General features: G+C 49.9%; 47 protein-coding genes and 1 tRNA gene (1 of these 48 running past the window's edge). 39 read left to right on the top strand and 9 right to left on the bottom strand.

The genetic code is table 11. The features are described from left to right. The 3 genes from BN3279_RS22605 to BN3279_RS22595 form a co-directional block, all read left to right on the top strand. Positions 1-699, top strand: partial view of a Cof-type HAD-IIB family hydrolase gene (locus tag BN3279_RS22605; protein WP_059054180.1) — the 3' portion only. 117 nt of this gene lie to the left of the window's left edge; only the last 699 of its 816 coding nucleotides appear in the window; the start codon falls outside the window, past its left edge; it ends in the stop codon at positions 697-699. A gap of 328 nt (positions 700-1,027) precedes the next feature. Then, entirely contained in the window at positions 1,028-1,798 is a 771-nt protein-coding gene (locus tag BN3279_RS22600) for a prolipoprotein diacylglyceryl transferase (protein WP_059054178.1), read from the top strand. 63 nt (positions 1,799-1,861) lie between these two features. After that, positions 1,862-4,114 carry an S-layer homology domain-containing protein gene (locus BN3279_RS22595; protein ID WP_059054176.1) on the top strand — a complete coding sequence of 751 codons (2,253 nt, stop codon included), beginning with the start codon at positions 1,862-1,864 and terminating at the stop codon, positions 4,112-4,114. A 183-nt stretch (positions 4,115-4,297) separates the two neighbouring features. On the opposite strand, the gene BN3279_RS24105 is transcribed toward BN3279_RS22595, so the two are convergent. Next, the gene (locus BN3279_RS24105; RefSeq protein ID WP_198343589.1) at positions 4,298-4,393 is read right to left on the bottom strand and encodes a sporulation protein YjcZ; all 96 of its coding nucleotides are present in this window, start codon (positions 4,391-4,393) and stop codon (positions 4,298-4,300) included. 256 nt (positions 4,394-4,649) lie between these two features. Continuing rightward, the gene (locus tag BN3279_RS22590) at positions 4,650-6,200 is read right to left on the bottom strand and encodes an RsmB/NOP family class I SAM-dependent RNA methyltransferase (protein ID WP_059054174.1); all 1,551 of its coding nucleotides are present in this window, start codon (positions 6,198-6,200) and stop codon (positions 4,650-4,652) included. A gap of 180 nt (positions 6,201-6,380) precedes the next feature. Here BN3279_RS22590 and BN3279_RS22585 point away from each other — a divergent pair, with 180 nt between their 5' ends. Genes BN3279_RS22585 through BN3279_RS22575 form a run of 3 tightly spaced genes read left to right on the top strand, consistent with a single transcriptional unit; the run spans position 6,381 to position 11,679 of the window. Further along, positions 6,381-7,502, top strand: a complete 1,122-nt coding sequence (locus tag BN3279_RS22585; protein ID WP_059054173.1) for a glycosyltransferase family 4 protein — start codon at positions 6,381-6,383, stop codon at positions 7,500-7,502. A gap of 17 nt (positions 7,503-7,519) precedes the next feature. Then, positions 7,520-8,848: a metallophosphoesterase family protein gene (locus BN3279_RS22580; protein WP_059054171.1), complete on the top strand. Its 1,329-nt coding sequence runs from the start codon at positions 7,520-7,522 to the stop codon at positions 8,846-8,848. Beyond that, positions 8,845-11,679, top strand: a complete 2,835-nt coding sequence (locus BN3279_RS22575; RefSeq protein ID WP_059054169.1) for an AAA family ATPase — start codon at positions 8,845-8,847, stop codon at positions 11,677-11,679. Before BN3279_RS22580 ends, BN3279_RS22575 begins: the two co-directional genes overlap by 4 nt. A 19-nt stretch (positions 11,680-11,698) precedes the next feature. On the opposite strand, the gene BN3279_RS22570 is transcribed toward BN3279_RS22575, so the two are convergent. Then, positions 11,699-12,739, bottom strand: coding sequence for a YkvI family membrane protein (locus tag BN3279_RS22570; protein ID WP_059054167.1), 1,041 nt, complete (start codon positions 12,737-12,739; stop codon positions 11,699-11,701). Positions 12,740-12,915: 176 nt separating this feature from the next. Here BN3279_RS22570 and BN3279_RS22565 point away from each other — a divergent pair, with 176 nt between their 5' ends. The 3 genes from BN3279_RS22565 (at position 12,916) to BN3279_RS22555 (ending at position 14,247) form a co-directional block, all read left to right on the top strand. After that, the gene (locus BN3279_RS22565) at positions 12,916-13,488 is read left to right on the top strand and encodes a xanthine phosphoribosyltransferase (RefSeq protein ID WP_059054165.1); all 573 of its coding nucleotides are present in this window, start codon (positions 12,916-12,918) and stop codon (positions 13,486-13,488) included. Between the two features lie 102 nt (positions 13,489-13,590). Next, positions 13,591-13,923, top strand: a complete 333-nt coding sequence (locus BN3279_RS22560; RefSeq protein ID WP_059054163.1) for a hypothetical protein — start codon at positions 13,591-13,593, stop codon at positions 13,921-13,923. A gap of 99 nt (positions 13,924-14,022) precedes the next feature. Next, positions 14,023-14,247, top strand: coding sequence for a hypothetical protein (locus BN3279_RS22555; protein WP_059054161.1), 225 nt, complete (start codon positions 14,023-14,025; stop codon positions 14,245-14,247). Positions 14,248-14,309: 62 nt separating this feature from the next. Here the strand turns inward: BN3279_RS22555 and BN3279_RS22550 are convergent, their stop codons facing one another. Both BN3279_RS22550 and BN3279_RS22545 read right to left on the bottom strand, forming a co-directional pair. Further along, positions 14,310-14,708 carry a YhjD family protein gene (locus BN3279_RS22550; protein WP_059054160.1) on the bottom strand — a complete coding sequence of 133 codons (399 nt, stop codon included), beginning with the start codon at positions 14,706-14,708 and terminating at the stop codon, positions 14,310-14,312. A 113-nt stretch (positions 14,709-14,821) separates the two neighbouring features. Further along, the gene (locus BN3279_RS22545) at positions 14,822-15,712 is read right to left on the bottom strand and encodes an AraC family transcriptional regulator (protein ID WP_059054158.1); all 891 of its coding nucleotides are present in this window, start codon (positions 15,710-15,712) and stop codon (positions 14,822-14,824) included. 162 nt (positions 15,713-15,874) lie between these two features. On the opposite strand from BN3279_RS22545, the gene BN3279_RS22540 reads away from it, so the two are divergent. The 11 genes from BN3279_RS22540 (at position 15,875) to BN3279_RS22490 (ending at position 28,985) form a co-directional block, all read left to right on the top strand. Continuing rightward, positions 15,875-17,233, top strand: coding sequence for an ABC transporter substrate-binding protein (locus BN3279_RS22540; protein WP_059054156.1), 1,359 nt, complete (start codon positions 15,875-15,877; stop codon positions 17,231-17,233). A gap of 18 nt (positions 17,234-17,251) precedes the next feature. Next, positions 17,252-18,184: a carbohydrate ABC transporter permease gene (locus BN3279_RS22535; protein WP_059054154.1), complete on the top strand. Its 933-nt coding sequence runs from the start codon at positions 17,252-17,254 to the stop codon at positions 18,182-18,184. A gap of 55 nt (positions 18,185-18,239) precedes the next feature. Beyond that, positions 18,240-19,052: a carbohydrate ABC transporter permease gene (locus BN3279_RS22530; RefSeq protein ID WP_392396890.1), complete on the top strand. Its 813-nt coding sequence runs from the start codon at positions 18,240-18,242 to the stop codon at positions 19,050-19,052. Positions 19,053-19,148: 96 nt separating this feature from the next. Next, positions 19,149-19,232, top strand: a tRNA-Leu gene (locus tag BN3279_RS22525). 179 nt (positions 19,233-19,411) lie between these two features. Continuing rightward, positions 19,412-21,016: a response regulator transcription factor gene (locus tag BN3279_RS22520; protein ID WP_059054151.1), complete on the top strand. Its 1,605-nt coding sequence runs from the start codon at positions 19,412-19,414 to the stop codon at positions 21,014-21,016. Continuing rightward, positions 21,016-22,794, top strand: a complete 1,779-nt coding sequence (locus BN3279_RS22515; RefSeq protein ID WP_059054150.1) for a sensor histidine kinase — start codon at positions 21,016-21,018, stop codon at positions 22,792-22,794. Before BN3279_RS22520 ends, BN3279_RS22515 begins: the two co-directional genes overlap by 1 nt. A 170-nt stretch (positions 22,795-22,964) precedes the next feature. Further along, complete coding sequence (locus tag BN3279_RS22510) at positions 22,965-24,314, top strand: ABC transporter substrate-binding protein (RefSeq protein ID WP_059054667.1); 1,350 nt, start codon at positions 22,965-22,967, stop codon at positions 24,312-24,314. Positions 24,315-24,394: 80 nt separating this feature from the next. Further along, positions 24,395-25,321 (top strand): carbohydrate ABC transporter permease, encoded by a 927-nt coding sequence (locus BN3279_RS22505; protein ID WP_059054148.1) that lies wholly within the window; start codon positions 24,395-24,397, stop codon positions 25,319-25,321. Continuing rightward, complete coding sequence (locus BN3279_RS22500) at positions 25,321-26,157, top strand: carbohydrate ABC transporter permease (RefSeq protein ID WP_187377834.1); 837 nt, start codon at positions 25,321-25,323, stop codon at positions 26,155-26,157. Before BN3279_RS22505 ends, BN3279_RS22500 begins: the two co-directional genes overlap by 1 nt. A 42-nt stretch (positions 26,158-26,199) precedes the next feature. After that, the gene (locus BN3279_RS22495) at positions 26,200-27,354 is read left to right on the top strand and encodes a glycoside hydrolase family 88 protein (RefSeq protein WP_059054146.1); all 1,155 of its coding nucleotides are present in this window, start codon (positions 26,200-26,202) and stop codon (positions 27,352-27,354) included. A gap of 29 nt (positions 27,355-27,383) precedes the next feature. Then, positions 27,384-28,985: a glycoside hydrolase family 43 protein gene (locus tag BN3279_RS22490; RefSeq protein WP_059054144.1), complete on the top strand. Its 1,602-nt coding sequence runs from the start codon at positions 27,384-27,386 to the stop codon at positions 28,983-28,985. Positions 28,986-29,068: 83 nt separating this feature from the next. On the opposite strand, the gene BN3279_RS22485 is transcribed toward BN3279_RS22490, so the two are convergent. Beyond that, positions 29,069-29,626 carry a flavin reductase family protein gene (locus BN3279_RS22485; protein WP_059054143.1) on the bottom strand — a complete coding sequence of 186 codons (558 nt, stop codon included), beginning with the start codon at positions 29,624-29,626 and terminating at the stop codon, positions 29,069-29,071. 229 nt (positions 29,627-29,855) lie between these two features. Here BN3279_RS22485 and BN3279_RS22480 point away from each other — a divergent pair, with 229 nt between their 5' ends. Continuing rightward, complete coding sequence (locus tag BN3279_RS22480) at positions 29,856-30,404, top strand: TetR/AcrR family transcriptional regulator (protein WP_059054141.1); 549 nt, start codon at positions 29,856-29,858, stop codon at positions 30,402-30,404. 59 nt (positions 30,405-30,463) lie between these two features. Further along, a complete protein-coding gene (locus BN3279_RS22475; RefSeq protein ID WP_059054139.1) occupies positions 30,464-31,501 on the top strand; it encodes a leucine-rich repeat domain-containing protein in 1,038 nt (345 codons plus the stop codon). A gap of 58 nt (positions 31,502-31,559) precedes the next feature. Here BN3279_RS22475 and BN3279_RS22470 read toward each other — a convergent pair whose 3' ends face one another. Beyond that, on the bottom strand, positions 31,560-32,585 hold the full coding sequence (locus BN3279_RS22470) for a nitroreductase family protein (protein ID WP_187377833.1): 1,026 nt from the start codon (positions 32,583-32,585) through the stop codon (positions 31,560-31,562). 156 nt (positions 32,586-32,741) lie between these two features. Here BN3279_RS22470 and BN3279_RS22465 point away from each other — a divergent pair, with 156 nt between their 5' ends. From BN3279_RS22465 to BN3279_RS22430, 8 genes are all read left to right on the top strand, one after another. Further along, a complete protein-coding gene (locus BN3279_RS22465; RefSeq protein ID WP_059054135.1) occupies positions 32,742-33,245 on the top strand; it encodes a MarR family transcriptional regulator in 504 nt (167 codons plus the stop codon). A 200-nt stretch (positions 33,246-33,445) separates the two neighbouring features. Beyond that, positions 33,446-35,509 (top strand): family 10 glycosylhydrolase, encoded by a 2,064-nt coding sequence (locus BN3279_RS22460; protein WP_082673174.1) that lies wholly within the window; start codon positions 33,446-33,448, stop codon positions 35,507-35,509. Beyond that, on the top strand, positions 35,466-36,425 hold the full coding sequence (locus BN3279_RS22455; protein ID WP_082673173.1) for an ABC transporter permease: 960 nt from the start codon (positions 35,466-35,468) through the stop codon (positions 36,423-36,425). Before BN3279_RS22460 ends, BN3279_RS22455 begins: the two co-directional genes overlap by 44 nt. A 48-nt stretch (positions 36,426-36,473) precedes the next feature. Next, positions 36,474-37,355, top strand: coding sequence for a carbohydrate ABC transporter permease (locus BN3279_RS22450; protein WP_059054134.1), 882 nt, complete (start codon positions 36,474-36,476; stop codon positions 37,353-37,355). Positions 37,356-37,550: 195 nt separating this feature from the next. Then, positions 37,551-39,089 (top strand): extracellular solute-binding protein, encoded by a 1,539-nt coding sequence (locus BN3279_RS22445; RefSeq protein ID WP_059054132.1) that lies wholly within the window; start codon positions 37,551-37,553, stop codon positions 39,087-39,089. Continuing rightward, the gene (locus tag BN3279_RS22440) at positions 39,089-41,245 is read left to right on the top strand and encodes an alpha-amylase family protein (RefSeq protein ID WP_059054130.1); all 2,157 of its coding nucleotides are present in this window, start codon (positions 39,089-39,091) and stop codon (positions 41,243-41,245) included. The genes BN3279_RS22445 and BN3279_RS22440 overlap by 1 nt, the downstream gene beginning before the upstream one ends. 123 nt (positions 41,246-41,368) lie before the next feature. Further along, positions 41,369-43,702, top strand: coding sequence for a helix-turn-helix domain-containing protein (locus BN3279_RS22435; protein WP_059054128.1), 2,334 nt, complete (start codon positions 41,369-41,371; stop codon positions 43,700-43,702). A 48-nt stretch (positions 43,703-43,750) separates the two neighbouring features. Continuing rightward, positions 43,751-44,635 (top strand): NAD(P)-dependent oxidoreductase, encoded by an 885-nt coding sequence (locus BN3279_RS22430; RefSeq protein WP_082673172.1) that lies wholly within the window; start codon positions 43,751-43,753, stop codon positions 44,633-44,635. A 129-nt stretch (positions 44,636-44,764) separates the two neighbouring features. Here the strand turns inward: BN3279_RS22430 and BN3279_RS22425 are convergent, their stop codons facing one another. Then, complete coding sequence (locus BN3279_RS22425; RefSeq protein WP_059054127.1) at positions 44,765-46,963, bottom strand: GH92 family glycosyl hydrolase; 2,199 nt, start codon at positions 46,961-46,963, stop codon at positions 44,765-44,767. A gap of 17 nt (positions 46,964-46,980) precedes the next feature. Next, positions 46,981-48,078 carry a GntR family transcriptional regulator gene (locus BN3279_RS22420; RefSeq protein WP_059054125.1) on the bottom strand — a complete coding sequence of 366 codons (1,098 nt, stop codon included), beginning with the start codon at positions 48,076-48,078 and terminating at the stop codon, positions 46,981-46,983. 341 nt (positions 48,079-48,419) lie between these two features. On the opposite strand from BN3279_RS22420, the gene BN3279_RS22415 reads away from it, so the two are divergent. The 9 genes from BN3279_RS22415 to BN3279_RS22375 all read left to right on the top strand — a co-directional run bounded on the left by BN3279_RS22415 (position 48,420) and on the right by BN3279_RS22375 (position 57,655). After that, complete coding sequence (locus BN3279_RS22415; RefSeq protein ID WP_059054124.1) at positions 48,420-50,009, top strand: extracellular solute-binding protein; 1,590 nt, start codon at positions 48,420-48,422, stop codon at positions 50,007-50,009. 159 nt (positions 50,010-50,168) lie between these two features. Beyond that, complete coding sequence (locus BN3279_RS22410) at positions 50,169-51,026, top strand: ABC transporter permease (RefSeq protein ID WP_316245769.1); 858 nt, start codon at positions 50,169-50,171, stop codon at positions 51,024-51,026. Positions 51,027-51,038: 12 nt separating this feature from the next. Continuing rightward, entirely contained in the window at positions 51,039-51,929 is an 891-nt protein-coding gene (locus BN3279_RS22405; RefSeq protein WP_059054120.1) for a carbohydrate ABC transporter permease, read from the top strand. Between the two features lie 109 nt (positions 51,930-52,038). Next, a complete protein-coding gene (locus BN3279_RS22400) occupies positions 52,039-52,905 on the top strand; it encodes an AraC family transcriptional regulator (RefSeq protein ID WP_059054118.1) in 867 nt (288 codons plus the stop codon). A gap of 172 nt (positions 52,906-53,077) precedes the next feature. Beyond that, complete coding sequence (locus BN3279_RS22395) at positions 53,078-54,151, top strand: Gfo/Idh/MocA family protein (RefSeq protein ID WP_059054116.1); 1,074 nt, start codon at positions 53,078-53,080, stop codon at positions 54,149-54,151. Between the two features lie 12 nt (positions 54,152-54,163). Then, on the top strand, positions 54,164-54,913 hold the full coding sequence (locus BN3279_RS22390) for a sugar phosphate isomerase/epimerase family protein (RefSeq protein ID WP_059054114.1): 750 nt from the start codon (positions 54,164-54,166) through the stop codon (positions 54,911-54,913). Next, entirely contained in the window at positions 54,910-55,620 is a 711-nt protein-coding gene (locus BN3279_RS22385) for a ThuA domain-containing protein (protein ID WP_059054113.1), read from the top strand. Before BN3279_RS22390 ends, BN3279_RS22385 begins: the two co-directional genes overlap by 4 nt. Positions 55,621-55,635: 15 nt before the next feature. Further along, positions 55,636-56,604, top strand: a complete 969-nt coding sequence (locus tag BN3279_RS22380; protein ID WP_059054110.1) for a sugar phosphate isomerase/epimerase family protein — start codon at positions 55,636-55,638, stop codon at positions 56,602-56,604. Between the two features lie 13 nt (positions 56,605-56,617). Beyond that, positions 56,618-57,655 (top strand): Gfo/Idh/MocA family protein, encoded by a 1,038-nt coding sequence (locus tag BN3279_RS22375; protein WP_059054109.1) that lies wholly within the window; start codon positions 56,618-56,620, stop codon positions 57,653-57,655. Positions 57,656-57,671: the final 16 nt, after the last annotated feature.

Raw genomic sequence — 57,671 nt, 5'->3', positions numbered from 1 at the left:
GTGCTGTGTACCGGGCGTGCTCCGAGAAGCTCAATTCCTTATATGGAGCAATTAGGGCTGGATGGTTATGTCATTACTCATAATGGAGCGGCTACGGTAGATGTGAAGACCCAGGAAATCGTCCATCAATTTGCTATGAATCCATTCGGACTAGAGCCTTATATGGATTATTGCCGCAAGCATAAGGTGCATTTTGACATCAATACGACCTTTGGCATTTTCGTTGAGAATGCGGCAGGGTTAAGTCAGGAGGCGCTGGCTTTGTACCGTCAATTTATGATAGATGCGCCGCAGGAGCTGCCGCTCTGGGAGCAGTTAGAGGACCCGATCGTTAAATTCACGATTGCGGGAAGCATGGATGAACTCGACCATATATATTCGGAGTGGAGCCTGTGGACACAGGAATTTAACATGCTGCGCAGCGGCGATTTCTTCATCGATTTGATGCATAAGGAGGCCTCGAAGGGGGCTGCGCTACAGAAGTTAGCCGAAAAGCGGGGTATTCCTGCGGAGCAAGTGATGGCTATCGGCAATTACTATAATGATTTGACGATGCTAACCTATGCCGGATTAGGAGTCGCTATGGATAACTCTCCGCTGGAAGTGAAGGCGGCGGCGGATGCTGTTACGGCTTCTAACAATGAGGAAGGTGTAAAGCTGGCATTGCAAAGGTATTGCCTTGAAGAGCAGCTTCAGTAAGGAAACGAAGACAAACGAAGACACTAGTAGAGAGAGGATCGGGGGGTTATAGGAGCTCCGGTCCTTCTTGGCATGAGCCTACGAAGCAGGTTGAAAATAACCATTGACATAATTAATCCCTAGTCTTAAGATGGGATTACAATGAATATAGGTTGATCGATAGCTCAGCCTATAGCATCAACTGCACACGGATAAATAAGAATTGATCTACTGGACAGCCAGAGATTCAATGGGCGCTTAACAGCGCTTGTTGAGTCTTTTTTTATTATCCGGAGAAAGTGCCAGTCATGAAGTGAGTAACTACATAATGGAAAGGAAAGGTGACCTAATGAAGAAAACCGCGATACTTCTCATTGCTTCGGCGTTCTTATTCTCAGCAGTAACTTTTGCGGCGGTATCTGCCAATAAATATGTCCGTGAGGGAGAGGCGGCCAAATCGAACTCCCCAGAGCAGAGTGTGGAGTCCAACTTATCGGCTGAACAAGACGGCAAGGCGGTGGAAGAAGTCGAAGACAAGCAACAGACTGAACTGGCTACTTCTACTAAAGAGACAGCAACCAAGCCCGAGCAAGAGGTACAGCAGCAAGCCGGGCAAGGAGAAGCTACCACCGGTTCAGTGGCAACATCCACGGAGGAGAAGACACAGGCAGACCAGCCTGCTTCGACAGTAGAAACAGCTACCCAGTCTACTGCACTGGCCAAAGAGAGCAAGACCGAAACATCCAAGACCAGTCCGGTGGCTACAGCACCAAGCAGCACCAAGACGGTAAGCAATAATTCGGAGAAGGCGGCTGCGGCGCCAGCTACCTCTGCTGCCAAAGCTTCTGAGCCGGCCAAGACGAAGGAGGCTGCAGCCACCACCTCGTCCGTGACCGACAAGCAGGAGGCCAAAGCCCCAGCCCCGGAAGCAACCAAGGAACAGCCAAAGGCATCAGCAAGCCCTAAGGCAACCGAGGCGGCAGGCTCTGCCCCGGCTAGTTCTCCTAAAGCTCCAGCAGCGGTACAGACGGAAACGCCGGCCCCGGCAACAGCACCGGCCGCTCCATCGCCGGCTCCAGCTTCTCCATCGACCTCTTCAGACTCAGATGAAGATTGCTGATCCTGCTTCAATTTAAAGTTAACAAGTAATAGTTAAATTATTGGGAGAGAATGAGGGGAATATATGAACAAATTTACGCAAATTCAGAGAACAACAGCATGGTTATTGGCATTCTTATTGGTGGTTCCACTTGTCTTCTCCGGTGTCGCTGGTGCTGCCTCCGGTAGTCAAGCCAGCGTGGTAACGCCTACGAATGATTTTAATTATTTCGCCCAAGTATATCCTCGTCTGAATGACTCTAATCCGGTCTTCAAAACGGCGACCTATGAGGATATTGCTTATGTATTTGAGAGCGAGGGTAACTTTGCCGTGTTGATTGGAGGAGCCTGGAGCGAGCAGACGCAGGCAACTATTGGCTTGATTAATGAAGTTGCCAAGGAGCAGGGAATCAAGACCATCTATAACTTTGATACCAAGCTGGATGGAGCAAGTCTGGATATTGCTGATACAGGCAATGCCTTCGCATACAAGTATGTAGATCTCGTAAATAAATATTTTAAAAATTTAAGCCTATACGATCAGCGTACTCCAGATAATAGTGTCAGCTATACAAAGGAAGACGGATCTGTGGTTGCCGCAGATAAGATCAATTCCCCGTTCCTGTTTGTTTACAATAAGGATCACAAAGGGGAGGATGGGAAGCCGGCCCCGGTGGTAGCTTACTTGAACGAGCCGAAGGTTTGGGAAGATTTCCTGACTAACGGAGCGGTGGATACCACGAAAACAACGGCATATAAGGAAGCGGTCAGGGAAGTGCTTGGATCAGCTTCCAATTATGTGACCATCAATGAATCTGATTATATTAAGGAGGCATTTAACCGGAATTATGCGGGAGAGAATGCCGGCCAGATTATTTTCGAGGAAACAGATCAGGATTTAATTTACGAGCATGTGACCTATCACCAGTTGCGTCAAATTCTTGAGCATGAAGGCAACTCGGTCATCCTGTGGGGTGGCTCATGGTGCCCGAATACGCAAGCGGTCATCAAATATATCAATGATTACGCTGCGAGCCATGGAAGCCGTAAAGTGTATTTCTTCGATACGAAGCTCGATGGCGGTCTTAAGGTAGCGGAGCCCCATAATAATACAGGTGGCCCGCGAGGAGAGAATCCTCACAACACTGAGGACCTGCAAATTCGTACTACCGATCACCCGTATGCCAAATTGTATGTGGACTTGGTTAACACTTATCTGACGAATATTATTACGCAAAATAATTCCGCAGAGGAACCGCGGACGATTGATTACACCAATAGTGCGGGGAAAGTCATCTCCGGTGACCGACTCCAGGTTCCGTACCTGTTCGTCTACAACAAGGACAATAAGGATGCGGATGGCAATCGTGCACCTATTCTTGGACATATCGAACTGATGTACTCCTGGACGAATATTCAACCAGATTATTCGAAGGAAGGCGAGGAATTCCCTGTAGGGGCAAGATATCAGAACTTCGCCAAGGCGCTGGATGCTTTATATAGCAGATTGGAAGCTACGCCATCAGGCGTGCAGGCTGTGAAGGCCAGTTCCAAGGAGAGTGCGGACGGCCAAATTACCGGAACTTCCGCTGCTCTGGAATACAGGTTGTTAGGTGAAGTGGAGTTTACGAAGGCTACAGGCTCCTCAATTACCGGATTGACGCCGGGAACGTATGAAATTCGTTATGCGGCTAAACCGGGATACCAAGGTCCAACAACCAAGGACGGAGCAACCGCCATCTCTTATGCTCCGGGTCAGGCGATCCAATTAACGATTCGGTCAGGTGAATTTGTGGATGTAGCTACGGATGCCTGGTATTACCCGGCAGTGGAATTCCTTACCTCCCGCAATATTGCGTCAGGAACGGATAATGAACACTTCAGTCCTAATGCCAAGTTGAGCCGGGGACAATTCGTGGTCTTGCTTCTGAAAGCTTATGGTATTGCCCCGGAAGCCGAAGGGGCAGACAACTTCGCTGATGCAGGAGATGCTTATTACAGCGGTTATCTGGCTGCTGCCAAGAAGCTGGGTATTGCCGGAGGAGTGGGGGACAACCGCTTTGCTCCGGAAGCAGATCTGTCGCGTCAGGATTTGCTGGCATTGCTGCATCGTGCCCTGGAGGCTCTGGGTAAGCTTCCAGCCGGTACGGTAGGAACAGCATCAGGTAATCTGGATCAATATAGCGATGCCGATCAAATCGCAGATTATGCCAAACCTGCATTCGAGGCTTTGCTTGCGGGAGGGGTAATTACAGGTAGCGAAGGCAAGCTAAATCCACAGCAATTATCGACTCGTGCGCAGGCTGCACAAATCTTGTACAATTTACTGTCGAGATAACGAAAAAGGGTTGTAGCAGAAAGAGAGACAGGGATAACGATCCCAAGCAAAAACGAAGAGGCCTGCAAAACCACAATACAGTGGGTTTTGCAGGCCTCTTCTTTGCTTTACGAGTTTGCGCCACGCTCAAAAAAATGAGCGGAAGAATCCCGAAGGATTCTATCCGCTCTCGAAGGCATTCCGTTAGACCAGAATGGCGCGGGAAATGATAACGAGCAAGATGAACAGCACCAGAATGGCTCCGGTTGAAGTGAAGCCACCTCCATAGATTTCACCCATTGTTATTCCTCCCTTACATCAGGATAGGGTTCCCGTATTTCACGAGATACCGCATTGTATGCCGCCCGGCCATTCCTGGTCCGGGCTTTTAACGGGTGAGGGAGAAAACGGGCGGGGCTGGTTCGAAAATAAATTAAAACTAACAGGAGAAATTCCAGTTAAAAGTCCGTGTTCAAAAAGTCGGTTTCGTAAATATGAAGCCGGAAGCAGTGAACGGGAACTTTTCCAGTTAGTCTTGTGACAAGCCCAAATTGTCTCATGGCTTGGACCAGCTTGAGGCGCCCGCTAAGCGCAGCCCCTTGGGCAGATGGTTCTTGAGTTGACCGCCGCTGGCTTTGCCCCAGCCAAGCGGGTAGTAGTCATCGCCGCAGGCGATGGTGACCAGGTGCCAGCCGCGCAAGTCCGGCGGCACCTCCAGGGTCTCGCCACGCAGAAAGGCGTCTGCGGCGGGAGAGTCCTCGCTAAGCGTCCATAGACGCGAGGCCGCTTCCTGCGCGCTGAGTGCCATCGCCAGCGCGTGAGCGGGCTGGAACCGGCCCTTGCGAACGTCGCCGAGATGAAGTCCGGCGCGGGGGACCTTCAGGCCGGTGAGTTGCTCTGGCGACAGCGACAGGCTGCGGCTTGTCGGCAGCAGGTAGAGCGCTTCGCCGAACAAGAGCGGGGTGCTGCTGACCGCCTCCTGTTCGGGCTGGAAGGCGGGAAGTTCCTCCGCAGCCCAGGCACGGAAGGCCTCCCAGGCTGCGATGGTGTCCCGGCCCGCAGGCCCGTGCTTACGGCTTTGGCGCGGCCCGCGGCCTTGCTCTCGCCCGTGCTTACGGCCGCCTGCGTTTTTCTCGCGAGCCAAACGTCCTGCCGCTTCCGGTTCTACCGAGCTGCGGGTATTGTCGCTGCGCACGCCTACGCGCAGAGCAGCACGTTCTCCGTGGCTATCCCCGGCTTCCTGGGCGTCAGTGATGCGTTCAAGCAAGGCGACGTAATGACCTTCGCCTTGCTCCAGGTGCGGCCACACGCGCTTCTCCACAATCAGGTGCAGGTATGAGTGCTCCGCGAGCAGCCGGGCGATCGTCTCCTCGTTCTCCCGCCGGTTGAAGGTGCAGGTCGAGTAGGCAAGACGTCCTCCCGGCTTCAGCATAGCTACCGCATCCTGCAAAATATCCCACTGACGAGAAGCGCATAACTCCACTGAATCTGGCGACCACTCGGCAATGGCATCCGGGTCTTTGCGGAACATGCCTTCCCCCGAGCAAGGGGCATCGAGCATAATCCGGTCAAAGGCCAGCGGGAACCGCGCTGATAAGGCAGGTGGCGTTGCCTGGGTAACGATGGCGTTACGAATGCCAAGGCGCTCCACGTTCTCGGCCAGAATTTTGGCCCGTTGCGGGTGGATTTCATTGCTGATCAGCAGGCCTTGCCCTGCCAGCTTGGCCGCAATTTGAGTTGTTTTGCCACCGGGAGCCGCCGCCAGATCAAGCACGGTATCACCCGGCTGAGGGTCCAGTAGCTCAACGGCCGACATGGCGGAGGGCTCCTGAATATAGTACAGCCCGGCGGCATGATAGGGATGCCGTCCCGGTCTTGTCACCTCTTCGTAGTAATACCCGGCAGGGCACCAAGGCACCTCGCGCAAGTCAAACAGTTCTGTAAGCTTGCGCTCTGCTGTGGAGCCGGGGGCTACCTTCAATGTATTAAGCCGTAACCCATAGGTACGGGAATCGTTATAGCTATCCAGAAAAGCCTTCGCAGACGCTGGGCCAAGCATGGCCTGTACAGCCTCCTTGAAGGCCTCCGGGAGTGGTGGATGAATCATGAATGATCAGAGCTCCTTCCAAATAAGACGGCTACAAATTCTACTTCAGCAGTGTACCATATTGTTTTTTATTCTCAAAAGGGGAATGGATGTTCCACCCTGGCTATGGCATAATGGAAAAAGAAGCAAATGTTGCGTGTAACCTGGTTCAATTAGAACGACAAGCAAAGGAGAACCTCTATGAAATTGCTGCAGGCTTTATTTTTCCCGCCGGAACAGCCCGGGGGCGTATCTTCAATGATTCCTCATCTGCAAGACCGGTTTAACCCTCCTCATTGGGAGATGGAATTATTCTCCTTGCCGAAGCGGATTCGCTCGAAGGGAAGCGACCATGTGGAATTTCATACCTTCGATTGGCAGCAATACGGAGAGAGTCCCATCGTTCAGAAGTATGTTCAGACCTACCGTGATTACCTCTGGTGGACGAAGCTCAGAATCAAACAGCCTTATGAACTGATTCATTCTCATCATCCGATTGCGGGACTTGCGATGAAGGAGGTATTCCCGGCAACACCATTGGTCCAAAGCATCCACTCCAGTTATGAAAGGGAGCTGATTCTGAACGGACGGATCAAGGAGAACGGGCCGGAGCACCGTTTCCTGACCTCATTGTATGGGGAACTGGAGCACCGCACAGATCGGTTGTTTACCGTGTCGCAGTCCTTTGCTGAGTATTTATCCCCTTATGTGCAGCATCCTGAGTTGATTGGGGTCATTCCTAACGGGTTTGACGAGAAGCGATTTAAGCCTGTTCCTCATGAAAATGAGGTGGCTCAACTGGTCACGGTCTGTCGTCTGGTGCCAGCCAAGGGGCTGGACACCCTGTTCCATGCTTGCGCTGAGTTGAAGAAGCGTGGCCATAATTATGTGCTGCATATTATCGGGGACGGACCGATCCGTCAGGAATTGGAGCAACTGGCACAGAAGCTGGGGATTTATGATGAAACTATTTTTTATGGTTATACCTTGCATCCGGAGGAATTCATGCCCTTCTTCGATATCTTCGTACTTCCTTCCCGGGCGGAGGCATTTGGGTCCGTATTTGCTGAGGCGGCTCTTTGCAGCCTGGCACTGGTCGGTACAGCCACTGGAGGGATTGCCGAGCAGATTGAGGATGGAATGAACGGGCTGCTGGTGCCACCGGAGGACCCCGTGGCACTTGCTGTGGCCCTGGAGAAGGTCATCGTCGATCCGGACTATCGGTATCAACTGGCTCGCAGTGGTTCGGAGAAGGCAAAATCCCAATATTCACTCAATCGTGTAGTCCATGAACTGAAGACATTATACCTGCAATTCAAATAAGGGAGAGGTCTTTGAGAATGAATAATTTTCGTTTCCTTCATGCGGCCGATCTGCATCTGGACACCCCGTTCTCCGGGATGTCCGGCGTGCCGGATCGGCTGCGCGCCTATTTAAGGGAATCTACCTTTGCGGCATTCAATCACCTTATTGAACTGGCTATCCAGGAAGAAGTTGATTTCGTCGTCATTAGCGGAGATATTTACGATGCGGCGGATTCATCTCTAAGAGCACAACTTCGATTAAGGGAAGGCTGGGATAAGCTCGGGAAGCATGGCATTCCGGTGTATTTCATTCGGGGCAATCACGATCCCTTATCCAGCAGGCGTCTGCGACTTGCTTTGCCCCCGCATGTCAAGGAGTTTGGTGCCGAGGTCGAGAGCGTGACCGCCGTCCGGCGCAGGGACGGCCAGCCTGTGGCGGTGGTGACCGGCATTTCGTACAAGACCGCAGCAGTGAACGATAATCTGTCCTTGCAATATCATCGGGAGCCGGACTCATCGCTGTATCATATTGCCCTTCTGCATGCCAATGTAGATGGTCAGGAAGGGCATGATGCATATGCGCCTTGCTCCCTGGCTGATTTGCGGGCCTCAGGATACGATTATTGGGCACTGGGCCATATTCACAAGCGGCAAATTTTGTGCGAGGCTCCGTGGGTGGTCTATCCTGGAAATATTCAGGGACGCAGTCTGAAGGAGACGGGGCCTAAAGGATGCTATATCGTTGACGTTCAGGAGAATGGCGAGGCGGAGCTGTCCTTTCAAAGACTGGAGCAGGTAGTGTGGCTAGAGGTGGGGCTCCCGATTGATGATCTGGATACAGAAGAAGCGTGGAAAACACGGGTCGAGGAACGGCTAGACGAGCTCAGGGAAGAGGAGCCGGGCAAAATCACGGTGGTCCGCCTGGTATTCACCGGGCGGGGACCGCTGCATACGTTGCTGCAATCGGAAGGTGAGACCACGGAGTTGTTGCAGGAATTGCGCCGACAAGAGAGCTTAAGGTTGACAGAACTGGACCTACATGCAGACTCGTCCTTACTACCTCAGGGAATTGTCTGGCCGGCGAGCTTGCGGGCAGAGACCGGAACTGAGCTGGACCGGGAGCAGTTGCTGTCCGAGGATAGCTTTCTAGGGGAACTGCTCAGGTTGGGGGACAAGGCATCCAGCGATGAGGAATTACTAGGTGATATTGCGGCGCAGGCCTTGGCGACCTTGGAAGGAAACCGCCAGATTCGTCGTCAGCTTAAAGAGCTTTGGACGATGGACAAGGCGGATTTGCTGCGTCGTGCCGAGGAGATGGCTGCCACCTTGCTGGCGGAAGAACCTGAAGGGAGGCTGCCATCATGAAGCTGGAGCGGATGCAGATCAGTGGCTTTGGTCGTCTGAATGGACTGGATATCGAGCTTCCGGACCAGGTGACGGTGCTGTACGGTCCAAATGAAGCGGGAAAAAGCACCTTGCTTGGCTTCGTGCGAGCCATGTTGTTTGGTATTCCATCGCGCGCGCAGACGGCGGAGCGTTATGAGCCGCTGCAGGGCGGTGTCCATGGGGGAGCGCTGACGCTTCAGTCGGAAGACGGGAGCCGCTGGATGATCGAACGTTATGCCCAACCACCAGAAGGCCGGAATTTGCCGGGGACGCGGGGAGACCGCTTGCGAATTACCCGTAGCGGCGAGGACGGGCAGGTCCGTGAGGTCACGCAGGAGCAAATGCAGAGGGAATTGCTAGGCGGTATGTCCAAGGTGATGTTCAGGCAACTGTTCGCGGTGTCGCTGACGGAGTTGCAGGAGGTTGGCGCTTTGCAGTCCGGCGAATTGAGCCGTTATTTGTTCCATGCCGGAATCGGCGGGGGTGCAGGGGTGCTGCGTGGCGAGAAGAAGCTGGTTCAGGAGATGGACAAGCTGTACCGTCCGCGTGGCCGGACGCAGGAGATCGCCCGGTTGCTTCAGGAGCTGGAGCGGCTGGAGCGCGAAGCTGAAGCAGCGAAAGCGCTGCTGCCGCGTTACAATGACGTGCTGGAGGAGTTGGAGGCCCTGGCAAAGCAGCTTGCCGACAGCGAGGTTGAGCGCAAGCGGCTAAGTCTGGAAGCGGCAAGGCTGCACAAGGCGGTGAGCGTCCGGGGCGACTGGCTGCACAGGGAGGCTATTCGGGCAGAGCTCACGGCATTGCCAGAGGTTGCTCGCTTCCCCGGACAAGGGGTGACGCGATGGCAAGCCTTGCAAGCGCAGCGGGAGCACCTGCAATTGGAGCAAAATGAATGGGCGCGGCGGCGGGAGTCACTGCTGGCGGAGCAGGCCCTGTATCTCCCGGATAAGGAGGTGCTGGCGCAGGAGTCCATACTGCGCCAACTGGCCGCTCGCCTGCCGGGGTATGAAGCCGGGCAGGCCGAGCTGGCCAAGCTGGAGGCGGAATCTGCCCAGCTTGGGGCCAGACTCGGTGAATGCCTGCGCAGCATTCACCCGGATTGGCGAACGCGGGATCTGCGCGACTTCGCCGGGACGGTTGGCGAACGGGAAAGCGTTCGCCGCTTTCTCTCCCGGTTCACGTCGTATGACCGGGAGATGGAACTGCTGCGCAGCGAGCGCTACAAGCTGGAGCGGGCGGCGGCGAGCGCGGAGGACGGCGCGGAGGCGGGCTTGGCCAAGCTGTTCGCCCGGCTGATTCGCCATCCGTACACTGCCGCTTCCGGGGCTGCCTCCCGCGCTGACGCGAAGCTGCACGGCCCGGTCAATTGGGACGAGGAGGAGCGGCAGTTGCGTCGTTTGATGGAGGAATGGCTGCTGTGGGAGCAGCGGCATGTGACCCTGGAGAGCGAAGCGGAGTTAACGCTTGGCAGGATGAAGGCCGCTAAGGATGAGTTGCAGGCCATGGAGCGTGAATTGGTCCGGCGAGAGGAAGCCTTTGGCCAGCTTGCCGGGGAATGGGAAGAGTGGCTTGCCGAGCGGCGGGTGTCTGTAAGCTTGTCACCCGAGGCAGCGCTGGAGGTGTTCCGTCTGGCCGAGCACGGCCGGGAGCTTCTGGGCCGTTATGATACTCTAACGGAGAAATGCACCGCACTTAAGGCGCAGATTGAGCAATTTGAACGGGAATGCCGTGCTATAACCTGGCCGGGAGTAATGCAGGATGAGGAAGCGGTTGACCATGATATCAAGGAATCAGGCTATGACGAGCAGCAGCCCAGCCAGCAAGGTAGCGTACCTACACATATATTGCCGCGGCTGCTAGAGCAATTGGAGCGGGAGCTTGAACACAAACGGAATTACGATCAGTTAGGAACCACCTTGCTGTCGGCGCTGGAAGAAGGTCGAAGGTTAGAGGATCGCGTGCAACAGGTGTTGCAGTTGGAGCAAGCACTCTTAACGGAAGCCGGGGTTCGTTCCGGCGAGGAGTTGCTACGTTTGGGCGCGGCTATGGAACGACGCGAGGTGCTGGAACGCGAACTGCGGCAGTCCGAGCTGTTATTGTTCGCCGGGCTGGACGAGCGCAGGTCGGCTGAACTGGAGCAATTGCTGCAAGGAGCGGATGAGACCGAACTGGCGCAGCAATGGGAAGAAGCTGAGCAAGCCTTGAAGCTGGCTGAGCGTAACGGGGAGGAGCTGCAAGAGAAGCGGGGCCGTCTGCTGCAGGAGCAGGAAAGCCTGGAGATGCGGTGCCGTCAGGAGGATTTGCAGCAGCAGCTTGCCGAGCAGCAGGCGCAATTTACGGAGTTGCTGGATCAATATGCAGTCATGGCGGTGTGCCATGAATTAATTGGTCGCACTCGCCGGGTATATGAGGAAGAACGCCAGCCCGCCGTGTTGCAGGCGGCTTCGGAATTTTTTGCCCAGATGACCGGCGGGGTGTATAAGAAAATCTTCATGAAGATAGGTAGCCAGGAACTGATGGCTGAGCATGCCGTACATGGGCCGCTGGACAGTGCCTTGTTAAGCCGGGGAACGGCCGAGCAGTTGTATTTGGCCATGCGGCTGGCTTTATCCGGAGCCGTAGCCGGGCGGAGCAGCTTGCCGCTGTTGCTGGATGACCTGTTCGTTAACTTTGATGCCGTTAGGTTGGAAGGGACGCTGTCAGTGCTGCAGGGTGTGGCGGGACGCCAGCAGATTGTCATGATGACCTGTCATGAGCATGTAGTGAGCCGGGTCCAGGCGATGATGCCTACAGCGCACATCGTCAGATTATAAGGATAATAGGTCATTTTAGTCAGGGCCGCGAGGGCCTCCGATACAGGCCAAGCATCAGCGCCCAGAACAGGCTGAATAGACCGAATACGGGATACAGTACGGTGAGCAGGGAACTGAAGCCGAACTGACTGGTCATATAACAGATGCACAAGATGGTTACGGAGATCAGCATGGGAGGAACTTTGATGCGTTGCTGTAATTGCAGGGTGACGCCGTATACATCGGCAACAAAGGTACTGAATATTTCCATAAAAATCAGCAGCACATAAATAAGCTGAATGGTTGTTCCAAGCTGCTGCGCAATGCTGCCCATAGGAATTTCGTATTGGACGATTCCTGGCATATAAGCCGATAAAGCAAAATGGCCCGCCATCAGCATAAAGCCGACACCGGCTCCTCCAAGCGCCCCGCCAAGGACAATGACCCGGCGGTTCTCGGTGTGGCTTCCGATGGGAACAAGCACCGCCTGGGCCATCGACAGGTTGAAGGCCGAATACATGAGTGGTGCGGCCCATGCTGCTACCATGGTACTATCGGTATCCAGCGTCAGAAACCGGGTTGCCCCCGGTGAGCCGGCTGTATTGAAGATAATGGCCAGGGAGAGGAGCAACATCATCGGCACCACGACGGAATTAAGCTGAAGGACTCCCTGAATGCCTCTGCCCAGCAGCAAGTAGGTACAAATCAGCGTAATCCACAGGCCTGTCTGATAATGAAGCCCCAAATGCTCCATGAAGACGGAGCCGGCCCCGGCCAGCATCACGCTATTGACACCGATCAAGACAATAAGAGTGAACAGGCTTAGCGTCCTGCCGATGCGTTCGCCAAACAGTTTGCGGTTCAAGTCCTCGTAGGATACAGCCTTGATGTCGCGGGCGAGCAGCATCATTTTCGTACCCAGCCAGATGAACAAGACCGTGGAGAGCATGATGGTCAATACTCCCCATTTGCCGTATCGGGTGAAAAATTGCAGGATCTCTTGTCCCGTCGCAAAGCCTGCTCCAACGACGGTGCCAATATAAGTGAATGCAATTTGCAAAATTTTCACGGCATTTTTCATGGTTTTCCCCCCGGCTCTTGTGCTATATATAGTACAAGGTATGTTGTCCAGGAACGGGACATGACTTAAAACCTGTAGCGATAGCTGAACAAGCCAGCCGTAGGACATGAAATACGCTTGTCACGCTGACTTGGCTGAGCTTTCGCTATAGAAAAATGATCTTTGGAGGAAAAGGTATGGAGCTATTAAAACAAAAGATCGTCCAGCAAGGCGTCATTGTTTCGGACCAGGTACTGAAATTGGACGGATTGATTAATCATCAGGTAGACCCTGAACTTACGATGCAAATGGGCAAAGAGTTTGCCAAGCGCTTTGCCGACAGCGGCGTTACCCGAGTCATTACGGTGGAGTCGTCAGGGATCGCCGTGGCATTTGCAACGGCTTATGAATTAGGTGTGCCACTGGTTTTTGCCCGGCGGAAGAAGACGCTGCTGGCAGAGGCGGACATGCTATGCGAGCGGGTCCCTTCATTCACCAAGGGTATTGTTACGGACATTCTGGTGTCACGAGAATTTATTGCGGAGACTGACAAGGTGCTGTTCATCGACGATATCATCGCCAATGGCGATGCTGCACGAGGGCTGATCAAGATTATTAGCCGTGCTGGCGCCGAGTTGGTGGGAGCAGGCATAATTGTAGAGAAATGTTTTCAATCCGGAGCCCAGGCGATTCGGGATCAGGGAATTCGCTTGGAAACTTTGGCGCGTATTGCTTCGCTGGAGGGCGGACAAATTACGTTTGCCGATTGAGCAACAGGGAGTAAAGGAAAAACCGCCAATTTACGGTTAATCCTTTGCAGGCCTGCGTTTTTTCGCTATAATGGGGATTACTAGGGAGAGGAGGCTTAAAGAATGGGGAAAGAATTATCGGTAGATGCAGCGTTTTTTCTGACGAAATTGTCCGAGGCAAAGATTACGTTTGAACGTGCTCTGGATTGTAAACATACGGAGTTTGATGACCTTTATCCCTATATGCTTGAACATCCCCAGTTTTTCTGGTACAAACGCTATGTCGCATGGTCGGAATTATTAACGATAGCAGGGCTGTGCCAAGAGCTTGATGTACCCTGGAAGGAAGAGTTCAGTCCGCAACAGGTGGGGTATCTGGAGCAACGAGTGATGTCGGCCAAGGTGCTTGATTTCTGGTTTGAGACTAATGATAGCAAGGAACATGCTTCGCGTTAACACTACCTCTAGTGTGGTCAAGTAAATAGCAGTATAGGAAGACTCCGCCTGGTCTGACCATCGGAGTCTTTTGATTGGATAGTTGGGAGGTAACGTTCCATGATTTCGGACGAGCAGTTGGATCAGTATCGATTGTCCGGCGAGAAGGTGCGGGTGGTGCGTGATGGCATCGAGAGTAATGATATTCGGGGCGTAGTCGTAGCCTGGGATGATACTCATGTGCTGATTCGCAGACCGAACCGCAACGTAGTTAAGCTGGATCGTAATTATATTTACCAGCCTTCTAGGGAGCCCCGGGCTTCTATGGAAGGTCTGAACGAATAAATTGGCGTAAGCAGAATTATGCCGAAGTGAGCAGGGAGTCTCCAATAGGGAGGCTCCCTTTGCTATGTGCGCCTGGCTCTGGACCGCGTAGGGGTTTCCCCGCTGCCGCTCAGGTAAGCTCGCATTCGCTCGGATACCTCCTGCTGAAGCGCAGACCAGAAGATGTTCATCTTGCCATGGAAGCCCCGGCAGCGATACTCCGCCCGAATACCGTGCTCATCCTGACTAATTCGATAAATTTCGATGTTCCGTTGCCGGAATTGACCGTGGATTTCCGCCAGTACAACGGATGCCCGGCTCTCCCCGTGGCGAATAAAATCAACATAGACATCCGGACTTTTGAGCACCCCACTTTGCTCCAGGACCCGAGCATCCCGTTGAAATATGCGCTGTAAGCATTCAAGCAACAGTGCACTCTTGATTAAGGCCAAATCATCTTCGTGTAGACCGGGAACGGCCATGCATCAACACCCCTTAAAATGCGAACTTATGTTCTTATCATACTCCTGTTTTGCTGTATTTATCAAGGGGATGGCTTATGGAATAAGCTGGATGCGGCGGCTTGCGAACGTGGTTAACGCTCCCGGATAAATTTGCTGCGGAAGCCGGTTGGAGATAACCCCTCTTTCCGCGAGAAGCAGGAAGAGAAGTGGGAGACGTGGTGGAAGCCAACCTCCTCCGCGATGCGGGCAACGGACCAGGAGGTCTGTAGCAGTAACCGCTTGGCCTGCTCGATTCGATAATTTTGCAGATAAGCGATAGGTGTCATTCCATAGGCCTTGAGCATACTTTTGGCCAAATAATTCGGGTGATAGTTCAGTTCATCTCTAAGTAGGGAATTCGTAATGTTACGGGTGTAATTGTGGCGGATGAAGAGCTCGATTTGTTCGGCTAATTGAATGGCCGTGGCATCGGAAGGAGAGGCCAGATCACGGTCGAGATGCTGGAGAAAGCGTTGAAAGGAGGCCTGTCTGTTCCAGTTACGCAACGATTGCGGTTCATGCTCCTGGGCGAAGAACAAATCGAGTACCTCCATGGCCTTGGGAGCGATTATCCTGTGCTTGGGAAGGAAGATCGAGCAGACATCGGCATGATTTACGAAGGCTTTCTGCTTATGATTTTCAATCAATTGGGCTTGTCCTTCCAGACAATCATCCATCGAATGGCATTCGTTCCAACTGCCGAAGGTCTGGAAATGAATCCAGATGATCTTTGTCTCCTCCTGGCAGGGAGCGGCGCCATAATGATGTCCATCGGGACGCAGAATTAGAAATTCCCCTTCATGCACCTCCCAGCACTGACCGTCCTCCGCCACGGGAAGCATGCCCTTGATCACAACAATCAGGTCGAACACGCCGATACAGTTGCGGTTAATATGGTGGTCACCTTCATCGTAAGAAGCATGACCGCAATCCACGAAATAGGGAATGGGCGGAGAAATGAAATGCAAGATGGATGAGTTCACAGGTTACCCTCCAAGCAGGTTGAAATTATTAAAAATCAGGTTGTAAACCTCCGTTTTTTATTAGAATACAACATGCTTTAATGTAATTAAAGCGCTTACTCCAATGTTGAGAAAATATAATTGGGGTGAACGCGGCATTTAGAAGTCAAGGAGGAGAACTTGATGAAGAAGGCTTTGATGGGTGCAATGGTTTTGATGCTGATTATGGTCATGGGGCTCAGCGGCTGCGGAGGAGCAAATACAGATAATCCATCCTCGTCGGGGACGGAGCCGAAGCAAAATGAAGGTAACGCCGCGAAGACAGACGGCAATGGTACTGCCACGGGTGGCGAAGCACAGAAGGTAGTCTTCTGGACGTTTGTAGATGCGCATCAACGGTTCTATGAGAGTATGGCGGACAGTTGGAATAAGGCTTACCCGGATAAGGCCATTGAGCTTGAAGCGACGACGATTCCCTATGATGATATGCATACCAAGCTTCTGGTTGCCTTGCAGTCGGGCGTGGGAGCACCAGATCTCGTGGATATCGAGCAGAGCAAGTTCCCGAACTTTATGAAAGGCACGCCACAGCTTGTTTCTCTGAACGACATTGTCGAGCCTGAGCTAGGTAATATCGTCAAATCCAGAGTGGAGATTTACAGCAAAGAGGATACGTACTATGGGATTGACTATCATGTTGGAGCCACGGTGATGTATTACAACAAGGAGATTCTGGATGCGGCCGGAGTTAATCCGGATGATATTACAACTTGGGCTGATTTTGAGAGTGCAGGGAAGCAAGTGCTTGCAAGCACAGGCAAGCCGATGATTACGTTTGAAGGCAACGGGAACTGGTCCTGGTGGCCTGCGATCAGCCAGCAGGGTTCCGATCAGGTGGATGCCGATGGGAATGTCACGATTGATACCTCGGTCAATGTCAAGACGATGGAGTTCTTTCAGAAGCTGGTGAAGGAAGGAGTCGCTGCGGTAGCTCCCGGTGCTGGCCATGATACAGAGGAATATTTCGGTTATATGAATTCCGGGAGCGCGGCTTCCGTCTTTATGCCCTTCTGGTTCATGAACCGCTTCACCGATCATATCCCTGACCTATCAGGCAAAATCATTATTCGTCCAATGCCCGCCTGGGAGGAAGGTGGCAACCGTTCGGCAGGCATGGGCGGCACGGCCACATCGATTACGAATCAGGCCAACAATCCGGAGCTGATGAAGGAGTTCCTGACCTACGCCAAGTTGTCCAAAGAAGGCAACTTGCAAGTATGGAAGCAGCTTGGATTTGATCCGATTCGGACCGATGTGTGGAGCGATCCGGCCATGAAGGAATCCAACAAATTTACGGATTATTTCGGGGATGATATTTTCGATACACTGCTTAGCGTGAAGGATGAAATTGCACCGGTGCATATTCGTGAGCGATCACCGGAAGTATTTGATGCCGTTCGCAACAAAGCGATGCCAGAAATTTTCATTAATATGAAGGAGCCGGCTCAGGTGTTGAAGGAAGTTCAGAGCAGCTTGAAATAGAGGAGCAGGAGGCTGATCATGCAGCTAGAAAGAGAGCTGAATCCGGGGAAGATACGGAAGGAGCCACGTAAAAAATGGGGCAATTCGCAGAAAATTGCCCCTTACGTATTCGTATTTCCGTTCCTTCTGTCGTTTGTGCTGTTTTTTGCCTATCCGCTAGTTAGTGCCGGGGTGATGAGCTTTCAGGAGGTGCTGCCCGGAGAGGTATCATTTGTAGGACTGGACAATTACAAAGCTTTATGGAATGAGGACTTCGGGGCGGCATTATACAACAGCAGCCGATATACTTTGTGGACGTTGCTGCTGCTCATTCCTGTCCCCATGCTGCTGGCCGTGCTTTTAAATTCCAAGAGAATGGTGTTCAGTCATTTTTTCAGATCCACACTGTTTATCCCAGCTTTGACCTCGGTTGTGGTAGCAGGGGTCATCTTTCGATTGATCTTTGGAGAATTGGATGGAGCGCTATTAAACACAATACTCCATTGGTTTGGCCTTCCCAGCCAGAAATGGCTGTATAGCTCCAGCTTGGGTATGGTGGCGTTGGTAGTATTAGCTGGCTGGCGGTGGATGGGCATCAATGTACTTTATTTTCTCTCGGCCTTGCAGAGCATTCCCGGTGAATTAGTTGAGGCGGCCCAGATCGATGGAGCGGGCAAGCTGAGAAGACTATGGAGCATCACGGTCCCCCTGTTAAAGCCGATCACTATTTACGTGGTGACGATTACAATCTATGGCGGCTATGCCATGTTTACCGAGAGCTATATGCTCTGGGCGGGGAAGCCATCGCCTCAAAATATCGGGTTGACGATGGTTGGTTATATTTATCAGCAAGGTTTTCAGTATTTTAATCTTGGCTTCGGCTCCGCCATTGGCCTGACCCTGTTAGCCATTACCCTTATCGTCAGCATGGTGCAATTGGCCTTGACCGGCATGTTCAGGAAGGAGGAGTAGGCATATGCAGTTATGGGCTGGTAAAAAACGCCGAATCACCGCTTCTTCCCTAGCTATGCTGCTGTTCTTTGTCCTGCTGGCGATCTTGATGCTCTTTCCGCTCTATGCGTTATTCCTGGCTTCGCTCAAGCCAGCCACCGAGTTGTTCAGATATGGCCTGAACGTACGACTGGATGTTCCTCTGATGAGTCTCGATAACTATAAGACCATCTTCATGGGTGAAGGAGCCGCAGCGAACTATTTCGGCTGGTATAAGAACAGTCTCATCATTACGTTGCTATTCACCTTGCTGAGTCTCTTGTTATCCTCTATGGTTGGCTATGGACTTGGCATGTATCGGTTCAAAGGGCGGGCGCTGATCTTCACGCTGGTTCTGGTCGTTATGATGATTCCCGTGGAGATCATTCTATTGCCACTGTACAAGCTGACCATCACGCTCAAGCTGATTAATACAGTCTGGGGAGTGATTTTGCCCTTCGTGGTAGCACCATTGCCGATTTTCTTCTTCCGTCAATTTGTCCTGGGGCTACCGAAGGATTTCATGGATGCAGGGAGAATGGATGGCTGCTCGGAGTATGGCATTTATTTTCGTATCATGGTGCCACTGATGGCGCCAGCGTTTGGTGCTATTACGATCCTGCAGGCCATGAATAGCTGGAACAACTTTCTCTGGCCGTTAATTGTACTACGAACGACGGAGCAATTTACGCTTCCCATCGGGCTGGCTTCCTTCGTTACGCCGCTAGGGAATAATTACGAAGCGCTAATCTCAGGGGCTGTAATGGCGATATTGCCTATTCTGGTGCTATTTCTGTTCTTCCAGCGGTATTTTATTGAGGGCTTAACGGTTGGCGGGGTAAAAGGGTGATGTGCCTTAAAGTTAATCTCTAGTTGTACTTTCCTGAAATTTATGGTAATGTATATTTCGTTGCCGCATTTCTTGATGATGGTGACAACGAAATATGCGGTCGTGGCGGAATTGGCAGACGCGCACGGTTCAGGTCCGTGTGGGCTAACCCCCGTGGAGGTTCGAGTCCTCTCGACCGCATCAGAAAGCTCCTGGATTTCCTCTTATGGGAATTCAGGAGCTTTTTTTATGAAAAAAACAGACTTATTTCTTAAAAAAATGATATCAAGCTTTGCTAAACCCTGTGTTACTGTAAGATTAGCAGGGCTGTAACATGATGAGATGATTGAATAGTGGCTTGAAGCAAGGGGGGCATATACATGAGGGTGTTATTGGCGGATGACGAACCCGTTATATTACGTGGATTGAAAAAACTTATTTCCTGGGATGAGTTGGGGTTACATATTGTGGGTGAAGCTCAAGACGGGTATGAATTGAGACAATTAATTCCGGAATGCAGTCCGGATCTGATCATCAGCGATATCAGCATGCCTGGCTTAAGCGGGATTGATATTATCAAGGAGCTTCATGAGCAAGGACGCCCGATCAAAGTCATATTTATAAGCGCTTATCAGGAATTTGCATATGCCCAGCAAGCTGTACAATACGGGGCGCTGGACTATCTGGTCAAGCCGGTGAGCAAGCCCCATTTGGAGTCGGTCTTAAGACGGGCAGTGGATATGATTCGTGAGGAGAACGAAGAAGAACGTACCAAGGAAAGGCTTGATCATTATGAGCGTAAGCATCGCACGGTAACGATCAGCGAATACCTGGATAGTCTGATGGACGGAGATCAACGAGCGGCCAATGAACTCACCCGTATGGGAGCAGTCCCCCTAAGTCGCTATACGAGCATCTGTCTCATAGAGATTGATGATGAAATGGGCGGGGAATCCCACTGGGCAGAACGTGAACGGAAGCTGGTTCATTTTGCGTTAAATAATATTATGAAGGAAACCCTCGATAGCTGTGATAACTGTCTGATGTTTGTGAAGGACGGACGTTATGGCATCCTGGTTCAGTTCGAACACCCGGAAGAACCGAGACGGCTCATCGGCAACTTGCATGAACAAATAACCTCATTTCTGAAGCTGAAGTTATCGGCAGGAATCGGGCAAACGGTGTCCGGGATTGAGCTCGCTGATGCATCTTACCGGAGTGCCTTGAAAGCGCTACAATCGAAATATTTTACCGGCCTTAATCAAATTATCAACGCTGAGGAATTGGAACAAGGAGCGGTAACGGATGAAATACCCGTGATATCGGAATTACAGGAGGAGATCATCAAGGCGTTGTGCTCGCAGAATAAGAAGCTGCTTGAGGAAATGACGGACCGCCTTCGGAGAGGTGTGATTCGTCAGGCTAAAGGCAATAAGGTACTAGCCGTCACCAGTATGTACAATACTGTGCTGGCTCTGGAGCAGGAGCTTACCCAGTTTGGCATCCCGTCTCGATTCTCGCGCAGAGCAGAAAGCTCACTTCTGGACAGACTGACCAGTCATGCTACCTTTGCGGGTGCCATGGACGAACTTATAGCTATCATTCAGCACATGTTCGAGCAACTAAACGGGAAGCTGGCCAACAAGGAGGTGGCTGAATTAACCAAGGTGAAAGCTTATATCGCAGAGCACTTTGCCGAAAATATCACTTTAGAATCGATAGCCGCCATCATTTATATGAATCCCTATTATTTTAGCAGCTTCTTCAAGAAGCATACGGGAAAAAATTTCAAGCAAGTGCTGACGGAGGAGCGGATGAAGCACGCTATCGGGCTTCTGCTCACTACGGATCTGATGATTTATGAAATTGCCGAAGCCGTTGGCTATAACAACGCCAGACATTTCAGTGATATGTTCAAGAAGCTGTACGGCAAGCTCCCCCAAGAATACCGACAGTCTGCGAGAGCGGAACAGGGGGCGGAATGATGGGCTTCCGCAGGAAAAAATTCAATAGTATTTTTGTCAAATTTGCAGGCTCCTTTATTCTGGTAGGACTTATTCCCCTGTTCACCTTAAGCCTCTTCTCCGTCAATACCTTTACAAAATATGTAGAGCGGTATACGACCGGGAATTTGCAGCAGATGGTAACCTATATGAGCTATAATCTGAATTCGACCTTTAATGAATATAACGAGCTTTCCAAGCTGATGTACACCGGTAAATACGAAACCTTCGTAGAAAGCTATAACCAGAACCAATTACATAATGTCAATGAGCTGGAGCAGATCAACAATATTCCGATTCACACCTTCTTGAAAACACTTCTGTACAGTGACAATTATATCAGCAGCGTGTATTTTGTTCGGGCAGAGGATGACAAGGTTTACGATCAGGAAAGGTTTAACAGAGGGCTGGATGAAGAATTGCTGCCTTATGAGCAATGGATAGCACAGATGCGTCTTGCGCCATCGAAGGTGGCTCTCTTCCCGACGCATTCCGATGCCTACTACTTATCCTCGAACCGCAGGGTATTTACGATTGGCCGAAATCTGATTGATATCTCGGGGAAAGTGACGGCTGAGCCGAGGATTGCCGGGACACTGTTTATCGATGTGGACGCCAAGCTGTTTGAGCAGTTCTTCAAAGAGCTTAACCTTCAGGAACAGGATCAATTATACCTGCTCGATGGCAACGGCAACGTCTATTTCTCTAATCAAGGAGAAGCTTATTCCTCCGGGGGGGCGGATATATTGGAGAGTGATCACGGGATGCTCGTCATCTCTGAGCCCATTCCGTTCCTGAACGGAAGTCTTACCGCACGAATTTATCGGGCCTCCTTATTTCAGCAATTGCTGTCGGTTCGCATGACGGTATTTATAGCTATTACGTTGTGTGCGCTAGCGCTTATTGTAACGGGGGCCTTGTTCTCAAGAAGATTGTCTGCACCGATTCTGACACTAATGAGGCAAATGAACAAGGTGGAGTCGGGGAATCTCAATAGTCATGTGGAAGTACGCAGTAATGACGAGTTAGGCAGACTTAGCCACAGCTTCAACCGGATGGTCGATCGATTGAAGGCTTACATTGATGAAGCTTATGTAGCGCAGCTCAAGCAGAAGCAATCTGAACTGAATGCGCTAAAAAGTCAGATAAGGCCGCACTTCTTGTACAATACGCTTGAGGTTATCCGGATGAGTGCAGTAGATAAGGACGACCATGAAGTCGCCGACATGATATTAGCCTTGTCTAATCAACTCAAGTATGTGATTGACTATGGTGATGAGAAGGTGAGCATCCACAGGGAATTGGATAATATCAAAGATTATTTCTATATTATTTCAGTTCGCTATGATCAACGATTTGATTTGCATTGTCATGTGGCGCAAGACGTTGATATCAACTGGCCTATTCTGAAGCTGTCTCTGCAACCGATTGTGGAAAATGCCATTCATCACGGATTACGTCAGCAAGGACGAGGCTCTGTCGGAATTACAGTGGAGCGATATGAGCGGGATTTGGTAATCACGGTGTATGACGATGGGGCAGGAATGGGGGCAGATATGCTTGCCAGACTGAATGCGACGTTAAACGATCCTCAGGCTGTCAGCAAAAATATCGGGCTCAAAAATGTACACGAACGAATTAAATCGGTCTTTGGCGATGCATACGGAATCGTAATTAATAGCCGCGAGCATATCGGAACCTCGATTGTACTTACTTTTCCCTTGATAGCTGAAGTCTTGGAGGAACGGACGGGTGATTAAGTCTCGTCCATGCTTTTATCTTAAAAATGACGCATATGCCTCTAAAAAAACTTCATTCCGCTCAAAGTAGGCAAATGCTAACCTTGAATTAAGGAAGCGGTTTCATAAAAGCGGTGATGCGCACATCGTAGTTGTTACCGGTTCAAAGTCAAAGGGAGGTTACTTCATTGATATCTAGAAAAAAATGGATGAGATTTTCTGCCTTGATCCTCGGGGCTTCACTGGTACTGAGTGCCTGCGGTGGAGGGAGCTCCAATGCAAATAACGCTGCTAATGCTCCTACCTCGGGAGGCAACACGGCTCCTTCACAACAAGAGGATAAGCAGCCCGTCAGCTTCACGATTGGGTATGCTACCGGCGATCCAGCTACAAAAAAAGCTATCGCAGATACGATTCAACGATTTACGGAGAAAAATTCGCATATTACGATCAAAGATTACAGTGAAACATCATCGGCCTCTTACCTGGACTGGTTAAAAACGAAGGATGCGGTTGGCGAATTCCCCGACCTCGTGGAGATGCGGGATACGGAAGTATTTGCAGATGCAGGTAAAATCGTGGAATTACCCTCCGATTTGATAGAGCTGTTCAACGATCCGCCAAAGGTGGAAGGTAAAGTGTGGAATGCCCCCATGCAGGTCAACTCGCCGCAGGGAATTATATATAGCAAGAAGGCTTACGAGGCAGCGGGTGTAACCGAGCTTCCAACAACGTATGACGAATTCCTGGAGATTCAGGAGAAGCTGAAGGCCAGTGGCATTTCACCGCTGGTGGTCGGCGGCAAGGATATTTTCCACATGGGCTTCTGGGTGAATAAATTCCTGGTAGACCAGGTTTATGCGGATGATCCGGACTGGAACTCCAAGCGTACGGCGCAGGAAGTGAGCTTCACGGATGCCAATGTGGTGCAAGCCATGACCGATTATAAAGAGCTGTTCCAGAACTATGTCGATAAGGGCTGGCTAAGTACCGGGGATAATCAAACGGCCTCGTTCCTGGTTACCGAGAAGGCGGCCCAGTTGTTCTCAGGAACGTGGATGTTTACGCAAATCGCGGAAGCCGACCCTAACTTCGAATTTGGGTTCTACGCTATTCCTGACCGGGAAGGCAAGTTAAATGTCATCGGTCTGCCGTCTCCGGCGGGCTGGTCTATCTCGACAGAAGCCTCTAAGGATGCGGGCAAGCAGGAAGCCATTAAGGAGTTTATTCGCTTCTTCTTTGAACCCGAGAATTACTCCCTGTATCTGGCTAGCATCAATGCTATTCCTTCCACGAAAGAGGCCGTCACTTATGAATCAAGTGAGCAAATGCAAGTCGTGCTTGAATTGATGGCTGATCCGAATGTCAACAAATCCTTGGCGATTAATAACTGGTGGGGAGAGAACCAAATTCCGCCGCAGTTCCGCAACTGGTACTACAAGCTGTTGCAGGAGTTGGTCGTGACGGATGGCGACGTTCTGGATTATATGAAGCAAGCGGATACGGAATACGACAATCAAGTGAAAGTCAACGCGATGTAAGAAGCACCATCATACCGCAGGAACCTCCTTCGGGGGTTCCTTTTCTATGAAGGTAAGTGGTTCAAAGGAGGGAGACAACCATGAGCGCACCGGTCGTTCAGTCGGCAAAGGCGTATACTTCGCTGAGAAAGAAGAAAAAATGGCCGACTTATGCACTGTTCTTTATATTGCCGGCATTTATCCTATATACTTTGTTCGTTATTGTCCCGACACTGGGTAGCGTCTATTACAGCTTCACATCCTGGGATGGAATTAGCTCTGATGTACGTTTTATTGGACTGGCTAACTTTGTGGAAATCTGGAATAGTCCACGTGTCCGTAATGCGTTGCAAAATACGTTGGTTCTAACGATCAGCCTGGTCATTTTGGAGAATATTCTGGCTATTTTGCTGGCGATGCTGGTCGATAAAGTGCGGTGGTTTAGCAAACTATTTCGCAGTCTCTTTTACTTCCCCACCTTGCTTAGCGGCATTGTCATGGGCTTCGTCTGGGCGATGATGCTCAATTACAATTTTGGTGTGGTGAACGGGATACTATCCAAGATGGGCCTGGAAGCCATCACGGTGGATTGGCTGGGAGATCCCAGGTATGCACTGCTCTCCATTCTCTTGTCTACCGTGTGGAAGGGAGCAGGCTATTACATGATTATCTATCTGGCTGGCTTGCAGGGGATTCCACAGGAATTAAATGAAGCGGCCAGCATAGATGGTGCAAGCAGTCTGCAGCAATTCCGTCATATCACGTTTCCTCTATTGGCTGGTTCGGTGACGGTATGCATGGTCTTATCCATGATTAGTGCACTCAAAATATTTGACCAGATTGCCGTAATGACGGACGGAGGTCCTGGCTTTGAGACGGAGACCCTGACTTATCTGATCTATAAGGTTGGATTCGGCGAGCTTCGACAAGGCTTTGGTACAGCTTTGGCGATGGTCCTATTCTTTATCATTTTAATCATTACGGTGTTCCAAGTGAAAGTTCTCCAGAAAAGGGAGGTGGAGATGTAATGTCACTGAGAACACGCAAGACGGTTGGGGATATCCTGATCTTTGCAGTCACATTGATCCTGGGCATTCTGTTTTTCTTCCCTATTTTCTTTAACATCATGTCGGCCTTCAAAAGTAATGCGGAGATTATGAGGGATGCCGTGGCTTTGCCAACATCACTTTATCTGGAGAGCTTTAAGTATCTGCTCACAGAAACAAACTATCCACAGGCGATTGGTAACAGCATTATTCTAACCGTGGTCTCGATTGTCGGTCAGGTCATCATTATTCCGATGGCAGGTTATGCCATTCAGCGCAGAAACACCAAATGGACCCGATTGATCTTTCTGTACTTTCTGGCAGGGATGATGATTCCGTTCCAAGCCTATATGATTCCCCTCTTCAAAGAGCTCAAATTGTTGGGCCTTTACGGGAGTCTATTAGGTCCTATTCTGATTTATGTTGCTGGTTCTGTTGGCTTTGGCAGTTTGCTGTATACCAGTTTTGTGAAGGGAATTCCTGTGGAGATTGAGGAAGCCGCGCAGATTGACGGGTGCTCGCGGGTGCGCATTTTCTGGGGCATCGTCTTCCCTCTGCTGGGGCCGGTGACAGCGAGTATGGTCGTCCTGAACGGCCTCGGTATCTGGAATGATTTTCTGATGCCCATGCTCGTCCTGCCGTCTGGTGAACCCAAGACGATGGTCGTTGAAATCTATCGTTATATCGGCGAGTTCTCCTCAAGATGGGATATGATTTTTGCCGGGACTACGATGTCTGTTGTTCCTGTACTCCTTGCTTTTATATTTTTGCAGAAGTATTTTGTCAAAGGTCTGGCTTCCGGAGCAACGAAGGGATAAGAATATGTTCACTTAATTCAGGAGGAAAGGCTGTGAACTTCTTTGTTAAATGCTACACAGCAGCAGTGGTTAGACGAGGTAATTGTCAGGCTAACCGCCAAGATGGAGCAGGTCAGCGAACGCTCGCGAGATAAAATTCCTTATACCACGGTGAATGGCGTGCATGATGATCGGGCGAAGGTGAACCCGTCAGGCGATGTAGCCGACGGTATTTGCTGGTGGACGAACGGTTTCTGGGGCGGCATGTTATGGCTGATGTATCAGGCCACCGGTCAGGAGAGATACAAGGAGATTGCCGAAAGTTCGGAAGTCAAGCTGGATCAATGCTTCGTGGAATACTACGGTCTCCATCATGATGTTGGCTTCATGTGGCTTCCCACGAGCGTAGCCAACTACAAAGTCACTGGGAATCCGGAATCCCGCAAGCGGGCGCTGCATGCAGCCAATTTGCTGGCGGGTCGGTTCAATGTGGCTGGCAGCTTCATTCGGGCCTGGAATGATCTGGGGGAAGGGGATACGAGGGGCTGGGCGATCATCGACTGCATGCTCAATATTCCGCTATTATACTGGGCGACGGAAGAAACGGGCGACCCTCGTTATACGCAAATTGCCATGAAGCATGCGGACACTTCCATGACGGCTTTCGTTCGTCCGGATGGCTCGGTACATCATATCGTCGAGTTTGATCCTTTTAACGGAGGGGTGGTCCGGGCACACGGCGGGCAAGGCTTCGGCGAGGGGTCCTCCTGGACCCGCGGTCAAGCCTGGGCTCTCTATGGCTTCATGATGAGCTATCTCCATACGGGGAAGGACGCTTATTTGCAGACCGCCAAGCGAGTCGCCCATTATTTCATGGCGCATATCCCCGAGGACGGGATTATCCCTGTTGATTTTCGACAGCCGGAAGATCCCGCTCTGGCAGATGATACAGCCGCAGCCATTGCGGCATGTGGTCTGATTGAGATTGCCAAGGCTGTAGGCGGGTATGAAAGCCGATCCTATATCTCCGCAGCGCTGAAGCTATTGAGCACGCTGGACCAATCACGCATTGATTGGTCAGAGGATACCGATCATTTTCTCCTGTATGGAACGGGCGCCTATCATTCCAGGAGCCATCATCATGCCATTATCTACGGTGACTTTTATTTTATGGAAGCCATCTTCAAATTAAAGGGCAACGACCTTCATATATGGTAAACACAGAACAGGGAGAAGGGGACCTCATCATGAGTATGATTAAGAATCCGATTCTAAGGGGCTTTAATCCTGATCCATCCATCATTCGCGTGGAGGATGATTATTATATTGCCACCTCAACCTTTGAATGGTTCCCTGGGGTGCAAATTCATCATTCGAGGGACCTGGTTCATTGGGAATTGATTACTCGCCCATTAAACCGGGTGTCTCAACTGGATCTTCGTGGTGTGGGGGCTTCCCAAGGAGTCTGGGCACCCTGCTTGACCTTCCATGACGGCCTCTATTATTTACTCTATACGGTTGTGAATTCGTTCTATGTCAATATGTACGATACACCGAACTTCCTTGTAACAGCGACGGATATCCGCGGCGAATGGTCAGAACCTGTTTATTTGCATAGCTACGGATTTGACCCATCCTTATTCCATGACGATGATGGGCGTAAATATATAGTCAGTATGGTTACGGATCATCGGGTCATGAAGCGCTACAAGGGTCATCTCGTTCTTCAGGAGTATTCGCAGCAGGAGCAACGTGTCATCGGCGAGCCTGTCACTATTTATGCCAGTGCTGATATTTATTTGGAAGGTCCCCATATCTATAAGCGCAACGGGTATTATTACTTGCTCGCGGCAGATACGGGGACAGGGGAGGGCCATGGACAATCCATCTTGAGGTCGAAGGATTTATTTGGACCTTATGAAGCCTATCCGGGCAATTCGCTAATGACATCCAGGGATCATCCTGAGCTGCTCTTGCAAAAATCCGGACATGGTGACCTTGTAGAAACGCAAGAAGGTGAATGGTATATGGTTCATCTCTGCGGACGGGCACTGGAGAACCGCACGGAAAAGGGAGAGCGCAAGTATACTTTGGGGCGGGAAACGGCACTCCAAAAGGTGGAATGGACCACAGACGGCTGGCTTCGCTTGTCGAATGGTACCCTGTTGCCGGATGTGGAAGTAGAGGGCCCGGGGCTTTCGCTTCAACCTTTTCCCAAACGTCCCTACCGAGATGACTTTGACAGTGAAATCCTGGATATACAATTTCAGTCCCTGCGTGTGCCGCTGGATGCAACGTTTTATTCATTAGCGGAGCGGAAGGGCTACCTGCGACTTTATGGCAGGGACGGGCTCGGCTCGAAATACAGGCAAAGTCTGATTGCCCGGCGTTGGCAGGAGTTCAAATTCACCGCTACCACCTGCCTGGAGTTCACCCCGACGAGCTTCAAGCATCTGGCCGGTCTGATTTGCCTTTACGATACTCAGAATTACTATTATTTACACGTGACCCATGACGAAGAAATAGGCCGTTGTATTAGTATTCTATCTGCAGTTAACAATCGGTACGTTGTACCTGCTGGCTATATTGCTCTCCCTGATGAAGCCCAGCGAATCTGGCTGCGTGTGGAGGTGGATCATGATCAGCTTCAGTTCGCTTATTCCACAGAAGGCGAGCAGGCGTTCCAGCCGATCGGGCCTGTGCTGGATGCCAGTACCTTGTCTGATGAAGCTTGCCATGAAGGGTGGTTCACTGGTGCCTTCGTTGGCTTGTGCTGCCAGGACCTGACGGGCTTCCGCAAGTCGGCTGACTTTGATTATTTTGAGTATGTTGAAGCGCCAGGTATATAAATTTAGAAGAGCTCTTGAGCTTCCTGCCTGGGAAGAATTTAAGAGCTCTTTGTTGTGGAGGGCACCCAATTACTTAAGAGTAGTCAAGACAACGGATGGTTCATTTCAGGACTAAGGTTATTTAGCGTTCTATAGGTGGAGCGTCCGAGATGCAAGGGAATCTCAAGCTTGGTAAGGTCAGGTAAGCCATTCTCCAGGAAATATTTATCTTCCCTGTACCGTTGCAGAACTTCACCCACGATCCATTCCTGATCTCCGTAGGTGGTAATATCCAGTGTCCGGCATTCGTAGGCGAAGTAGGCCTCCTTCAGAATAGGAATATCGGCTTTCAGTCCTTGTTCATATTCAATATTGAATTCCTTGAACTTATCCATATCGCGTCCACTGTAGGTCCCCACCGCTTGAATGATTTCTGAGTAACGGGCAGGAAGAAAATGCACACCAAATACGCCACTTTGCTCAATTAACGAATAGGTGTAGGTGCCTTTGCCAACAGATATACCATAAATACCTGGCGATGAGCCGATATAAGTATGCCAGCCCGAGGCCATCATATTTTGCTTACCCTCATGACGAGCGGTAACGAGGGCAATCATTCCTGGGTAGGTGTACCATAGTTCTTGATCAGTCGGTTGTCGCAAACTGCCTCACTCCTTGTAGGTCATTCTTTCATGTTAATGAACAACAATTCAATATTGTGTTCATGTCTATTATATGTAATGATTAGTCATCTTCAATGCTCAATAGAGTGCGATTTGTATATTACTAAACAGTTCTTCAGACATTGTCTATTAATAATAGGCATTGATTCAATAATGGACGATTGTTTATAATTTAAATTATAAATTAGGAAAACAGGTGGCTGGTGAGATGGCAAAAATAGATCGAAGGGTCGTCAGGACGCAACAAGCCTTGAAGACGGCTATCGTAGAATTGATGTCGGAGAAGAGCTTTGATGACATTACCCTTCAGGATTTATCGGATCGGGCCAATGTCAGCCGTGGGACGATTTATCTGCATTACCTGGATAAATACGATTTGCTGGACAAGCTGATCGAATCCCATATTCATGAGATGAGAGAAAGCTGCCGGGCCAGCTTAGACTTGGGCTTTATCGAAGGAACTCTCGTTTGGACGGAGTATCTGGATAATAACAGCAGCTTCTTTTCCATGATGCTCGATAGTAAAGGCGCTCCCTTTTTTCGTGATCGTTTTGCCGAGTTTCTTAGCGAGGAATTTCAGAACGATGTCGACGTGACCCGGGGCAAAAATAAGGGATTATCGAAGGACCTTACCGTCACCTTCATTATCTCGGCCTATATCGGCGTGATTGAATGGTGGTTCAAGGAGAATAAGCCGATCACTTATCAGGGGCTAGCGCAGCAGCTTGGAACTTTATTGCAAAGAGTGTATGAGTAAGACAAGACGTTCGAACGGTCATTGGGATAAATATAACAGTGCGAATGGGGTTGAAGAGGATGCAAGAAAGATGGATCAACTCGATGAGCGGTGTTCCGTGGACGAGGGACAAAATGGATGAAGCTGTCGAACATCTCAGAAGACGGGCAGTTATCTACTTTGTTGTTGATGCCGACCATCCTGATGATTTGCTGAAATTGGATGAGCATGTATTTGCCAAGCGCCCGGACCTAATTCTATCGATTAGTCCAAGAGACATGAAGGAACGTTATCCCGTATCTTTCCTCTCTCGGTTGGCCGGACTGCGACATGTTGCTGCCTTACAGTTGAACCTTTATCATAGCAATGATTTGAACGAACTCGGTCAGCTAAAGGGAATGAAGTACCTTTCAATCTATAGCAAGAAGCCCCAGGATTTGAGCTTTCTCACGAATTATCAAGAACTGGAGTATCTTTCATTACGGGGCAAGTTCGTTGATCTCTCTCCTATAGGCGAAGTAACCTCTCTGGATACGCTGCTCCTAAGCGTACCGATCTATGATTTGAGTTTTATTAGCCAGCTACCCCGGCTGAAATATCTGAGTATACATGATTGTACTCTGGAAGGTTCGCTGGATGCGCTCATCGCTTCAACCGTTCGTATTCTTAGACTAGCCGCTATCCGTCATTTAACAGAGCTGGATATACTGGCCTCAATACCTCATCTTGCTTGTCTTTATCTTGCACTGCCCAAGGTTGAACAGCTCTTCGACTTCTCCAGATTGGAGCATTTAAAGCAGCTTGAACTGGACAATATGAAGGGGTTGCGAAATATTGAGCATTTATGGACGGCCCGGCACCTGGAGCTGCTCACATTAAGAGAGATTTCTTCAGCTGTGAAGGCAAAGGACCTGGAACCGTTGGTGGGGCTGGATTCTTTGCGACAGTTGGATTTTCAGTATATTGATTTTAATAAAGGGCGGATTGCTGCTTTACGGGAATGGATTACTCAGGCGGGAAAGGAAGCTATTCTCTATGAGAATATCGCAGAAGAGCAGCGAATTCGCCCTATGGATCAAGAGCACTTAATTCAGCATTTGGGCTGGGGTGGAGCTTAGCTCATCTCTAACCCAGGAGGTGGAGGCCAGAGCCTGGCCTCACTTGTTCACCTGGCCTCTAAAGTTGTCTAATATTCAGGGCTTGCGGAGTTTGGGGAAGGCTTGAATTCATTGTATCTTCCCCAAGACCAAGCTCCAAGACTGCCACAATCCGTTCTTGTGGACGAATTCCAAATGTCTGGCATCGCTGCTGATCATAGACCCACTCTGGAAGCAGGCGATGGACTTGCCAAGGCTTGGCTCTAGCCAGCAATTGAAAATTTTGGATCAAGCAGCATACGGCCCCGTAATCCTCTTCTTGCTTATGGTTATCACTCTCTTCCTTGGCTACCAAGAGGAGGAGGGAGGAAGCGGCATCCCCGGCTGGATTCCGTAGCTTGTCGACTGCTTCACCACCAGCGACATAGATAAAGCGCCATGGCTCCCGTAATCCATCATTGGGTGCCCAAACCGCTTCATTGAGCAATTCGAGAATGGCTTGAGGAGAGACTTGAGATTGATGGGAAGGGAGAGTGTCTCCTCCACTCATAACAGTCCAATTACGTTCGGCTGGAGTTCTCTTTCGGGCTTTTGGCGTCTTGTCGAAATACCCGATGTGCAGGATTCCGGCGAACCTTTCTCCTACTTGTAAGCCGATCTCATCCAAAAAGGAGGGATTTGTGAGCATGGGATCTGTGTACCAAAGCATTCCTAGTTCATGTTCCCAACCTAGCAATTGCAGGTTCTGCATGATGCTGCAGACGGCGGCATAGTTCTGGTCTCTCTGGCGGGGAGTGTCAGCAGCTTCAGCTATAAAGACCAGATGTGCTGGAATATTTACAGCCTGCTTGGTAAGCAGTTCCGTCATCTTGCCAGGAATCAGCTTACCCAGGCTACTGTCCTTGATCTTGGCAATCATGCTGTTCGCTAGCCGTTGACGGGACTCCAGCGTATCGTAATAGATACAGCGCCAGGAGAATGAGCCCTCGGCTTCGTACAGACTGGCGGCTTCATGAAGCAGGGAAAGGATAAGTTCTTGTGGTACCGGAGATGCATTGAATCTCCGAATGGTCCTACGTTCTCTTATTGTCTTGGAAGTATTCAAAATGATCCCTCCCTATTTTGTTAACAAGTAAACTATATATCCGGAATGAAAGACTTGTCAACTTTACTTATGTTTAATTATACAAGGGCTATCTATTTTTTATTTTATTTAATGGTAAACTATTATTAATTATGAAAAATAAAAAGGGAGAGCATCATGGACGCATCTGAGGGACTTAAGCGATTGTTCTACAATCGATTTCTCCATCTTTCGCATTTGACAGAGCAAATTTTCACAACGGAAGTGGCGGAGTTTGCCGATCTTGCTCGTCTTCATGGATTAAGCTCCATTCCAAATAACATGACCAGTATTCATGTGCTTGATTGTATCGGTAACAATGAACCCATAAATAATACGGCCATTGCGGAGAAGATGAATTTGTCCAAGGCAAGTATTACGAAGATCAGCGGCAAGCTGCTGGAGGAAGATTATATTAAGCGAAGTCGGATGAACGATAACAAGAAAGAGATATATTTCAGCCTTTCGCCCAAGGGCCGACAGCTATTTGATGTGCACGCTACTATGCATGAAATGATGGAGCGCCGATTTATCAAAGCCATGGACGCGTTCTCCGAGTCAGAGATCCACACCTTGCTGAAATTTTATCAGATGATGATTGATCAGAAGGACAGTATTTTAAAGGGGGAAAAGGAAGAATAGCGTTCTGCATCCCCCCACGCATCAGGCTCCGAAATCTCCGTTTCCCTATCCATCCTGCAAACAAAACGCCTGTTTGCCTTATCAGCATGTTTCCTTACGGACATTTCTTTCCTGTATTCAAGAGAGCAAAAGATGTCCCTACAATGCCTCCTTCACCTTAGGCTATCTTTAAGTAGCAAAAGAAAAGGAGGAGGGTGTGAATGAACTGGTGGTCCGCGAACCGTTTGCGGTTAATCCAAAATAATTTACGGGAAATAGACGCAGTGATGAATGTCGATCTTCTGATCCAAGAGTTACAGTCGTTTCAGGCTAATGTTTTGATGATGAACGTGGGAGGAATCTTCGCCTTTTATCCTTCTTTATTGCAACATCAGTACGTAACCCCCTATCTTAAAAAGGATCTTGTGGGGGAGGTGTTGGAGAAGACGCATGAGGCTGGCCTAAAGTTCATCGCCCGCTTTGATTTTAGCAAAGCGCATGAATCCTTGTTCGCTTCGCATCCGGATTGGTTCTATCGAGACCGGGAAGGGCGAGAAGTGAATTACTCCGGGATCGTACACACATGCCTGAACGGGGAGTATCAGCAAGAAAAATCATTGGAGAGTATTGCTGAAGTGCTGGAACGGTATGAGGTGGACGGTATTTTCTTCAATATGTTTGGCTATCAGCATTGGGACTATAGCGGGAATTACTATGGTCCTTGCTATTGCCAGAATTGTCGGTGGCGCTTCAAGGAGCTGACCGGGGAGGACTTATCCGATTATTCTGGCCCAGGGCACCCGCTGCATGCCGCTTACCGGACATTTCAGGAACAAACCTCCAGAATGATGCTGGAGAAAATCCACGCTTTCGTCAAAAGCAAGCGGCCTGATGTTGCCATCAGCACCTATCATTCTCACCAGGTAGATATTGTGCGGAAGGAGTCCAATACTTCGCTGACACGCAGAGGTCCTTTATGGCTCTATTCGGCCTCGGAGAACGTCGCTACGATTGAAAACAGTTGGGAAGGCAAGCTGATCAGCAACTGCAGCATCAATGCGGTGGATCTGACCTATCGCTTCACCGGGGTATCGGAGGAGGAGACGGCGATCCGATTGTATCAGAATATCGCGAACGGCTCAGGACTTGACTTCTGTATCATCGGGGCTTTCGATGGCTATCCTGACCAAGCAAACCTCCCGGTAGTCAAAGAACTCTTCCATTTTCACGCCAGGAACGAGGACATATTCGGCAATCTGCACTCCATGGCCGAGGTGGTGCTGGTGAAGCCCCTGGACTCTGGAGCGGGAGAGGAATATTTTGGGCTGTTCAAGATGTTAAAGGAGTCGCACATCGTATTTGACGTGGTGATGGAGGAACAACTTGCGACTATGGTGGGGAAGCTCAAGCTTGCCCGGGCCGTCCTTCTACCTGGACTGCAGAGTCCCGGTGCGGATGCTGTTCGTGCGCTGCGTGCAGCACAGCAGGCGGGAGCCGTGCTATTTGCCACGGGAATCGCTCTGGAGCGAGATGCCGATCTGTTGTCGGAATGGTTTGGCGCAACAAGCGGACAGCTTCGACTGAATGAACCGGCTGCTTACCTGGATGTTACCGATGCCCGGCATTTCCCCAGCATGAAGGGGCGTGGCTGGATCATCTCAGGAGACTTCGCCCGGTTCACATTTCATCCCCAGGTGGAGTGCCGGATAACTTATATTGAGTCATCCAACTTTGGGCCTCCGGAACGGGCTTATGGTCATCGGGTCAGCCCCCATCCGGCTCTTGGCATTTTCCGGCGGGAGGGAAGGGCCAGCGCGGCTTATTTCCCGTGGAGTCCCGGAGCGCTCTATTACCGACACGGATTCGAGGATCATAAACGCGTGGTCATGGACACGTTGCTGGAGTTGATGGGAAGGCGAAAGCTTACGACCAACGCTCCTGCCAGCACGGAGATATTCTTGCATCAAATGAAGGACGGGAATTGCCTGCTCCAACTGCTGAACCTGTCCGGATTTAACGGAACCACTTATATGAAACCGGTTCCATTGAATGATATACAGATAGAGCTTGAAATCGCGAGACCGTTCATGAAAGCCCGCTCCTTGCGTACAAGGGAGAACCTGCATCTGGACTTGTGTGGGGATGTAGTTCGGATTTCCTTGCCCAGGCTGGACCGGTACGAGGCCCTTGTGCTTGAGGTTCCGAAGACTTCCCAGCAAAGACGAAAGGAGGGGCTACCGAATGAAGCCAGAAACGACCTTGCGCAAGTCGAAGACGATGTCTAAGGCCGGGCATTCCGTGGGGCTTGTCTCCCGAATGGTGAAGCATCGCGCACTTTATCTACTCGTTTTGCCAGGATTGATTTTTTTTCTGGTATTCAAAATCGCTCCGATGTGGGGGCTCCTGTTGGCCTTCAAAGACTATAATCCGTTTCTCGGCTTTTTCGGGAGCGACTGGGTGGGATTTAAGCACTTTTCCGACTTGTTTGGCAGTTCAACCTTCTATATCATGTTACGCAATACGCTAGCCATCAACCTTATTGCGTTGGTCTTCCATTTCCCGCTACCTATTCTGCTGGCACTAATGCTGAATGAAATACGGCATGAACGTTTTAAGCGCATCAATCAATCCATTGTCTATCTGCCGCATTTCCTGTCATGGGTAGTCGTAGCCAGCATGACCTTCTTCTTGCTCTCCATCGACGTGGGCATTGTGAACAAACTGATTGCTGAGAGCGGCGGAGAAACGATCTCTTTCCTGTCCGAACCCAATTATTTTTGGGCCTTGCTGACTGCTCAAAGCATGTGGAAGGAAGCGGGCTGGGGAACAATTATTTTCCTTGCTGCCATGGCCGGGGTCGATCCTCAAAGATATGAGGCGGCGGTCGTGGATGGTGCGGGGCGCTTCCGGCAAATCTGGCATATCACACTGCCGGCCATTCGCCCAACCATTATTATATTGCTGATTCTGCGCCTGGGGAGCATGGCGGATACGGGCTTCGAGCAAATTTTACTGATGATGAATCCGCTGGTTCGGTCTGTAGGCGAGGTGTTCGATACTTATTCCTACACCTACGGCATTTTGCAAGGCAAGATCAGTGTAGGGGTAACGGTAGGGATGTTTAAAGGGCTGGTTGGACTGGTCCTGATTGTAACAGCCAATAAGATCGTCAGAAAGCTCGGACATGAAGGAATCTATTAGCAACCTGATTCTACATGTAGACGAATTTTGGGATGAGGAGGTAGTCCAATGAGCTTTGTGATGCACAAAAAGGGATTGACTTTATTCGACTGGATTAACTATAGTCTGATTACTCTATTTTCGGTGGCCTGTGTGTTCCCTTTTCTATATGTATTCAGCGTATCTTTCACGAATCCTGAGGTTTACGTGCCGCTTAAGTTCTATCTGTTTCCCGAGAAGTGGTCGCTGGAATCGTACCGTTACATTCTGTCGACAAACAGCTTCTTGAATGCTTTCAAGAGTACTGTTTTTATTACGGTGGTCGGCACGATTCTCAATGTGATTATCTCCTTTATGATGGCCTACGGCTTAACGAAGAAAACGATGCCTGGTCAGAAGTGGATGATGGGGATGGTCATTTTCACTCTCGTGTTCAGCGCCGGAATTGTACCCAACTATTTGTTGGTCAGGGAACTGGGCTTGCTTAATTCCTACTGGTCGTTGATATTGCCCAGCTTGACGAATGCCTGGAGTTTACTGGTCATTAAGAGCTTCCTGGAGTCGCTTCCTCCTGAACTGGAGGATTCGGCCAAAATTGACGGTTGCACAGACATCGGTGTGTTCCTGCGGATCATTATACCACTGTCTATGCCGGCTATCGCCACGTTCACCTTGTTTTTTGCGGTAGGGCATTGGAACACCTATTTTAACGCATTGATTTATTTATCCGATTCAAGCAAATGGACCCTCCAGCTTCTGATCAAAACACTTGTCATTGATTCTAACTCGATGGCCGTGGCCCAGGCCGGAGCCAGCGACGAAAACGTTGTGCCTCAGGAGACGATTCGTATGGCTTCCATTGTACTGGCGATGGTTCCGATTCTGGTCGTTTATCCCTTCTTGCAAAAGCATTTTGCTAAGGGCGTGATGCTTGGCTCCGTGAAAGGGTAGCGCCGGACATTTTTTTCTGAAGAATCAGTCTCTGAATGGATTTGGACGCATCATTGTTGGTCTGGAGCGAACTCGGGACCATTTCAACCGGACGTTTCTTGTTCGGAAGGGGAGGGCAATTATTGTCTCTGGAGTGCCTGGTTCCATGTTCGGTACGATAAAAATGCAAGTTACCACAAAAGGGAGGATACAGAGATGACAAAGGCAAGAAGAGGTTGGTTCATATGGGTTACTGCTTTGCTTGCGATTGCTATGCTGGCCGGATGCGGTGACAACGCCGGAAGTAGTAAATCCAATGCCGGATCGGGGAATACGGCGGCGGAGGATGCCAAACCATTAAATATAAAAATGTTTGCCGGGCTGTACAATGAAATTCCGGACATGAATAACGAGTACTGGCAGGAATGGGAACGTCTAACGAACACGAAGCTGGATATTGAATGGGTCCCTTCCGGCGATTTGGATAGTAAATTGGATCTGCTGCTTGCCTCCGGGGATTTGCCAGAGGTGGTCGCGTATCAGAATCCGATTCGTCCCACGCTGATCAATGCTATCAAAAATGGGGCGTTCTGGGATTTGTCTCCCTTTCTCGGCGACCTTAGCGAATATCCGAATTTGAAAAACAATCTGGCGCCGGATGCCTTGAAGTATCTTTCAGTGGACGAAGGGATTTATGCGCTTCCTCGTTCCCGCTCAAGAGTGGATGGCGGGTTGAAAATTCGGGAGGACTGGTTGAAGCAATTGAATATTCCCATTCCTACCACTTTGGATGAATACAAAGCAGCGCTCAAGCAGCTCGTTGAGGCGGACTTGGATAATAATGGGAAGAGAGATACAGTAGGGCTGCTGTATATTAATAACCCGCCTTCAGCGCTTCAGGCCGGATTCGGTGCGTACAACCCGACCTATGATGAGGACGGCGGGCTGATGAGTCCCGGATTGACACCACAATATGTGGACATGGTTGAATGGCTTCGGGGGGTGTATGCCGAGGGTCTGATGTCCAAGGAGTATGTGGTCATGAAGGAGAGCCAGGCCGAGGAACTGTTCAAGACAAATCGTGCCGCTTCCTACGGCCGGCCGATCTGGTGGGATTATGAATGGGAAGAAGCCATGAAGAAATCGGGGCAACCCGACGCCAAAATATTGAATTTGACCTTAACCGGGCCAAATGGTGATTATGCGGTAGGTCTGGAGACCGGTGTAGCGGGAGGCTTCTATATTTCTAAAAAAGTACCGGAGGAGAAGGTAAAGAGATTACTGAAGTATTTTGATCAGACCGCTTCCCAGGAGATGACGGATTTCTCGTACTATGGTATTGAGGGGGTTCATCATACGGTGAAGGGCGAGCAAAAGGTGTTGACGGAGCAAGGGGTTAAGGAAGTTAATACAACCAGTAAAGGCGCCGGGGTATTGGCCTACGCCAAGTGGGGCAAGGTGATCAGTGCTTCAGGCGATAAAGAATATAATGATGCAAAGATCAAAGAGGTGGAAAATTACGACGAGATCGGAAAAATTGATTTTTACCGAGTGATTACTTCGGAAGAGTGGCGTGGAACGTGGCCGAAGTATTCCGATCAATACACCACGATGATAACCAAAACGATTGTTGGGCAGATATCGATGGAGGAATTCAGGGAATATGTCGATACGTTGAGAAATCAGTCCGATATCAAGGAAGCTTTCCAGGCGATGGCCAGGGAATATGAGAAGTTTACCGGGGAGCAGCAATGATGTGGCAAAAGGACACCGACCGCTCTTGGTGGCAGCAGCCCTTGAGAGTGATTCAGACCAATATGCAGGTCAAAGATACTGGGCTGATTAATCCGCAGAAGCTAGCAAGTCAGATCAAAGAGCTTGGCGCTAACGTGCTGGTGTTCAATACTGGCGGCATCTATGCGTGGTATCCTTCAAGGGTACGGTTTCATACCGTAAATAATCATTTACCCGCCCATACCGATTTACTGAAGGATTTAATCCAGGCATGTCACGATCAAGAATTGCGGTTTATCGCAAGGTTTGATTTTAGCAAAGCTGAGGATGACATTTATTTGCAACGACCGGAATGGTTTGTGCGCAAAGAGGAAGGGCTTCCGGACATCATTGGCGCGGCAAGACCAGGACCCTGGCCGCTGCTCCTGTCCACCTGCATCAATGGCGGCTACCGCAATGAGGAAGTAGCCATTCCTGTGTTGCAGGAGGTCCTCTCCCGGTATGAGATCGATGGCATATTCTTCAATGCTCCTGGTTATGTATTCTGCCGCTGCGAAGGTTGCCAACGTAAATACGCAGACTTATATGGCAAAGAATTGCCGCGGGTCTCTGCGGATTTGGAGAAGGACTTTGCTGCCCGTTGTTTTGATGACAATATGGAGAACATGTATAGGACGATCAAGGCGGAACGGGAAGAGGTGCCCATGGTTCTGTATTATAACCTGCATCGCGACCATCTTGGCAAGCGCGTAGAAATGACCGACATGCTATGCACCGAGCCCCAGGATGTGCTGTCGCTGGGTCATCACCGAATCCCGGAATTCTGGATGCCTGCACTTAGCATTAAGGTGGGCCGCTCCGTGCCAGGGCGCCCTGCTCCATTCGGCATCGTTCACTCCTGCCCCGGGATGGACTGGCGCCATACGGGCCTGCCTACGGCGGAATACCGCTTTTGGCTGGCCCAGGTTCCGGCGAACGGAGGGCAAATCTGGCATTCACTGACCGGTATTCCCGATACGATTACGGATAAGCGTATTCTGCGGACTGTGTCAGAATTGAACCGAAATACGGCAAAATTAGCTGATTATATGGACGGCGCTGTGCCTGTGGCTCAGATCGCTTTACTATGGAATGCGGGACGCGCGGCGGAAGGCTGGGCGGAGGCATTGATTAACAAGCAAATTCCATTCAATGTGCTGCTGCCTGAGAGTGTGGGGGACTGGAGATTGGAGCAGTACAAGGCGGTGCTGATTCCAGACGAGACTCATTACACTCCCGAAGTCCTGACGGCGTTGGAAGAATATGTAGGGGCCGGAGGATGCATGATTGCCGAAGGGACGCTTACCTCGAAACTCAAGACAGTGACAGGAGGAGCCAGGACAGCGGAAACCTCGCGTGAGACTGCTGGTCATGCCGTCTGCGAGGGCCCGCATGAGATGTCGACTACGCAAAGACTGCACCGGCTGCTGGGGGTTAGGGACGATCTCTATAACAGTGAGTACTTAACGGCTTCCTATCTGCGATTCTGCGGAGAAGAAAATCCGTTGTGGTCAGGCATGGAAGACACGGAGCTGATTCCTCATCGGGGGCGGGTAACTTACTGCAAGCCGCTCTCCGATGATGTCCGAGTTCTTGCCACGCTAGTGCCCCCCTTCTCTCCGCTAGAAAGTGTCGGTGCTCCGCCTGAGAGAGCTTCGCTGGCAGTGAAGGAGACGGATTTGCCGCTGGCTATGGAGCATAAATGGAGAAGGGGACGGGTACTGTATTTCCCGTTTTCACTTAGCGCCTTAATGAACGAGTTTAAGCTCGCCGAGCATGACCAGTTACTGGCTAATGCCGTTAGCTATGCTGTCATGAGGCGGCCGTTGGTGTCCGTCACCTCTTGCCCGGGCCTACAGGTTACGTTATTTCGGAAGGATAACCAACTGCTCCTGCATTTGGTGAATGGAGCCGGAAGACGCCCACTCGCGGCAACGCTTCCACTCCATCAGATTGAGGTTGCTGTTCGGCTGGAAGGGGCGTCTGTATCCTGCACTGTTGAGCAGCTCATTGCTGGAGAGATGCTGGAGGGAGCTTTGGAGAATGGAGTGTTGACCTTTACGGTTCCACGGTTGGAGGTATGGGAGTGCCTTTGCATTCCGTTTGCTGCAGCACATCCTCTTAATTTCGGACTTTAGAAAGAGATGGGAGAAACGAAGTGAGGCGGAGGGATCATGAAAAACGGCTGTCCCTTGATATAATAGCTCTAAGTGGCTTTTCACTGGTGCCGGAAATGCCTATACCAAGCGGAGGTGAGTTTCATGAAGCAGGTTTGGCAGCGTCTTTCCACTCGATTTCTCCACTATTTTTCAACAAACCATTATTTAAAGCGGTTGATCTGGCTAGGGTGCTTGTCTGCGGTCGTTCCGGTTTTACTAATTGGTAGCGCTTACTATTATTTCTCGATGAATAAGCTGAGTACGCAATTTCAGGAGAACAATCTGGCTTCACTCCATCAGTTGAAGGATCGTGTTGAACATATTTTGACGAATCTGGAACATGAATCGCTACAATTAGCCGGGGGACCGCTCATTCGTGCAGCGCTGGATAATCTGAATTACGAGACCGACTATTTTCAGCAACTGGATATCCTGGAGATGTTCCAGCTTCATAAGAATACGAACAATTTGATTGAGGATATTATGTTCTACAATGATCAGCATGGGTTGCTTCTGACCAATACTTATGGCTTGGTCAGACTTGAGGAATTTTATGGACGTCAAGATATCGATGCTGCCATGGCGGAAGGAAGCCGTGCCGGATGGATGTATCTTCCGGAATCCGGGGAGAGGGGGTATATCTCTTACGTCCGTGATCTTCCGGTAATGAGCATCAATGAACCCCGGGGTGTACTCATTATTCAGGTCAAGGAAGAGGCATTGCGGGGACTACTTAAGAGCTACTCGGTCAGTTTGGAGAATCAGTCGCTGACGGTACTGGATTCCAGACACCGGGTGCTGCTTCAGACGGAAGGCCTATCTGCCGCAGGAATTCCGGTAGAAGAGGATCAGATTTTGCGGGCAGTGACGGAGGATGAGGGAACTTCCAATCATTACATTCTGGAAGGGGAGAATGGGAAGGAACTGGTGGCCTTTTACGAGACTTCTATGGGAAGAACCTATGTTTCACGGCTGCCAGAGCGGGAAATGATGGAGCAACTACACTGGATTAAGGTGCTTATGGCTTTCTTGGTGTCCATCTTTGTACTGATTGGCGTGCTCTTGACCTGGTTCTCCTCACGCATGGCATATAATCCGATCCAGCAGCTTCTCCGTTATGGAGAGACGCTGCGTAAAAACGGAGGGAAAATCGGTGAAGGCGGATTTCAGGGGAACGAGATCGAATATATCCGGTCTTCGCTTGCCTACTTGAACGAGCAGGCCGAATCGCTGAACAGCTATATCGGAAGTGTTCAGCCGGACTTGCGGGACCGATTTCTGCAACGACTGCTAGGATCGGGCAGCTCCTGGAGACGCGATGATCTGGAGGCAGGCTGTGCCAAATACCGCATTCCTGTCCTTGGTCAATATATGGTCATGGTAGTCAAGGTGGAAAATCTCATTAAGAAAAAACGCTTCTTGCCCAGCGAGTGGCCCGTCATCCTGTTCGCGATTAAGAATGTCATTACGGAGCTTCTGGCTCAGAGCCATGATATCAAAGGGTACGTCCTGGATCGGGAAGAGCGTGAGGTCATTGCTGTTGTGCGATTGGAGGAAGGGACAGAGCGGGAGCTGCGCACCCGGGCAGGTGCCTTTGCAGAGTCTGTTCATGAGGCGCTCTCTCGCTTTCTTTCCTTCTCTACTTCCGTGGGAATTAGCCGGGCGACCGGGGTGCAGCACCTGGCCCAATCTCTTAAAGAAGCTCAATTAGCTTTGCAATATCGGCTGTTTCAGGATGCGGCGAAGGTGTTGTTTTATGAGGATATGATTCGGATCGAACGCAATCCGGTGTTTATGTATCCCAAAGAAATAGAGGGAGAGATGATCGAGTATCTATGGAACGGTGCCTTGCCACAGGCCGAAGCCTCCCTTTACGAGTTCTCCAGGCGGATTCGCGTGTCAGAGTCGTACAATATTATCTTCCAGTGCTATCATATTCTGCTGTCAGCCATCGTCCAGTCCATGGAGGAGCGGGGACCGGGTATACAGGAGCTACTGGGTGGCAATCTGTTTGATCAGCTTAAGGAGAATCAGACATCTGAGGAGATGCACGATTGGTTCATCGGTGTCCTGTTCTCCCTTTACCAGGAGATCAGTCATGATTTACGCACCCGTTCTTCCCGGTTAATTGTACAACGGGTATGCAGCCATATTACCAGCGAGCCCGAAGGGACCCATTCACTAGCGGAGTGTGCGGAACTGGTTCACGTCAGTCCTTCTTATTTGAGCCGGTTGTTCAAGAAGGAAACGGGCATGTCCTTTATCGAATATATAATGAACAATAAGATCCAAAAGGCGAAGCAACTGCTGAAGGATACCGATCATACCGTTATGGAGATTGCAGAGCTTGTCGGGTATTCGGAACGCAATTTGAACCGGGCCTTTCAACGGCATATGCAGATGTCTCCAAGGCAGTACAGACTGTCGGTCAGATAGCTGCTTGGTTAAGTTAAGCCTTAGAATGGGAAAAGGAGAGATTACAGCGTGGTGTTCATACCTGGAAAATCAGCAATAGGCTTTATCGGAATTGGCGTTATGGGCAAAAGCATGGCAAGACATATTCAGCAGGCGGGTTATCCTCTGCATGTGTATACTCGCACCTACTCCAAAGCAGAGGAATTGGTAAGAGAAGGGGCGGTATGGCATGAGTCGCCAGGGGAACTGGCGGCAGCCTGCGAGGCCGTCATTACGATGGTTGGCTATCCGCAAGATGTGGAGGAAGTGTATCTTGGACCCGGCGGGCTGGTGGACCACGCGAAAGAGGGAACTTATTTACTGGATATGACGACCTCCAGCCCGCGACTAGCGGGACAAATTTTCGAGGCTTGTGTGGCAAAAGGACTGCATGCGCTTGATGCGCCTGTATCTGGTGGTGATATCGGGGCGCGGGATGCCAAGCTCTCCATCATGGTAGGCGGTGAACAAGCGGACTACGAGACCGTGCAGCCATTGTTGAGGCTGCTGGGCAGTAACATTGTATATCAAGGCAAGGCTGGGGCGGGTCAGCATACAAAAATGTGCAATCAGATTGCTATCGCCTCGGGGATGATGGGAGTATGTGAAGCGCTGGCGTATGCTCGCAATGCCGGGCTTGAAGCAGATCAGGTGCTTAAGAGCATTGAGAGCGGGGCCGCGGGAAGTTGGTCGCTCAGCAATCTTGGACCGCGGATGTTGACCGGCAACTTCGAGCCTGGCTTTTATGTGAAGCATTTTATCAAGGATATGAAGATCGCACTGGAGTCGGCTAAGGACATGGGACTGAAGACACCGGGGCTGGAGCTGGCGGAGTCCCTCTACCAGCAAATTGCGGAAAAGGGCTATGAGGATAAGGGAACACAAGCGCTGTTCAAGTATTATCTTGGTTTATAATACAGTGCAGGCAAGGTAGGAATGACTGACAGCGAACTAGGCTCTAAAGATACAGGGTGCTCCAAAGTGATCTTATGATTCACTTCTGGAGCACCCTATTTATTTGTCAGCTATGAGAAGCTCCGGTTCCTAGTCATGACGCTTGGATATGGAAAAAGGTAGTTCTTCCGCTTGATACTGGCGATAGCCTGGAGCGAGACCCAGTCGGAATTCCAGTGCTTTCCCTTGCAGAATGTCTTCATGATTAATGTATAGCTTGTTGTATGATTCACCATCCAAGGTGACATCAGCCACAAAGTTGGATTGCGGGTTATTATTGTCCGTCTGGATATTCATTTGCTTTCCGTTTGGCAACTCAATCGTGACCGTGTCAAAGAGTGGAATGCCAAGAACGTATTCGCTGCTGCCCGGACATACCGGATAGAAGCCCAGGGAGCTGAACACAAACCAGCCGGACATGCTGCCGTTGTCCTCGTCCCCAGGGTACCCCTCAAAGCCGCTGTTGAACAGGTGAGTCAAGATTTGCTTGATGACTACCTGGGAGGAAGCCGGCTGTCCTGCATAGTTGAACAGATAAGGGATGTGGAAGCTGGGCTGGTTGGAGATAGCCAATTGTCCATAATCCACGGCCGCCATTTCACTCATCTCATGAATTTCAAAGCCATAGCCACGTACGTCGTAATCAGGAGCCTTGTTGCACAACTCGGTAAGCTTCTGCGAGAAGCGCTCTTCGGAGCCATAAGCGTTGATAAGACCCTGAATATCCTGGAATACCGCAAAGCTGCTCTGCCAGGCACTACCCTCGGCGTAATCCAGCCCCCAGCTTGTATCATTAAAGTCCGGGCGGAACTGTCCATTCTCGTCCTTGGCTCTCATAAATCCAGTCTCGGAATCGAAGATGTTCCGGTAGTTCAAAGCGCTCTCCCGATAGCGATCGGCGATATCCTTCTGACCCAGCACCTCAGCAACGCGGCTGATGCAATAGTCGCTATAGGCATAGTCCAGCGTATGGTTCACGCTTTCCGTATAGTTGCTCGGAACGTATCCGTATTTCATATAATCCTTCGTACCTTGGCGACCATAACAGGATTTATCGCTTTGCGTCGTAGCTGCGGTAACCATCGCTTCCAGCAGTTCTGGCATCAGCTTCTGGCCAATCCCCTTCGCTGCGGCATCTGCGACGACCGCATCAATCAACGTTCCTGGCATTAACCCACGCTCATCCGGCGAAAGCCACTTTGGTAAGAACCCCGTCTCCCGGTAGCTGTTCAGGTAACCCTCCAGCATTTCTTCATATTCTTTAGGGGCAATGATGGAATATAGCGGATAGACCGTCTTGTAGGTATCCCAAAATCCGTTGTTCGTATAAAGTACACCCTTCTTCACCGCCTTGGCGGTCGTGTTGTAATGAACCGGTTCCATGTTGGCATCAAGCTCGTAGAACTTCTGCGGGAACAGGAACATGCGGTACAAGCAGCCATAGAAGGTGCGCAAATATTCTTCGTTGGTATGCATGACCTTAATTTTATGCAAATAATGGTTCCAGGCTTCCGTTGCCTGTTCCTTCAATGCATCCATAGAGGCATCCAATTCTCGCTTCAGGTTCAACTCGGCTTGCTCTTGACTAATGAATGAAGTGGCAAGTCTGGCTTCCAGTATGCCTTGCTCACAATCTTTGAAACGGATAACGACATGCTGGTCTGTTCCGTGCAAATCTGTCTCATTGTGTAATTGTCCATCGGCATCATAGTAGCCTGACGTGCTCAAATCAATGTCTTGATTAAATTGGATCGACACGTACATACGGAATTGGTCGTCATGGCATCCGGCGAAGTTACTTACATAACCGGTGATGCGGCGGTTTGGGACATCCAGATGGAACTCGCTGATCTTCTTGGCGTTCAGCACCAGTCCGGCCTGTTGTCCGGAGTTATATTTCATCCGCAGGGCGGCTCCGTAGCAGGTGGGAACAAGCTCGGTGGTGATATTGTAGCGTTGTTGTTTTATTTTAAGGTGGTTAGGTTTGAAGACAGCTTCCTCTGGCCGATAAGAGCTTTGGCAAGAGAATATAGTGCCTTTGATCTTGTCATCGGCAATCGGCGTCAACAGAAAGGTGCTGAAGTCGCCCATCCATGGGCTGGGCTGATGAGTGAGTCGGAAGCCTTGGAAGACGCGATCGCGAGGATGGAAAAACCAACTACCGTCCTCAGCCGTTTGAACCACGAAATGGTTCATACCAAAAGGAACGGCCGTCACAGGCAAAGTGTTCCCGTTGGAATAGACATATTTGTTACTGGTGCCTTGTCGTGTATCAATATAATGTAGCATGAAGAACCTCCTGAAAATTATAGTCTCTTTACCGTCTGCCGTTCAATGAGTTGAACCGGCACGATGACCTGATCCTGAGGCAGATTGCCCGGACTTTCCATCATAGAGACGAGATGCCGGGCAGCCAGATAACCCATCTGCCCGAAATCCTGGGAAATGGTGGTCAGCTTGGGCTCAACAAAGCTGGACAGATGGATGTTGTCAAAGCCGATAATAGAGAAATCATCCGGCACGGATAAGCCGATTTCCTTGGCAAGCTGCATAATTTCAATGGCAATAAGATCATTCTCAGCCACGATTCCTGTTACCCCTTGTTCCTTTACGGATTGCAGGAAGTGTAAATAATACTCTCTACCCTTGCCGTCTTCATGAGTGAGATAACGTTCGGTTAAATCGCTCACGCTGTAATCAATCAGTTGATGATCATACAGTGCCTTAAGGTAGCCGAAATAGCGCTCACGGATGGATGAGAAGTTCTCAACCCTGAGGGAGGAAACGTAGGCAATCTTCTTGTGATTGTGATCAATCAAATGCTTGCAAGCCAAGTAAGCTCCGTTCAAGTTGTCAGCCACGACCGAAGGGAACGGAATTCCGTCTACCGTCTTGTCCATCGTGATGAGCGGATATTTGGACAAGTAGTATTGATAGAGAATCCCCAGGTCTGCATTACTGCTCACCGGGTAGAAGATTAGCCCTGAGTTCGAACCGTTCAGCGCTGCTTCCAGCAGCTTGCGCTGGCCAATGATCGTATTGGACTGAATATTCAACGTATACTCAGTGGTGGACAAAAATTCATTAATCCCTTTCTCATAATCTCCGAGTCCAGGGTTATGAGTGAACGGAAGAATGAGCAGAATCTCCTTGCCGCTCTTGGATATAGCGGAGCGGGGGGAGGGCTGCCTGTCGCTGACAAAGCTACCCTTTCCCTGAATTCGGTAGATCAATTGAGCATTCTCCAGTTCGGTCAGTGCCCGCTTCGACGTAATTCGGCTTACTTGAAAAGTCTTGGAAATTTCAGCTTCGGTAGGAAGCTGATCTCCGGCCTTCAGTTCCCCAGAATCAATCCTCGCTTTGAGTATATTTACGATGCGTTGATATAGTGGGATTTGTTCCATATGTAATTCTCCTCGCAAAATTGATATACCATTTTATTTGTCGATATGTCAAATGAATCCGCACTTTTTGGAGATCAAAGGTACTAACAATTATGTTGAATATACGACAGTTTAAACGTTTCGGCAATAGAAAGGGGAGAGACCAGGACAGTTTTGCCATTACAGCCGGTAACAGAACAGGGAAATATAAGACTTTATAACAATACCATAAGTCCCAGGAGCAGAAACAAGCTACATAGCAATAAAAAAATATAAATGTAAGCGCTTGACAAAATAAGTTGATATGCCTCAGAATAGGTCTTGTTCGGATATTTGGTATATCAAATTTAGGGGGCGACGATATGATTTCTTCAAAGAAAGGGAAAATCGCACTGTTAAGCATTTTACTATTATCTCTATTGGCTACCGCTTGTGGCGGCAAAGCAGAGGAATCCAAGGAACCCAATTCAAGCCAGTCAGGAACTGCCCAAGAGATATCACTCCTTAGACCAAGCTGGAACAATCTCAGACCGGCATCCAAGGATTTATGGATGTGGCAGGAATATGAGAAGATGACCGGCGTCAAGGTGAACTGGGAAGAGCTTAGTGATATTGGCGAGAAGAAAAACGTTATCTTGACCCGAGGCGAACTGCCGGATGCCTTCTACCAGGTGGATTGGAGCAACGGAGAGTTGTTGAAATACGGACAACAGGGTCTCTTTATCCCCCTGGAGGATTTAATTAAAGAACATGCACCTAACCTGCAAAAATATTTGGATGAAAATGAAGAGGTTCGCAAAGGCATCACTAATGCGGATGGTCATATTTATGCTACTCCGTATCTTGATCCTTATCCCGAAGGGAACCGGACCATCCGCTTGTATATCAACAAGAAGTGGCTGGATAACCTGAACATGGACATTCCGAAAACAACGGAGGAGCTTGAACAGGCGCTTAATGCGTTCGTCACGCAGGACCCGAATGGCAATGGCGTTAATGATGAACAAGGCTGGTACATGCCGAGCGGTTCCCTTGGCTGGACCTTCGAGCAGATGATGATGGGCTCCTTTGGCATTGGCAACGGCGGAAGGAAGGCGCTGGGGAACTTTATCTATGTAGATAACAACGATGAAATTCAGCTTACCATTACTTCCGATGGATATAAGGAATTACTGAAATATGAGAATCGCATGTATGAGAGTGGTGCAATCAATAAGCAGGCCTTCAGTGGCGTGGACTATGACAAATGGACAGCAGACGCGGCCAAGGATACGGTCGGAGCGTGGAACTGGGCAGCACCGGATTACATTGGTGAGAGCGTGAAGGACGATTTCGTTGCCATTAACGTGCTCGCTGGACCGGGCGGAGATATGGCTTCACTGACGGATTCCCAGGTTGCAGGCGCATCCAGTCTTGTTATCACGAAGGATGCCAAGGACCCCGCAACTATTCTGAAATGGGTGGATTATTTCTACGGGGAAGAGGGCAGTGTCTTCGGTTACCTAGGTAAAGAAGGCGTTACGTATAACATGGAAGACGGCAATATGGTCTATATCGACGAAATTCTTAACTATAAGGATGGAATTGGGCTAGGCGCATTCCAATATGTAGACAACGTATATGGTGGTTACTTCCCGTACACGGAGCTATCTCCGGAAGTTCGGGCAGCAGCGGGGAGACAGGAAGCACCGGTGTATACCGATTTGAATGAACAGACCTTGCCAAGCGTCATGCTGCCGGATCTGCCGGCGACGATTCAGGAAGCTAACGAAACTTCGTCCATTCGGGCGGATGTGAGCAATTATGTTGGGCAGATGCGGGTGGAGTTTGTTACAGGTACGAAGGATATCGACAAAGAGTGGGATAGCTATATCGCGCAACTGAAGAAGATGGGCTCGGATCGTTACTTGGAGATCAAGCAAGAGCAATACAAACGTTATAAAGAAAGCTGAGATCTGAGGTAGGGCCAAGAGGGGGATTCACATGAATCCTCCTCCCAGCTTTTTGAGCACGCATTTTAAGGAAAGGGGTAAACTATGGAATCTTCAGTAAGGAGAAAGCTTTCTAAATGGAAGGGCAAAGCAATTCTCAAACAAAAATGGCTGTATCTCATGATGCTGTTGCCTCTGACCTCGTTGATTATCTGGAATTATATCCCGATGTACGGGATTATTATCTCCTTCAAGGACTATTCTCCGGCGTTCGGCATATGGCATAGCCCATGGGTGGGGTTTGCGCATTTTGAACGTTTTTTTAATGCTTTCTATTTCAAGGATGTCATCGTCAATACACTGCGAATTAGCTTGTACAGCCTCGCCGTGGGGGTGCCTCTCCCTATTATTCTGGCGGTAATGTTCAATGAACTGCGCAACAAGAGATACAAATCGATCGTGCAGACCATTTCTTATATTCCGAATTTTATCTCTGTGGTTATTATCGTCGGCATGGTGATGTTCTTCACGTCTCCGGCTGATGGCATTATTAATTCGGCTATCGAATATTTCGGCGGGACGCCAATTGATTTCATCGGGAGTCCCAAGCTGTTCCCGCATGTCTTCGTATGGTCCGGCATTTGGCAGTCCGTAGGCTGGGGAACTCTCATCTATACAGCGGCAATGTCCGGTATTCCCCAGGATCAGTATGAGGCTGCTTATATAGAAGGTGCTTCACGGCTGCAATGCATTCGGAAGATTACGATTCCGGCAATTATGCCCACCATCGTGATCTGTACTATACTGGCAACCGGCTCGGTCATGTCTGTGGGCTTCGAGAAGGTGCTGCTGATGCAAAATGACGCCAATCTGGCTACTTCGGAGGTATTGTCTACTTATATGTACAAAGCCGGTATTTTAAACGCGGAATATAGCTTCTCCTCCGCCGTAGGATTCTTTAATAACTTGATCAATTTCATCGTGCTGTACCTGGTCAACAAGTTTGCCCAGAAATTCAGCGAGACGAGCCTGTGGTAAGGAGGGGCGCTTATGTATCAATTATCGAGAGGCGATAAAGTTTTTAATGGGTTCAACATGATTCTGGTCGGCATCTTTACATTAGTTATCCTGTATCCTCTGCTGTTTGTAGTATTCGCATCACTAAGCGATCCACGGCATATCTTCGACCAAGTCTTGCTGCTCTGGCCCAGAGGCTTTACGCTGGAGGGGTATAAGCGGGTATTTGCCAACGGGGACATCTGGATGGGCTTCAAAAATGCGGTTATCTACACGGCACTAGGGACGGCGGTAAATGTGATCATGACGACGCTGGCGGCTTATCCCTTGTCACGGCGGGATTTCAGAGGACGTAACGTTATTACGATGCTGTTTACTTTCACCATGTTCTTCTCCGGCGGTCTGATTCCAACCTACATCGTCAACGAGGGTCTGGGAATCGTGAATACTATGTGGGTCATGATTATTCCCGGCGCGGTCAGTGTGTACAACATGATTATTATGCGTACGTATTTTCAGCAAAACATTCCGGTTGAACTGGAGGAGAGTGCCTTTATCGATGGGGCTACCGATATTCAGTTGCTGCTTAAGGTAGTCCTTCCGCTCTCAACGCCTATTATTGCAGTAATGATGATGTTCTATGGCGTGGGTCGATGGAATGGATATTTTGATGCCATGATTTATTTGTCAGACCGGAATCTCTTCCCGCTTCAGCTTATCTTGCGTGAAATTCTGGTGCAGAACCAGATGGGGGATGCTGCGAACCAGGCGATGATGAGCGTGAATCAAAGCGAGGTCAGCGCACTGAAGCAATCAATCAAATATGCCGTTGTCGTCGTTTCCAGCGTTCCGGTGCTGCTGTTCTATCCGGTCGTCTCGAAGTATTTTGAGAAGGGCATTATGATCGGGGCGATCAAGGGGTGAAACATACGTTCAATGAAAGATTTACAGACTACTACTTGAATACCGAAAAAACCTATAGTAACGTATGAAGTTGGAAGCAGCTTATCTAACTTACAGGAGCTAGTGGCGTATGAGCAATTATTTGGAGATTCCGGGGTTCGAGGATGCAATTCCGTTCAGAACATTTCTGAATGACGGAATGACGATTGTCTACCCCCATTGGCATAAGGAAATCGAAATCATCTATTCGCGCAAAGGGAAAGTGAATATCGGAGTTGATGAAGACATCGTTCAGCTTGAAGAAGGGGAGATTTATTTCTTCCCCAGTGGGGAGGCTCATTATTTCCTGGCTTCTCCCGACAGCGAGCGTTATGTCTTTCAATTCAATCTGAAGTTATTTGATGAGAAGATTCTGCGAACCTCGGAGGACTCCTTATTGAGCTTGTTCGAATACGGGGAGCCGCTGAGCCGCAATTGGCCAGAGCCCCTTGCCCGGAAAGCTACAGAGCTATTAATCAACTTATATAGAATAGAAGAAAGCAAACCCGCAGGAACGAATTATTTAAGCTTGGGATATCTCTACCAGCTCATGGGTGAATTCTACTTGAACTTGCCTCGGCGCAAGGAAAAGAAGAAAACGACGAAGCGCTCTACCATTCAGCATAAGGAAACGTTGGATCTGCTGAATCAGGTGTTTGAATATGTAGAGAACCGGTATCAGGATGTAATCGCGGTCGAGGACATCGCCAAGTTCGTCGGCTTCAGTCCCTACTATTTTACCCGCTTCTTCAAGACGAACACGGGCCAGACCTTCATGCAGTTCTTGACGGAATATCGCCTTAATCAAGCCAAGTTCATTTTGGCTAATGAGAAAATACCGATGGTGGACGTTGCTGAGAAGGCAGGCTTCGCCAGCGTGAAGACGTTCCATCATGTATTCAAGGAAGCGGTGGGGCAGTCGCCCCTGCAATATCAGAAGAGTTTGAATACCCACTAAAAAAGTTAGTATTAGAAGGACCTGGACAAGAAGAGCTTGTCCAGGTTTTTTTGTCTTATGGGAGCATGAAGGCGCAATATTCGGGAATTTTTGAGGGGAAAGTGGGAAGAAAGAGTGTTAGGGTTTGGCTATAATAAAGTCATTAAATAAAAACGTTTTCAGGAGGATGGTTATGACATTAAAGGTTGGAATCATTGGTTGCGGCGGGATTGCTAACGGCAAGCATATGCCAGCGTTGTCTCAGGTGGAAGAAGTAGAACTGGTAGCATTCTGCGATATCGTTGTGGAACGGGCCGAGAAAGCCAAGGAAAAATTCGGTACGGAAAATGCCCAGGTCTTTGATGACTATAAGAAAATGTTGGCTAATACAGATTTGGATGTTGTGCATGTGTGTACGCCTAACTCTTCCCATGCGGAGTTGTCTATTGCAGCCCTTGAGGCAGACTGCCACGTAATGTGCGAGAAGCCGATGGCGAAGACAGCAGAAGAAGCAAGAAATATGGTGGAAGCAGCCAAGCGCACAGGCAAGAAGCTGACGATTGGTTATCAAAACCGCTTCCGTACGGATTCCAGATACCTGCAACAGTTCTGTGAAGAAGGCGGTCTGGGCGATATTTATTTCGGTAAGGCACATGCGATTCGCCGTCGTGCAGTACCTACATGGGGCGTATTCCTGGATGAAGAAGCCCAAGGCGGAGGCCCGTTGATTGATATCGGTACCCATGCCCTTGATTTGACGCTCTGGATGATGAACAACTACAAGCCTAAATATGTGGTTGGGAAAACGTATCATGCCTTATCCCAAACTAAAAATGCTGCCAATGCATGGGGACCTTGGGACCCTGAGAAGTTCACCGTCGAAGATTCCGCTTTCGGATTCATTGTCATGGAGAACGGTGCTACGATCTTCCTGGAGTCGAGTTGGGCACTGAATAGTCTGGATGTGAAGGAAGCGAAGACAACGCTTTGCGGAACTAAAGCGGGGGCTGACATGAATGATGGCTTGACCATTAACGGTGAAGATCACAGCTTGCTCTATGAGAAGAAGGTTGAATTGAAGACTGGCGGCGTTGCTTTCTATGATGGCTCTGGTGATAAACCGGAAGTGCTTGAAGCGAAATCCTGGGTGAATGCTATTCTTAACGACACGGAGCCTGTGGTTAAGCCGGAGCAAGCCCTGGTTGTTACCGAGATTCTGGAGGCACTCTACAAATCGTCGAAGACTGGCGAACCCGTCTATCTATAGGAGGCAGTCGATATGAAACCAAAAATTGCTTTGCAGTTATGGAGCATTAAGGAAGTTTGTGAAGCAAATTTTCAAGAGGCCCTGAAAGAGGTTAAGAAAAGTGGTTTTGATGGCGTTGAATTTGCTGGATATTATGGCAAGAGCGCTGTCGAAGTCAAGGGCTACCTGGACGAATACGGATTGGAAGCGGCGGCTTCTCATATCTCCTACGAGAAGTTAAGAGCGAATCTGGAAGAGACGGTGGCCTTCGAGAAGACCATTGGCAATAAACGCATCGTGGTTCCTCATGCTACCTTCAGCACCTTTGAAGAATGGCAAGCCTTCATCGCGGAGATGGAAGAAATGGCCGTGAAGGTGGCCGAGGAAGGAATGGAATTCTACTATCATAACCATGCTCATGAATTTACGGAAATTCCGGGTCAGGACATCATCGATTACATCTATAAGCATGCGAAGCACATCCATCTGGAGATGGACCTGTACTGGCTCGCTTATTCCGGAATAGACGTATTCGCTTGGCTGGAGGCACATAAGGATCGGATCGGGCTGCTCCATATCAAGGACATGCAAGAGTCTCCGAAGGAGAGCACCGAGATTGGATCAGGCATTTTGCCTATCCAGGAGTATGTTGAACTAGCTAAGCAATTGGCCTTGCCTTGGTTGATTGTGGAGCAGGAAGCTTTTCAACAATATCAACCTTTGGAGGCAACCTCGATCGGCTACCGGCAATTGAAAGCCTTGGTCGAGGAGGTGTACGCATGATCCAGGTTACGGTATGGAATGAATACCGTCATGAGAAGACGGATAAGGCTGTTCAGGAGATGTACCCGGAAGGGATTCATGGACAGCTAGCCAAGTTCTTGACCGAAGACCAATTTACGGTTAGAACCGCCACCTTGGATGAGCCGGAGCATGGCTTGACGGAAGAGGTTCTGGAAGAGACGGATGTCCTGATTTGGTGGGGGCATATGGCCCATAACGAAGTTCAGGATGAGATCGTGGATCGCGTGCACAAGCGCATTCTGGAAGGCATGGGACTGGTGGTTCTGCATTCCGCCCATTTCTCTAAAATCTTCAAAAAGCTGATGGGTACGTCCTGCGACTTGAAATGGCGGGAAGACGGGGGCAACTGTCGTATCTGGAACGTCAATCCAAGTCATCCAATCGTGGAGGGTATTGGCGAATTCATCGAGCTGGAGAAAGAAGAAATGTACGGCGAACACTTTGATATCCCGGCACCGGATGAACTGATCTTCGTCAGTTGGTTCCCGGGAGGAGAGGTGTTCCGCAGCGGTTGTACTTACCGCCGAGGCAACGGGAAGATCTTCTACTTCCAGCCAGGACATGAAACTTACCCTAGTTATTACAATGAAAAGGTACAAAAAGTGATCAAGAACGGAATTCGATGGTGCGCCCCGACTCAAAATCTGTATCCGGCATATGGGCACTATGAACGACGTCAAAAATAGAAGGAGTGATCGTCAATGAAACTGGGTGTATTTACTCCCTTGTTCAACAATCTGAGCTTTGAAGAGATGATTGACGAGGTTGCCCGTAAAGGCTTGCAAACCGTGGAGATCGGCACGGGAGGTTATCCTGGTAACGCTCACCTTGATATCGACCATCTGCTTGCTAGCAGTGAAGCGAGACAAGAATATTTGGCCAAGCTTGCGGATAAGGGCCTGGAGATCTCTGCGCTGAGCTGTCATAACAATCCAATCTCGCCCGTGCAGGAAGTGGCGGCGGAAGCGGATGAGCTGCTGCGCAAGACGATCAAGCTGGCAAGTCTACTGAATGTTCCTGTCGTGAACGGATTCTCTGGCGTGTCGGGTGGCAATGCGACCGATACCCAGGTGAACTGGCCTGTCTTGCCTTGGCCAACAGAATACGATGACAGCTATACCTACCAGTGGGAGCACAAGTTAATCCCATATTGGAAGGGCATTAACACGGAAGCGGAAGCGGCAGGCGTGAAGATCGGAATCGAGCTTCATGGCGGGTTCCTGGCTCATACTCCATATACGATGTTGAAGCTTCGGGAAGCAACGGGCAAGGCTATCGGTTGTAATCTGGACCCCAGCCATCTGTGGTGGCAAGGCATTGATCCGGTTGCTGTGATCAAGATTCTTGGCGAGGCGGGTGCCATTCACCATTTCCATGCCAAAGATACCTACTTGGATCAAGACAACATTAACATGCATGGATTGACGGATATGCAACCTTACGGCAATGTGAAGACCCGGGCCTGGACATTCCGTTCGGTGGGCTGCGGCCATGACCTCAAGGTATGGTCGGATATTATCTCTGCCCTGCGCGTCTATAATTATGATTACGTCCTGAGCATTGAGCATGAAGATCCAATCATGTCCATTGATGAAGGCTTGACCCGTGCGATTACGAATTTGAAATCCATCATGATTCATGAGCAACCATCAGCGATGTGGTGGGCATAAAGGAGCAATAAGTATGTCAATCATCAACTTGGCCGTAATTGGCTACGGCGGTATGGGTTCTTACCATACTCACCATCTGATTCCTACGGAGCAGGACCGGGTTCGTGTCGTAGGGACCTATGATATCTCCGGGGAAAGACGGCAGCTCTCCAAAGATAAAGGCTTGGAGGCTTATGAAAGCCTTGAAGACGTGTTAAATGACTCAAATATTGAAGCTGTTCTTGTAGCTACACCTAATGACTCTCACAAGGAAATAGCCATCCAAGCTTTGCGGGCTGGCAAGCATGTGATTTGTGAGAAGCCTGTGGCGATGAGCACGCAGGAGCTTGATGACATCCTGGCGGTTGCCGAGGAGACGGGCAAGGTGTTCATGGTACATCAAAACCGTCGTTGGGACCCGGATTTCCTCATTATTCGCGAGTTGTATCAGAAGAAAACCATCGGCAGCCTGTTCCAACTCGAATCCCGTGTGCAGGGAGCCAACGGGATTCCAGGAGACTGGCGCCATCTGCAACAGCATGGCGGCGGTATGCTGTTGGACTGGGGTGTCCATCTGTTAGATCAATTGTTGTGGCTGATTGATAGCCCTATCAAGAGCGTGCAGGCAGACCTCAGCTTCATCCTGGGTGATGAAGTGGATGATGGCTTTATGAGCTATATTACCTTCGAGAACGGTGTTAGAGCCTTGGTGGAAGTGGGAACGACGAACTACACCAAGCTACCTCGCTGGTATGTGAAAGGCTTGGAAGGAACCGCGAAGATCGATGATTGGGATCTGTCAGGCGAAATCATTGCCGCTACGGGTCGCGAGGATGTTCAAGCCCCGGCGCCAATTCAAGCTGGCGTAGGCTTGACCAAAACGATGGCACCTCCATCCGAAGAGGCTACCGAGAAGCTGACCTTCCCGGAACCGAAAGCGGAGTATGCGCCTTTCTACCAGAACTTCTATGAGGTCGTTCGTGAAGGCGCAGAGCCAATCGTGAAGAATCATGAAGTCCGCAAGGTCATGCAGCTTATCGAACAAATCTTCAGCATCACCCAAAAGGGATAAGGGTTCTGATTATTCT

The organism is Paenibacillus senegalimassiliensis, from assembly GCF_001486585.1.
Classification (GTDB): Bacteria; Bacillota; Bacilli; order Paenibacillales; family Paenibacillaceae; genus Fontibacillus; species Fontibacillus senegalimassiliensis.
This window is presented reverse-complemented; position numbering and strand designations above follow the sequence as displayed.

Bases quoted from the DNA above. Each gene is read 5' to 3' on its own strand.
- BN3279_RS22475 (WP_059054139.1), top strand. From the start codon at position 30,464: ATGCAAGAAAGATGGATCAACTCGATGAGCGGTGTTCCGTGGACGAGG.
- BN3279_RS22445 (WP_059054132.1), top strand. From the start codon at position 37,551: ATGACAAAGGCAAGAAGAGGTTGGTTCATATGGGTTACTGCTTTGCTT.
- BN3279_RS22385 (WP_059054113.1), top strand. From the start codon at position 54,910: ATGATCCAGGTTACGGTATGGAATGAATACCGTCATGAGAAGACGGAT.
- BN3279_RS22405 (WP_059054120.1), top strand. From the start codon at position 51,039: ATGTATCAATTATCGAGAGGCGATAAAGTTTTTAATGGGTTCAACATG.
- BN3279_RS22520 (WP_059054151.1), top strand. From the start codon at position 19,412: ATGAGGGTGTTATTGGCGGATGACGAACCCGTTATATTACGTGGATTG.
- BN3279_RS22585 (WP_059054173.1), top strand. From the start codon at position 6,381: ATGAAATTGCTGCAGGCTTTATTTTTCCCGCCGGAACAGCCCGGGGGC.
- BN3279_RS22595 (WP_059054176.1), top strand. From the start codon at position 1,862: ATGAACAAATTTACGCAAATTCAGAGAACAACAGCATGGTTATTGGCA.
- BN3279_RS24105 (WP_198343589.1), bottom strand. From the start codon at position 4,393: ATGGGTGAAATCTATGGAGGTGGCTTCACTTCAACCGGAGCCATTCTG.
- BN3279_RS22395 (WP_059054116.1), top strand. From the start codon at position 53,078: ATGACATTAAAGGTTGGAATCATTGGTTGCGGCGGGATTGCTAACGGC.
- BN3279_RS22560 (WP_059054163.1), top strand. From the start codon at position 13,591: ATGGGGAAAGAATTATCGGTAGATGCAGCGTTTTTTCTGACGAAATTG.
- BN3279_RS22465 (WP_059054135.1), top strand. From the start codon at position 32,742: ATGGACGCATCTGAGGGACTTAAGCGATTGTTCTACAATCGATTTCTC.
- BN3279_RS22570 (WP_059054167.1), bottom strand. From the start codon at position 12,739: ATGAAAAATGCCGTGAAAATTTTGCAAATTGCATTCACTTATATTGGC.
- BN3279_RS22455 (WP_082673173.1), top strand. From the start codon at position 35,466: ATGAAGCCAGAAACGACCTTGCGCAAGTCGAAGACGATGTCTAAGGCC.
- BN3279_RS22535 (WP_059054154.1), top strand. From the start codon at position 17,252: ATGCAGCTAGAAAGAGAGCTGAATCCGGGGAAGATACGGAAGGAGCCA.
- BN3279_RS22540 (WP_059054156.1), top strand. From the start codon at position 15,875: ATGAAGAAGGCTTTGATGGGTGCAATGGTTTTGATGCTGATTATGGTC.
- BN3279_RS22375 (WP_059054109.1), top strand. From the start codon at position 56,618: ATGTCAATCATCAACTTGGCCGTAATTGGCTACGGCGGTATGGGTTCT.
- BN3279_RS22410 (WP_316245769.1), top strand. From the start codon at position 50,169: ATGATGCTGTTGCCTCTGACCTCGTTGATTATCTGGAATTATATCCCG.
- BN3279_RS22565 (WP_059054165.1), top strand. From the start codon at position 12,916: ATGGAGCTATTAAAACAAAAGATCGTCCAGCAAGGCGTCATTGTTTCG.
- BN3279_RS22500 (WP_187377834.1), top strand. From the start codon at position 25,321: ATGTCACTGAGAACACGCAAGACGGTTGGGGATATCCTGATCTTTGCA.
- BN3279_RS22435 (WP_059054128.1), top strand. From the start codon at position 41,369: ATGAAGCAGGTTTGGCAGCGTCTTTCCACTCGATTTCTCCACTATTTT.
- BN3279_RS22400 (WP_059054118.1), top strand. From the start codon at position 52,039: ATGAGCAATTATTTGGAGATTCCGGGGTTCGAGGATGCAATTCCGTTC.
- BN3279_RS22515 (WP_059054150.1), top strand. From the start codon at position 21,016: ATGGGCTTCCGCAGGAAAAAATTCAATAGTATTTTTGTCAAATTTGCA.
- BN3279_RS22580 (WP_059054171.1), top strand. From the start codon at position 7,520: ATGAATAATTTTCGTTTCCTTCATGCGGCCGATCTGCATCTGGACACC.
- BN3279_RS22425 (WP_059054127.1), bottom strand. From the start codon at position 46,963: ATGCTACATTATATTGATACACGACAAGGCACCAGTAACAAATATGTC.
- BN3279_RS22380 (WP_059054110.1), top strand. From the start codon at position 55,636: ATGAAACTGGGTGTATTTACTCCCTTGTTCAACAATCTGAGCTTTGAA.
- BN3279_RS22555 (WP_059054161.1), top strand. From the start codon at position 14,023: ATGATTTCGGACGAGCAGTTGGATCAGTATCGATTGTCCGGCGAGAAG.
- BN3279_RS22550 (WP_059054160.1), bottom strand. From the start codon at position 14,708: ATGGCCGTTCCCGGTCTACACGAAGATGATTTGGCCTTAATCAAGAGT.
- BN3279_RS22590 (WP_059054174.1), bottom strand. From the start codon at position 6,200: ATGATTCATCCACCACTCCCGGAGGCCTTCAAGGAGGCTGTACAGGCC.
- BN3279_RS22440 (WP_059054130.1), top strand. From the start codon at position 39,089: ATGTGGCAAAAGGACACCGACCGCTCTTGGTGGCAGCAGCCCTTGAGA.
- BN3279_RS22490 (WP_059054144.1), top strand. From the start codon at position 27,384: ATGAGTATGATTAAGAATCCGATTCTAAGGGGCTTTAATCCTGATCCA.
- BN3279_RS22415 (WP_059054124.1), top strand. From the start codon at position 48,420: ATGATTTCTTCAAAGAAAGGGAAAATCGCACTGTTAAGCATTTTACTA.
- BN3279_RS22480 (WP_059054141.1), top strand. From the start codon at position 29,856: ATGGCAAAAATAGATCGAAGGGTCGTCAGGACGCAACAAGCCTTGAAG.
- BN3279_RS22505 (WP_059054148.1), top strand. From the start codon at position 24,395: ATGAGCGCACCGGTCGTTCAGTCGGCAAAGGCGTATACTTCGCTGAGA.
- BN3279_RS22450 (WP_059054134.1), top strand. From the start codon at position 36,474: ATGAGCTTTGTGATGCACAAAAAGGGATTGACTTTATTCGACTGGATT.
- BN3279_RS22575 (WP_059054169.1), top strand. From the start codon at position 8,845: ATGAAGCTGGAGCGGATGCAGATCAGTGGCTTTGGTCGTCTGAATGGA.
- BN3279_RS22600 (WP_059054178.1), top strand. From the start codon at position 1,028: ATGAAGAAAACCGCGATACTTCTCATTGCTTCGGCGTTCTTATTCTCA.
- BN3279_RS22420 (WP_059054125.1), bottom strand. From the start codon at position 48,078: ATGGAACAAATCCCACTATATCAACGCATCGTAAATATACTCAAAGCG.
- BN3279_RS22460 (WP_082673174.1), top strand. From the start codon at position 33,446: ATGAACTGGTGGTCCGCGAACCGTTTGCGGTTAATCCAAAATAATTTA.
- BN3279_RS22530 (WP_392396890.1), top strand. From the start codon at position 18,240: ATGCTGCTGTTCTTTGTCCTGCTGGCGATCTTGATGCTCTTTCCGCTC.
- BN3279_RS22390 (WP_059054114.1), top strand. From the start codon at position 54,164: ATGAAACCAAAAATTGCTTTGCAGTTATGGAGCATTAAGGAAGTTTGT.